Source organism: Bacillus swezeyi (genome assembly GCF_001969815.1).
GTDB classification, from domain to species: domain Bacteria; phylum Bacillota; class Bacilli; order Bacillales; family Bacillaceae; genus Bacillus; species Bacillus swezeyi.
The window spans coordinates 55931-113601 of sequence record NZ_MRBK01000005.1; the positions used below are offsets into that span (position 1 = coordinate 55931).

Annotated in this window: 47 protein-coding genes and 2 pseudogenes (2 of these 49 running past the window's edge); 25 read left to right on the top strand and 24 right to left on the bottom strand. The window is 46.7% G+C overall.

Annotated features, from left to right (window positions below; translation table 11 throughout):
• The 3 genes and pseudogenes from BTA30_RS05845 to BTA30_RS05855 form a co-directional block, all read left to right on the top strand.
• On the top strand, window positions 1-1319 hold the 3' portion of the coding sequence (locus tag BTA30_RS05845; RefSeq protein WP_076760329.1) for a bifunctional homocysteine S-methyltransferase/methylenetetrahydrofolate reductase. The gene continues 511 nt to the left of window position 1, outside the view; 1319 of the gene's 1830 nt are visible here — the last part of the coding sequence; the start codon falls outside the window, past its left edge; it ends in the stop codon at window positions 1317-1319.
• Window positions 1312-4731 (top strand): methionine synthase, encoded by a 3420-nt coding sequence (gene metH, locus BTA30_RS05850; RefSeq protein WP_076760330.1) that lies wholly within the window; start codon window positions 1312-1314, stop codon window positions 4729-4731. The genes BTA30_RS05845 and metH overlap by 8 nt, the downstream gene beginning before the upstream one ends.
• 53 nt (window positions 4732-4784) lie before the next feature.
• Window positions 4785-5224, top strand: a pseudogene (locus BTA30_RS05855) (GNAT family N-acetyltransferase).
• Between the two features lie 45 nt (window positions 5225-5269).
• On the opposite strand, the gene BTA30_RS05860 reads toward BTA30_RS05855, so the two are convergent.
• The 7 genes from BTA30_RS05860 to BTA30_RS05890 form a co-directional block, all read right to left on the bottom strand.
• Complete coding sequence (locus BTA30_RS05860) at window positions 5270-7084, bottom strand: IucA/IucC family protein (protein ID WP_076760331.1); 1815 nt, start codon at window positions 7082-7084, stop codon at window positions 5270-5272.
• Between the two features lie 16 nt (window positions 7085-7100).
• The gene (locus BTA30_RS05865; RefSeq protein WP_076760332.1) at window positions 7101-8444 is read right to left on the bottom strand and encodes a lysine N(6)-hydroxylase/L-ornithine N(5)-oxygenase family protein; all 1344 of its coding nucleotides are present in this window, start codon (window positions 8442-8444) and stop codon (window positions 7101-7103) included.
• Complete coding sequence (locus tag BTA30_RS05870; RefSeq protein ID WP_076760333.1) at window positions 8419-8973, bottom strand: GNAT family N-acetyltransferase; 555 nt, start codon at window positions 8971-8973, stop codon at window positions 8419-8421. Before BTA30_RS05870 ends, BTA30_RS05865 begins: the two co-directional genes overlap by 26 nt.
• A complete protein-coding gene (locus tag BTA30_RS05875; protein WP_076760334.1) occupies window positions 8966-10735 on the bottom strand; it encodes an IucA/IucC family protein in 1770 nt (589 codons plus the stop codon). The genes BTA30_RS05870 and BTA30_RS05875 overlap by 8 nt, the downstream gene beginning before the upstream one ends.
• A complete protein-coding gene (locus BTA30_RS05880) occupies window positions 10732-12243 on the bottom strand; it encodes a pyridoxal phosphate-dependent decarboxylase family protein (protein ID WP_076760335.1) in 1512 nt (503 codons plus the stop codon). Before BTA30_RS05880 ends, BTA30_RS05875 begins: the two co-directional genes overlap by 4 nt.
• On the bottom strand, window positions 12227-13573 hold the full coding sequence (locus BTA30_RS05885) for an aspartate aminotransferase family protein (RefSeq protein ID WP_076760336.1): 1347 nt from the start codon (window positions 13571-13573) through the stop codon (window positions 12227-12229). Before BTA30_RS05885 ends, BTA30_RS05880 begins: the two co-directional genes overlap by 17 nt.
• Window positions 13574-13869: 296 nt before the next feature.
• On the bottom strand, window positions 13870-15309 hold the full coding sequence (locus BTA30_RS05890; protein ID WP_076760375.1) for an aminotransferase-like domain-containing protein: 1440 nt from the start codon (window positions 15307-15309) through the stop codon (window positions 13870-13872).
• 133 nt (window positions 15310-15442) lie between these two features.
• On the opposite strand from BTA30_RS05890, the gene BTA30_RS05895 reads away from it, so the two are divergent.
• From BTA30_RS05895 to BTA30_RS05910, 4 genes are all read left to right on the top strand, one after another.
• Window positions 15443-16048, top strand: coding sequence for a LysE/ArgO family amino acid transporter (locus tag BTA30_RS05895; protein WP_076760337.1), 606 nt, complete (start codon window positions 15443-15445; stop codon window positions 16046-16048).
• A 126-nt stretch (window positions 16049-16174) separates the two neighbouring features.
• Complete coding sequence (locus BTA30_RS05900) at window positions 16175-17641, top strand: spore germination protein (protein WP_076760338.1); 1467 nt, start codon at window positions 16175-16177, stop codon at window positions 17639-17641.
• A gap of 4 nt (window positions 17642-17645) precedes the next feature.
• Window positions 17646-18764, top strand: a complete 1119-nt coding sequence (locus BTA30_RS05905) for a GerAB/ArcD/ProY family transporter (RefSeq protein ID WP_083696944.1) — start codon at window positions 17646-17648, stop codon at window positions 18762-18764.
• A complete protein-coding gene (locus tag BTA30_RS05910) occupies window positions 18761-19843 on the top strand; it encodes a Ger(x)C family spore germination protein (RefSeq protein ID WP_076760339.1) in 1083 nt (360 codons plus the stop codon). Before BTA30_RS05905 ends, BTA30_RS05910 begins: the two co-directional genes overlap by 4 nt.
• A 555-nt stretch (window positions 19844-20398) precedes the next feature.
• On the opposite strand, the gene BTA30_RS22990 is transcribed toward BTA30_RS05910, so the two are convergent.
• From BTA30_RS22990 to BTA30_RS05920, 4 genes and pseudogenes are all read right to left on the bottom strand, one after another.
• Window positions 20399-20641 carry a hypothetical protein gene (locus BTA30_RS22990; protein ID WP_076797467.1) on the bottom strand — a complete coding sequence of 81 codons (243 nt, stop codon included), beginning with the start codon at window positions 20639-20641 and terminating at the stop codon, window positions 20399-20401.
• A gap of 56 nt (window positions 20642-20697) precedes the next feature.
• Window positions 20698-20785, bottom strand: a pseudogene (locus tag BTA30_RS24375) (LacI family DNA-binding transcriptional regulator); the annotation flags it as partial.
• 57 nt (window positions 20786-20842) lie between these two features.
• On the bottom strand, window positions 20843-21400 hold the full coding sequence (locus tag BTA30_RS05915) for a GNAT family N-acetyltransferase (protein ID WP_076760340.1): 558 nt from the start codon (window positions 21398-21400) through the stop codon (window positions 20843-20845).
• A 48-nt stretch (window positions 21401-21448) separates the two neighbouring features.
• Window positions 21449-22312 carry a helix-turn-helix transcriptional regulator gene (locus tag BTA30_RS05920; protein ID WP_076760341.1) on the bottom strand — a complete coding sequence of 288 codons (864 nt, stop codon included), beginning with the start codon at window positions 22310-22312 and terminating at the stop codon, window positions 21449-21451.
• A 123-nt stretch (window positions 22313-22435) separates the two neighbouring features.
• On the opposite strand from BTA30_RS05920, the gene BTA30_RS05925 reads away from it, so the two are divergent.
• The 3 genes from BTA30_RS05925 to BTA30_RS05935 all read left to right on the top strand — a co-directional run bounded on the left by BTA30_RS05925 (window position 22436) and on the right by BTA30_RS05935 (window position 25773).
• On the top strand, window positions 22436-23776 hold the full coding sequence (locus BTA30_RS05925) for an MATE family efflux transporter (protein WP_076760342.1): 1341 nt from the start codon (window positions 22436-22438) through the stop codon (window positions 23774-23776).
• A gap of 203 nt (window positions 23777-23979) precedes the next feature.
• Window positions 23980-24321 carry a P-II family nitrogen regulator gene (locus BTA30_RS05930; RefSeq protein ID WP_076760343.1) on the top strand — a complete coding sequence of 114 codons (342 nt, stop codon included), beginning with the start codon at window positions 23980-23982 and terminating at the stop codon, window positions 24319-24321.
• Between the two features lie 72 nt (window positions 24322-24393).
• Window positions 24394-25773 (top strand): ammonium transporter, encoded by a 1380-nt coding sequence (locus BTA30_RS05935; RefSeq protein WP_076760344.1) that lies wholly within the window; start codon window positions 24394-24396, stop codon window positions 25771-25773.
• 29 nt (window positions 25774-25802) lie between these two features.
• Here the strand turns inward: BTA30_RS05935 and asnB are convergent, their stop codons facing one another.
• Window positions 25803-27644 (bottom strand): asparagine synthase (glutamine-hydrolyzing), encoded by a 1842-nt coding sequence (asnB, locus tag BTA30_RS05940; RefSeq protein ID WP_076760345.1) that lies wholly within the window; start codon window positions 27642-27644, stop codon window positions 25803-25805.
• A gap of 163 nt (window positions 27645-27807) precedes the next feature.
• On the opposite strand from asnB, the gene BTA30_RS05945 reads away from it, so the two are divergent.
• Window positions 27808-28374: a DUF2777 domain-containing protein gene (locus BTA30_RS05945; protein ID WP_076760346.1), complete on the top strand. Its 567-nt coding sequence runs from the start codon at window positions 27808-27810 to the stop codon at window positions 28372-28374.
• A gap of 40 nt (window positions 28375-28414) precedes the next feature.
• On the opposite strand, the gene BTA30_RS05950 is transcribed toward BTA30_RS05945, so the two are convergent.
• The 4 genes from BTA30_RS05950 to BTA30_RS05965 form a co-directional block, all read right to left on the bottom strand.
• The gene (locus BTA30_RS05950; RefSeq protein WP_076760347.1) at window positions 28415-28771 is read right to left on the bottom strand and encodes a YisL family protein; all 357 of its coding nucleotides are present in this window, start codon (window positions 28769-28771) and stop codon (window positions 28415-28417) included.
• 134 nt (window positions 28772-28905) lie between these two features.
• Window positions 28906-29964 carry a ribosome small subunit-dependent GTPase A gene (gene rsgA / locus BTA30_RS05955; RefSeq protein ID WP_076760348.1) on the bottom strand — a complete coding sequence of 353 codons (1059 nt, stop codon included), beginning with the start codon at window positions 29962-29964 and terminating at the stop codon, window positions 28906-28908.
• Window positions 29965-30250: 286 nt separating this feature from the next.
• Window positions 30251-31156, bottom strand: coding sequence for a fumarylacetoacetate hydrolase family protein (locus BTA30_RS05960; RefSeq protein WP_076760349.1), 906 nt, complete (start codon window positions 31154-31156; stop codon window positions 30251-30253).
• 156 nt (window positions 31157-31312) lie between these two features.
• Window positions 31313-31822 carry a CotG/ExsB N-terminal domain-containing protein gene (locus tag BTA30_RS05965; protein ID WP_076760350.1) on the bottom strand — a complete coding sequence of 170 codons (510 nt, stop codon included), beginning with the start codon at window positions 31820-31822 and terminating at the stop codon, window positions 31313-31315.
• A 165-nt stretch (window positions 31823-31987) separates the two neighbouring features.
• Between BTA30_RS05965 and BTA30_RS05970 the strand changes: the two genes are divergently transcribed.
• Window positions 31988-33073 carry a CotH kinase family protein gene (locus BTA30_RS05970; RefSeq protein ID WP_076760351.1) on the top strand — a complete coding sequence of 362 codons (1086 nt, stop codon included), beginning with the start codon at window positions 31988-31990 and terminating at the stop codon, window positions 33071-33073.
• A 159-nt stretch (window positions 33074-33232) separates the two neighbouring features.
• A complete protein-coding gene (locus BTA30_RS05975) occupies window positions 33233-33421 on the top strand; it encodes an aspartyl-phosphate phosphatase Spo0E family protein (protein ID WP_076760352.1) in 189 nt (62 codons plus the stop codon).
• A gap of 82 nt (window positions 33422-33503) precedes the next feature.
• On the opposite strand, the gene BTA30_RS05980 is transcribed toward BTA30_RS05975, so the two are convergent.
• Window positions 33504-33797, bottom strand: coding sequence for a DUF3784 domain-containing protein (locus BTA30_RS05980; protein ID WP_076760353.1), 294 nt, complete (start codon window positions 33795-33797; stop codon window positions 33504-33506).
• A gap of 182 nt (window positions 33798-33979) precedes the next feature.
• On the opposite strand from BTA30_RS05980, the gene BTA30_RS05985 reads away from it, so the two are divergent.
• Genes BTA30_RS05985 through BTA30_RS06010 form a run of 6 tightly spaced genes read left to right on the top strand, consistent with a single transcriptional unit; the run spans window position 33980 to window position 35909 of the window.
• Window positions 33980-34201, top strand: coding sequence for a spore germination protein (locus tag BTA30_RS05985; protein ID WP_076760354.1), 222 nt, complete (start codon window positions 33980-33982; stop codon window positions 34199-34201).
• 11 nt (window positions 34202-34212) lie between these two features.
• Window positions 34213-34455 carry a spore germination protein GerPB gene (locus BTA30_RS05990; protein WP_076760355.1) on the top strand — a complete coding sequence of 81 codons (243 nt, stop codon included), beginning with the start codon at window positions 34213-34215 and terminating at the stop codon, window positions 34453-34455.
• An 18-nt stretch (window positions 34456-34473) separates the two neighbouring features.
• A complete protein-coding gene (locus BTA30_RS05995) occupies window positions 34474-35079 on the top strand; it encodes a spore germination protein GerPC (protein ID WP_076760356.1) in 606 nt (201 codons plus the stop codon).
• Window positions 35076-35258 carry a spore gernimation protein GerPD gene (locus BTA30_RS06000; RefSeq protein WP_076760357.1) on the top strand — a complete coding sequence of 61 codons (183 nt, stop codon included), beginning with the start codon at window positions 35076-35078 and terminating at the stop codon, window positions 35256-35258. Before BTA30_RS05995 ends, BTA30_RS06000 begins: the two co-directional genes overlap by 4 nt.
• A complete protein-coding gene (locus BTA30_RS06005) occupies window positions 35255-35635 on the top strand; it encodes a spore germination protein GerPE (RefSeq protein ID WP_076760358.1) in 381 nt (126 codons plus the stop codon). Before BTA30_RS06000 ends, BTA30_RS06005 begins: the two co-directional genes overlap by 4 nt.
• Before the next feature lie 55 nt (window positions 35636-35690).
• Entirely contained in the window at window positions 35691-35909 is a 219-nt protein-coding gene (locus BTA30_RS06010; protein ID WP_026586331.1) for a spore germination protein, read from the top strand.
• A gap of 114 nt (window positions 35910-36023) precedes the next feature.
• On the opposite strand, the gene sbcC is transcribed toward BTA30_RS06010, so the two are convergent.
• The 6 genes from sbcC to modA all read right to left on the bottom strand — a co-directional run bounded on the left by sbcC (window position 36024) and on the right by modA (window position 49399).
• Window positions 36024-39416: an exonuclease subunit SbcC gene (gene sbcC / locus BTA30_RS06015; RefSeq protein WP_076760359.1), complete on the bottom strand. Its 3393-nt coding sequence runs from the start codon at window positions 39414-39416 to the stop codon at window positions 36024-36026.
• Window positions 39413-40594, bottom strand: a complete 1182-nt coding sequence (gene sbcD / locus BTA30_RS06020) for an exonuclease subunit SbcD (RefSeq protein WP_076760360.1) — start codon at window positions 40592-40594, stop codon at window positions 39413-39415. The genes sbcC and sbcD overlap by 4 nt, the downstream gene beginning before the upstream one ends.
• Window positions 40595-40663: 69 nt before the next feature.
• Window positions 40664-44356 (bottom strand): helicase-exonuclease AddAB subunit AddA, encoded by a 3693-nt coding sequence (gene addA, locus BTA30_RS06025; RefSeq protein ID WP_076760361.1) that lies wholly within the window; start codon window positions 44354-44356, stop codon window positions 40664-40666.
• The gene (addB, locus tag BTA30_RS06030) at window positions 44343-47843 is read right to left on the bottom strand and encodes a helicase-exonuclease AddAB subunit AddB (RefSeq protein WP_076760362.1); all 3501 of its coding nucleotides are present in this window, start codon (window positions 47841-47843) and stop codon (window positions 44343-44345) included. Before addB ends, addA begins: the two co-directional genes overlap by 14 nt.
• Window positions 47844-47942: 99 nt before the next feature.
• A complete protein-coding gene (gene modB / locus BTA30_RS06035; protein ID WP_076760377.1) occupies window positions 47943-48599 on the bottom strand; it encodes a molybdate ABC transporter permease subunit in 657 nt (218 codons plus the stop codon).
• Window positions 48600-48607: 8 nt separating this feature from the next.
• Window positions 48608-49399, bottom strand: a complete 792-nt coding sequence (gene modA, locus BTA30_RS06040; protein WP_076760363.1) for a molybdate ABC transporter substrate-binding protein — start codon at window positions 49397-49399, stop codon at window positions 48608-48610.
• A gap of 190 nt (window positions 49400-49589) precedes the next feature.
• On the opposite strand from modA, the gene BTA30_RS06045 reads away from it, so the two are divergent.
• The 4 genes from BTA30_RS06045 to BTA30_RS06060 all read left to right on the top strand — a co-directional run bounded on the left by BTA30_RS06045 (window position 49590) and on the right by BTA30_RS06060 (window position 53510).
• A complete protein-coding gene (locus BTA30_RS06045) occupies window positions 49590-50030 on the top strand; it encodes a ferritin-like domain-containing protein (protein ID WP_076760364.1) in 441 nt (146 codons plus the stop codon).
• Between the two features lie 112 nt (window positions 50031-50142).
• The gene (locus tag BTA30_RS06050; RefSeq protein ID WP_076760378.1) at window positions 50143-50823 is read left to right on the top strand and encodes a response regulator transcription factor; all 681 of its coding nucleotides are present in this window, start codon (window positions 50143-50145) and stop codon (window positions 50821-50823) included.
• The gene (locus tag BTA30_RS06055; protein ID WP_076760365.1) at window positions 50820-52181 is read left to right on the top strand and encodes a sensor histidine kinase; all 1362 of its coding nucleotides are present in this window, start codon (window positions 50820-50822) and stop codon (window positions 52179-52181) included. The genes BTA30_RS06050 and BTA30_RS06055 overlap by 4 nt, the downstream gene beginning before the upstream one ends.
• 87 nt (window positions 52182-52268) lie before the next feature.
• Entirely contained in the window at window positions 52269-53510 is a 1242-nt protein-coding gene (locus BTA30_RS06060; RefSeq protein WP_076760366.1) for a cell wall-binding repeat-containing protein, read from the top strand.
• Between the two features lie 152 nt (window positions 53511-53662).
• Here the strand turns inward: BTA30_RS06060 and BTA30_RS06065 are convergent, their stop codons facing one another.
• Window positions 53663-55456, bottom strand: a complete 1794-nt coding sequence (locus BTA30_RS06065) for an SgrR family transcriptional regulator (RefSeq protein ID WP_076760367.1) — start codon at window positions 55454-55456, stop codon at window positions 53663-53665.
• A 114-nt stretch (window positions 55457-55570) separates the two neighbouring features.
• Between BTA30_RS06065 and BTA30_RS06070 the strand changes: the two genes are divergently transcribed.
• Window positions 55571-56788: an MDR family MFS transporter gene (locus BTA30_RS06070; protein WP_076760368.1), complete on the top strand. Its 1218-nt coding sequence runs from the start codon at window positions 55571-55573 to the stop codon at window positions 56786-56788.
• A gap of 64 nt (window positions 56789-56852) precedes the next feature.
• Window positions 56853-57671: the 5' portion of an AMP-binding protein gene (locus tag BTA30_RS06075; protein WP_076760369.1), read on the top strand. The gene runs 804 nt beyond the window's last position; only the first 819 of its 1623 coding nucleotides appear in the window; its start codon is at window positions 56853-56855; the stop codon falls past the right edge of the window.

Here is a 57671-nt window from a genome sequence, read left to right on the forward strand (position 1 = left end):
AGGAGGGCGTTCTTCAAGACGGAACCCCGCTCAGCGAGGGCCTGAAGCTTTTGGCAGACCTCGGAGCAGATGTGGTCGGCATCAACTGCCGCCTCGGCCCATATCACATGATCAATGCGCTTGAGGAAGTGCCGCTTTTAGAAGACGCCTACCTTTCCGTCTATCCAAACAGCAGCCTCCCATCCCTAGTCGAAGGGCGCCTCGTCTATGAAACAGATGATCAATATTTCAGAGACAGTGCGATGGAATTTCGCAATCAAGGCGCGCGCATCATCGGGGGCTGCTGCGGAACGACGCCGAACCACATCAGAGCGATGGCTGAAGCGGTCAAAGGACTTCCGCCGGTCACCGAAAAACATGTGAAAACGAGAAAGAAAGCAGCGGCCGCCGTCCGACATGAAAGAACAGAGCCTGCTTTAGACGAGCTGGCAAAAGAAAAACGGTCCATCATCGTCGAATTGGACCCTCCTAAACAATTAAACTTTGAAAAGTTTTTACGCGCCGCCCAAGAATTGAAGTCAGCCGGCATCGATGCCCTGACTTTGGCGGACAATTCTCTCGCCACCCCGAGAATCAGCAATGTTGCCTGTGGCGCGCTTTTAAAACAGCAGCTTGATATGAGATCGCTCGTGCATATTACATGCAGGGACCGCAACCTGATCGGCCTGCAGTCTCATTTAATGGGTCTTGATACGCTCGGACTGTCAGATGTACTGGCGATTACCGGAGATCCGTCGAAGATCGGCGATTTCCCGGGAGCCACCTCCGTCTATGACTTGACATCATTCGATTTGATCAGCCTGATTAAACAGTTTAATGAAGGATTGTCCTATTCGGGAAAACCGCTCGGCAAGAAAACGAACTTTTCTGTGGCGGCCGCCTTCAATCCGAACGTCAGACATATTGACAAAGCGGTCAAACGGATCGAGAAGAAAATCGACTGCGGGGCTGACTATTTTATTTCCCAGCCTGTCTACTCAGAGGAGCAGCTCATCAAGATTCATGAAGAAACAAAGCATCTCAAAACCCCGATCTATATCGGCGTTATGCCTTTGACAAGCAGCCGAAATGCGGAGTTTATCCACAATGAAATTCCCGGCATCAAGCTGTCAGACGCGATCCGCGAAAAAATGGCGCTTGCGGGAAATGATAAGCAAAAACAGACTGAGGAAGGGCTTACGATCGCGCGCTCCCTGCTTGATACAGCATGCGATTTGTTTAACGGCATTTATTTGATCACACCGTTTTTACGATCTGATTTAACCGCAGAACTGACGGCTTATATTCACAAGAAAGAAAAGGAGACGACAAATGCCTAACATCAATGACCAGCTGAAGAAAAAAATCCTCGTCCTTGACGGGGCGATGGGAACGATGATTCAAAACGCCAATCTGTCCGCCGCAGATTTCGGAGGCGAGGCCTATGAAGGATGTAATGAACACTTGAGCATAACGGCGCCCCACATCATCCAGGGAATCCATGAAGCGTATCTCGCCGCTAAAGCCGATATCATTGAGACCAATACATTCGGAGCGACCCGGCTTGTTTTGGATGAGTATGATCTCGGACATCTCGCCTATGAGGTAAACCTCGCCTCTGTCAGGCTCGCCAAAGCCGCCGCTGAAAAATATTCGACACCTGAATGGCCAAGGTTCGTCGCAGGCGCAATGGGTCCGACGACGAAAACCCTGTCCGTCACAGGCGGTACGACATTTGACGAGCTGATCGCCAATTACGAGGAACAGGCGAGAGCGCTGATCACGGGCGGAGCTGACCTTTTGCTGCTTGAAACGAGCCAGGATATGCTGAATGTAAAAGCCGGTTTTATCGGCATCCGGCAAGCCTTTGAAAAGACCGGCAAGCCCCTTCCTCTTATGGTGTCGGGAACGATAGAACCTATGGGCACGACGCTAGCCGGTCAGGATATCGAATCCTTTTACATCTCCCTTGAACATATGAAGCCGGTCAGCGTCGGCTTAAATTGCGCGACAGGCCCTGAATTTATGACGGATCACATCAGGACTCTTTCTTCCCTTTCCCAGACGGCCGTCAGCTGTTATCCAAATGCCGGACTTCCTGATGAAGAAGGACAATATCACGAATCTCCACAGTCATTGGCGAAAAAAATCAAGGCTTTTGCTGAAGAAGGCTGGCTGAACATTGTCGGGGGCTGCTGCGGAACGACTCCCGCCCATATTGAAGCATTAGCCGATGAAGTGGCTTCACTGCAGCCGCGGCCTGTCCCTTCGGGAGCAAGACCGCACACCGTCTCAGGGATTGACGGATTGATTTATGAAGAAACGATGCGTCCTCTTTTTGTCGGCGAACGGACAAATGTGATCGGATCGCGAAAATTCAAGCGGCTGATTGCCGAGAAGAAATTTGAAGAAGCCGCCGAAATCGCGAGAGCTCAAGTGAAAAACGGCGCCCATGTCATCGATATCTGCCTCGCCGATCCTGACCGAGATGAAGCGGAAGATATGGAAGGCTTCTTGAAGGAAGCGATGAAAAAAGTAAAAGCCCCTTTTGTTATCGATTCGACGGACAAAACGGTGATCGAAAAGGCGCTTCAATATTCGCAGGGAAAAGCGATCATCAACTCGATCAACTTGGAAGACGGCGAAGAGCGGTTTGCGGACATTCTCCCTCTCGTCAAACGATTCGGCGGCGCACTCGTCGTCGGAACGATCGATGAAGAAGGAATGGCCGTCACCGCTGAAAAGAAGCTTGACATAGCAGTCCGTTCGCACCAACTGCTCACCGAAAAATACGGGATTCCGGCATGCGACATCATCTTTGACCCGCTTGTCTTCCCCGTCGGAACGGGTGATGAACAGTATATCGGCTCTGCAAAGGAAACGATTGAAGGCATACGCCTCATTAAAGAGAGACTCCCGGAATGTTTGACGATTCTCGGCGTCAGCAACGTTTCCTTCGGCCTCCCTCCCGTCGGCAGGGAAATTTTGAACGCCGTCTTTTTATACCATGCAACACAGGCCGGACTTGATTATGCCATCGTGAATACGGAAAAGCTTGAACGGTTCGCTTCCATTCCAAAAGAAGAAATCGAGATGGCTGAAAAGCTGCTGTTTCATACAGATGACAAAACGCTTGCGGTATTTACCGACTTTTACCGCGGAAAGAAAAAAACGGACAAACAGCCGAAGACATCGCTTCCGCTTGATGAACGCCTTGCCGAGTATGTCATAGAAGGCACGAAAGAAGGACTGATCCCTGATCTGGAAGAAGCCTTGAAAAAATATGCCACACCGCTTGACGTGATCAACGGTCCGCTGATGGACGGCATGGCAGAGGTCGGACGGCTTTTCAACAATAATGAGCTGATCGTCGCCGAAGTGCTCCAGTCTGCTGAAGTCATGAAAGCTGCTGTTTCCTTCCTCGAAAATTATATGGAGAAAAAAGACGACAGCGGCAAAGGCAAAATCATTTTGGCGACCGTTAAAGGCGATGTGCATGATATCGGAAAAAACCTGGTCGATATCATTTTAAGCAACAACGGCTACAAAGTCGTCGATCTCGGGATTAAAGTGACACCTCAGGAATTGATTGAAGCGATCCGCAAAGAAAATCCAGACATTATCGGTTTATCCGGACTGCTCGTCAAATCGGCGCAGCAAATGGTCGTCACAGCGCAGGACCTGGATAAAGCCGATATTTCTGTACCGATTATGGTCGGCGGTGCGGCGCTTTCGAGAAAATTCACGAACATGAAAATTTCGCCTGAATATAAAGGAGCCGTACTATACGCCAAAGACGCGATGGATGGCTTAGCGCTCGCGAATCAGCTGAGGACGGACCCCGGACAGTTTCTTGTCCAAAAAGAACAGGACGCACCCGCACTCGCAGCCGCCGCTGCAAAAAAACCAGCCGCGGTTGTTGAAATGCTTGAAAAACGGGTGCACATCCCGAAAGCTCCCGTCTTCCGTCCGGAAGATTTAAAACGGCATTACTTAAAAAACATTGACCTTGCCTATATTGTGCCATATGTAAATCAGCAAATGCTGCTCGGCCATCACCTCGGCTTAAAAGGAAAAGTTAAAAAGCTTTTGGCCGAAAAAAACGCGAAAGCGCTTGAACTGAAAGGCTTAGTCGACGAATTACTAAGAGACGGTAAAAAACACGGCTGGTTCGACCCTGCTGTCGTCTATCAATTTTTCCCGGCCTATAGCGACGGAGATTCGCTCCATATTCTAGACCCGCAAAACAGGGACAGCATTCTTGAAACGTTTGTTTTTCCAAGACAAGAAAAACTTCCGTTCCGCTGCATCTCTGACTACATTCAGCCGAAGGGAGAACTCGATTATGTATCATTCTTCGCCGTCACAGCGGGCAGACATGTGAGGGAAGTGGCAAACCGCTTTAAAGCCGAAGGCGACTATTTAAAAAGCCACGCGGTACAAGCACTTGCCCTTGAACTTGCGGAAGGGCTCGCCGAACGGACGCACCAAATCATCCGCGACCGCTGGGGCTTTCCGGATGCACCTGACTTTACGATGGAGCAGCGTTTTCAAGCAAAATACCAGGGGCAGCGCTATTCTTTTGGATATCCGGCTTGTCCGAACCTCGAAGACCAGGAAAAGCTTTTCAGACTCATTCAGCCCGAGGGGATCGGCATCCATTTGACAGACGGCTTTATGATGGAGCCTGAAGCATCCGTATCCGCGATTGTCGTCTCACATCCTGAAGCAAGGTATTTCAACGTCCATTAAGGAACTCTTGGTGATTTACAAAATCATTGACAGCAGCAAAAGGAGGCGGGCATATGATCGAAGTGAAACAGATCAAGGCAGAAGATACACACGAGATCAGACATCGCATTCTGAGGCCGAATCAGCCGATCGAAGCTTGCCGTTATGAAACAGATTTGCTGGAAGGAACGTTTCACCTCGGCGTTTTTTTCAAGACGCCTTAACCAGCATCGCTTCTTTTCACAAAGCGGCACATCCCGATCTTGAGGGTGAGCTTCAGTATCAATTAAGAGGAATGGCGACACTTGAAAGCTGCCGAGGGCAAAATGCGGGAAGCACGCTAATCCGTCACGCCGAAGAGATGCTCCGGAAAAAAGGCGCAGATCTTTTATGGTGCAATGCACGGACATCAGTACACGGCTATTATCAAAAACTCGGCTTCCAAGAAAAAGGCAGTGTATATGAGATTCCGCCGATCGGACCACATCTCTTGATGTTTAAAAAATTAACATAAAAAAACACCCCCGCAAAAAAGCGGGAGCTTGAGGCCGCATTAGCTTTACAGCTTTGCGGCCTCTGTTTTAAATTGGGTGAGCGCATTTGCCACCTTTCCGAATTCAGATGCATGCGGACGGTCATCGCCGTCCTTGTATCCATAGTCAACCATACGGTTCCTGTTCAGGCACAGCTTTGTCAATTCTGGTTTAAATAAATCAAACAGCTCGAAACGCTCCCGCAGCTCAGGAAATGACTGCTGATAATCCAAAATGGCGCCGGCTAGAGCTTTCCAAAAGCGCTTTTCAGAAAGGAGATCATCGTTTTCCAAAATGTTTGCCAAATATCGCAAATGACAGATGAACAGCCCTGTAAAAATGAACTGCACAAGTCCTTCCGGCGGCTCGCTTCTTAAAACGGCTTTTAAATCCTCCGTTAAACCGCTCAACTCAGGGAGCGGCTGGTCGCTGATATTGACGTCATCAACGAAATCTTTGATCGCCAGCCTGTGCGGCTGATGATTCTTTAATACGAGAATCGTATTTTGCCCGTGCGGCGAGAAGACGGTGCCGTACTGGTACATGAAGTGAAGCAGAGGCGGCATCACCGTTTTAAACAGCTGCCCGATCCATTCCTCCGCCGTCAGTCCCGACTTTTCAATAAGGCGTCTAATCAACGGTACACCGTTTTGATCAATATAAGTTAACGATGCAAGTGTTACAGGATGCTCCCCGTCCTCAAGGTACGTGTAAATGCTTTCTCTGAAAATGACGCCGAGCATTTCAAGATATTGATATGGCGCTTTTTCAAGAGAGTGATAGTATGGATGATTGACGTTTAGACTGGCATTTTCACCAGGCAGAATCACGCGGCATTTGTCCTTTAAAAATGCGTCCCCGCGGGCAATTCCTTTTATATGCTCGGTGATTTCCGGCGCGATCACCGTCCGTTCGGAAGGCAATCCTCTGTATACAAGCGTATTTAAAATGCTCATCGGCAGTTTAATATGATGCTTTTGTTTATTTGTGATATTTGTAAAGGTTCTGATGGATTGCTGCGGCAAATACTGATCGCTTCCTTCTCCCAAAGGAATGATCGCCTTTGCGGCAAGTTCTTCAGGAAATTGCTGAATGATCGTATTTGTCCACTGCCATTCATGAACAGGCAAGTAGTAATAATCCTCCTGTGTGCCGCCATGTTTTTCTATCATTCTGGCAAAATGCCTTAACGTCAGCTCATCAAGCTCTTGATTGATCAGGGCTTCATATTCAAGACCTTCAACCGAGTGGAATGTCGCGTTTTCCTTGTGAACGGCAATCCACAGCAGCCGTACAGTTTTCTGGTGTTCAGGCGCAAAGCGGAGATAGTCATCATAGCTGAAGCCGATTCTCCCTTTATTGTATACAATCCACGGATGGCCGGTCATCTCGCCTTCAATTACCGCATAATCCGCCTCTGTCAGTTCATCCGCTGTGAGCGCATCCTTTGCTAAAAGGTGAGCGTCTGCAAGCATGGTATGATTGAATTCTTTAATCAAATGCCCCGCTGTTTCAGGGCTCATCGGAATGTGCGGCTGAATATCGAGAAGAAATTCAATCGCACTTGCATTTTTCGTCCACTGTCCGTCTTTTAACACTTCGATGGTCTCCGGCACCGTGTCAAAGCTGTCAAACATGCGGGGCTTTGCTGCAAACCGATATCCCTTATGCTCTGACGTAAAAAGCTCATATCGCATAATCCCATCTGCTTTCTCAACAAGTTCAGGCTGGATGATATCCTCATACATATATTCAGACAGCATCTTCGCCAGCAGCCGCTGATTGACTTTTCTCCATCTGTCATGGGTGAGCACCCGCTTCAATTCGTCTTTAAACAACATGAAAATGCCTCCTCTATCAGCCGTTTGGCACGGCCGTTTTTTCCTTGATCCCTGAACCGAACGTCTGGAAGACCGTTTGATGGCTGACACGATATACGTCCCTTGCCGCAAGCTGATTGATGATCATAGAATTGCGGTAAGCGCCGAGTCCTAAGTCGGGTGCTCCCACACCGTGTGTATGCAGTTCTCCGTTTTGAACAAAAATGTGGTTCTCTTTGTTTGCTGCCGTCATCAAACGGTAATCGCGCGTGATGAAGAAGCGCCCGCTGTCATCTTTTTCAATCAGGCTGTTTAGAGGAGCGAGGCATTCAGGCAGTCTTGCTTTATAGCCCGTCGCCAGAACGACCACATCAGCCTGCCGTTCGAACCGTTCTTCATTCACACGTTGCGCGCAATGAAGAATCAATTTTCCGGCATTTTGTTCGATCTGCTCTACTTCTGTCATGGACTGCAGGTCGAATGCCGCTTCTTGTCCTCCTGCTGTCCGTTCATACAGCAAATGATAAATATCGCTGATCGTCTTCGCGCTTATCCCTTTATACAGCAAATCCTGCTGTGCGAGCAGTTCATCCTTTCTCCATTGCGGAAGCTGATAAAAAAAGTCGATATAATCAGGTGAGAAATACTCGAGCCCGAGATTGGAATATTCCATCGGGAAGAAGCCTTTCGAGCGGGTCAGCCAGCTGACATGCTCCGCTTCCTTCCCGCCGACTAAATCATAAAACACTTCAGCGGCGCTTTGTCCCGAGCCGATCACAGCAACCGTTTTTCCTTTAAAGCCGCAGGGCTTTTTCATGACATACTCGGCTGAATGGAAAACCGTGTCACCGAGCGCATCGCGCAACGGCTCGGGAACATAAGGGCCGGTGCCGATGCCGAGAACGATGTGCCTGCTGAAATAGACCGATTCTGTGCCGTCTTCTTGATCGGCAACCCGTACTTCATATAGAGCGCCTTCTGCCGTTTCAAGGAGTGAAATGCTTTCAACATTCATTCCGAAGCGGCAGGAGTCAAGGCTTTCGGCGACCCATTGGCAATAATGGTTATATTCTTTTCTCGGAATATGAAAATCTTCCAAAAAGTAAAACGAATACAAACGGTTATGCTGCTGAAGGTAGTTTAGAAAACTGTATTTGCTTGTCACATCCGTCATACTGACCAAATCGGCCAAAAACGGCACCTGCAGTGTGGTTCCTTCAATCAGCATCCCGGGGTGCCAATTAAAGCTTCGGTTTCGTTCAAAAAACAGCGCATTGATCTCAGGCACCGCATCAGACAAAGCAGCCAGACCGAGATTGAAAGGACCGATACCGATGCCGATGACATCATATACTTCAGTTTGTTTGCTCTGTGAGTTCATCTTTTTTCTCCTTTTTAAAAAAACGTTCTCTTTCGCAAAACATCAATAAGCCGGTTTTATCAGGAAGCGCCACCGGTTTGATGGGGCGGAATCCGGATTTTTCAAAGATGTGAATCATTTTTTTATTGCGGATATCCGGCTCAGCAATGACTTTTTTCGTTTCTGGCGTCTCAAATTGCATCCTGACCATCGCTTTTAAAAGCGGAAGGGCCAGACCTTTCCCCAAAAAAGTTTTCTCACCGATCAACAGATGAATGCCCTGGTCATACGGCACATTGCCATAATGGTGTTCGATAATGTCCCCCTTGACCCAGTACGATTCCCAGTAGCTCATCGGCACATCATTGATAAAACCGATGTACAGCGTCTGATGAGGGTCTGTGATCGCCTTCTGAAAATGGGCTTCAAATTTTGCGAACGGCATATTCAAATGCCAGAACGGGATGACATGCTCTTCCTGCATCCAGCGGTATACGAGAGACACATCTCTTTCATAATCAGCCTTTTGAAATGTGATCCGATCATTCATGGACGACGGCCGCCTCCTTCAGCAAAGGGTTTTCCACGGATGTGTAGCGCGATTGGGTTTCAAGCGAGCCTGTCAGTTCATCCATGTCATAAAACCGCGTCAAGAGATTGGCTTTGCACGGAAGCGCCGGAAAACGAAGCAGGCTGTCCGTCAGTTCGGTAATGCCATACTTTTTCTCCGCCTTCTCAAGTCTGTCCCTGATCATCCCGAGCAGCGCCTCTTCTTTGATCAGCTCTTCACACCCGAAGGCGCCCACAAGTCCAAACAAGTGATTGAAGAAGAAATAATAGCGCAGCCTTTCGACAGCCACCCCGTCGGAGCAGATCGTTTCGCTTTTTTCGCTTAAGCCTTCGATCAGATTGGACAGGACATCCGCTTTTGATTCACAGTAATAATAGCCTTGGTTATCCCTGTAATAAAAAGTGGCGGGATAGCCGTTTTTCAGCTGAATAACGGCGTTTTGCTGGTGCGCTTCGATCGCCAGCCCGTATGTTTCAAACAGCCACAATACAGGCTCAAGCGATAGTGACAAATACTTGTCAAACCAATCAGCGCTCACTTCCTCTGTTGAGCGTCCCTCTTTTAATGCCAATGATTTGATGATGACCGACAGTCTTGATTCTTTTCCATAGGCGTGATCCTGGCACAAACCGGCGATCAGGCTTGCCGAACGGTCATCGTCATAAAACGGATTCTCCCTGATGACGACTTCAAATCCCGATTCTCCGTTTTCTCCTTTAAGCGAAATGTAAGCCGGGTCTTTGATCACACGAAAGCCCGGGAATGCGGCTTTTAAGTTTTCGCCAAGCTCTGTTTCAAGAAGCCGCGCCATTTCAACTCCTCGGTCAAGCTCTTTTTGTTTGTTCACGCGGAGGGAATTCGTGATTTTGATCGGCACCGAGAATTTGTACATATACCGCGACCGTTTGCTGTAGACCGTACGGACCGAGGAAGTCGCCGTAAACTTCTGACCTTTTGCGCCTAGATATGTAAGCAAACCTTCTTCGATCAGCTTTTTGACATACGGCTCCTCAAGCAGCGCCTTCGCTTGAAGGGGGTGTGAAGGAAGCAGAACAAATGCCGAATCGGCCGTTTCTTTGGCAAGCCATTCTTTGTCAATCATCGGGTCGTTTTTCAGCTCTTCTTCAATCAAAAAAGGCGCTTTTGTCCCTGTGCACGAGTCATGAAGCACGAGTGACGCATGGGCTTTAAAATAGTGAAGCTGAAACTCTCCCTTTAATTCAGGAGAGAAGATTTTCTCCTCTTCCTCCTGCATTCCCTGCCTGCTTTTTGGCGTCGGATGCATCAGGTGGCCCAAAAGCAGCGACTGCTCCGCTTCGATAAACGTAAAGTCGGCCGTATTCAGCTCTGTCTGATCACCCGCCCTTTCTTCGACATATCGGCGGATATTGCGGCAGCTTAAAATGACCCTGAGCATAAATTCATCTTCTGCACCCCGGTTGTTCTGCTGAAGCAGCAGTTCTTTTGAAGCGAGGGAGACGAGTGTGACATAGTCGAGCGGAAGCTGTTTTCCATCTTGTTTTGTTTTGTAGTAAAGCGGAAATGAAAAGAGATGCCTCCCCGTTTTCGACCAATATTTGACCGGAATGATCAGCTCGATTTGCTGGCGGTCGAGCGGTGCAACCAGCGTTTTCTCTGAACCGGCCGTAAGCTCATATGTTTTCATGCCGGTTTCCCGCAAATAGCAATTTAAAAAGCTTTGAATCGTAGCATTTTCTGCTATCTCTTTAAATGAAGTCATCGTGTTACCCTCCTGCTATTCAAATAAAGGCTTGCCAGCTTTTGAATCTCGCTGAGAACTCCTTCAAGATCTGAAAGAGTCGTTCTCGGATTGAGCAGCGTGAATTTTAAATATGTTTTTCCATCGGCTGCGGTCTTTGCGATGACAGCCCGGCCTGTTCGAAACAGTTCTCTGTGAATGTATTTATTCAAGCCGTCATTTTCCGCATCATCTTTCCCGCCGAGACAGCGGAAGACGACAGCATTCAGCTCCGGGTGCGGGTTCAGCAGCTCGAACCGTCCGCTTTCAGAAATGGTTTGCGCCGCTGCTTCAGCCAAGGAAAATGTCCAGTCAATCATCTCGGCGAATATATCTTCACCGATCACACGCAGTGAAACAAACAGCTTTAAAGCGTCAAAACGCCTCGTCGTCTGAATCGATTTATTGACGAGATGGACGATGCCGTCCGCTTCATCTTCTTCGGGATTTAAATAATCGGCATGATAATCAATGAAGCGGAAATTCCGCCCGTCTTTCACAAGAAAAGCGCCGCAGCTGATCGGCTGATAAAACTGCTTGTGAAAATCAACGCTGATCGAGTCCGCCCTGTGGATGCCGGCTAGTTTATAGCGCCGGGTTTTGCTCAAAATCAATGCCCCGCCATAAGCGGCATCCACGTGGAGCCACAGTCCCTCGGCTTGCGCGACATCTGCAAGTTCGGAAAGCGGGTCAATGCTTCCAAAATCCGTCGTGCCGCACGTTGCGACAATCGCAAACGGATAAACCCCCGACTCTTTCAGCATGGCAGTTTTTTTCTTTAAGTCGTACAGGCACATCCGCTTATGCTCATCCGTGTCGACGAGGACGACAGAACGCTCGCCCAATCCAAGCTGGGAAGCCGATTTTTTCACGGTAAAATGAGCATCCTTCGAACAAAGAATCCGCAAACGGCGCGCTTCAGATGGAAGGCCGTCTTTTTGCACATTGCAATTCCACTGTTTTTCGCAAAATGCATCGCGCGCCAACAGAAGACCCATATAATTTGATTGTGTACCGCCGCTCGTAAAAGTGCCGTCCGCTTTTTCGCCGTAATCAAATTTCCGGCAGAGCCATTCGACCATTTCTTCCTCGAATAAAGATGCGGCCCCGCTTTGATCAAAGGAATCCATCGACTGATTCAGCACGCTGATCAGCATGTCTGCCGCAAGCGCGGGGATCAGCGGCGGGCAATGCAGATGAGCGGCGCATGTTGGATCTTCGACATGAATGCGGTGCGGCAAATATGTGTCTTTCAGCTCTTCAAGAACATCTTCAAGCGGCTCACCTGTTTCCTGAAATGAAAACAAGTTTTTGATGTGTTTGTCTAATTCATGCGGCATCTTCCCGCTGTAGGGCTTTGTTTTTTCCTTCCATTCAGCCCACAATGTTTCAACAACGGTATGCACCGCTTCCCGGTAGGCTTCAATCCCCTGTTCACCATTGTGCATGAACAGAGAATCAACGTTTTTCTGTTTACTTGACAGCTTCATAGACAGCCTCTTTGAAAATGGTGATGATATCGTCGATTTGCGCTTCTGTTACGATAAGCGGCGGCAAGAAACGAATAACACTTCCATGGCGGCCGCCCGTTTCGACAATCAGCCCTTTTTCAAAGCATTTTCTTTGAATCAGACTTGCAAGTTCGGGATTGGCCGGAAAACTGCCGCTTCCGCTTTGTTTTTGGTGCGGCGCGACAATCTCAACACCGACCATCAGCCCGCGCCCTCTGACATCGCCGATTTCGGGAACATGCTGCTGAATGTCTTTTAATTCCCGCATAAGCTTCGCACCGACTACTTCCACGTGTGAAAGAACATCATGGTCTTTTATATATTTTAATGTCGCGGTTCCGGCCGCCATCGCCATCTGGTTTCCCCTGAATGTGCCGATATGCGCGCCAGGCCCCCATTTATCAAGATCTTGATCATAGATGACGACAGACAATGGCAGGCTTCCGCCAATCGCTTTTGAGAGCACAATGACATCCGGTAGAATGCCGGCGTGTTCAAACGCAAACATTTTTCCGGTTCTTCCGATTCCAGTCTGCACCTCATCAATAATCAAAGGAATTCCGCGTTCTTTTGTGATTCTTCTCATTTCCCTGATCCAGTCTGCCCGCGCCGGGACCGATCCTCCTTCACCTTGAACAGCTTCAAAGATCATTCCTGCCGGCTGCAAAATTCCGCTTTCCGGATCATCCAGCATATGTTCAATATATGCACTTGACAGTCGGTGGCTGTCTTCTCCACCGATGCCGAACGGACAGCGGTATTCATATGGGTACGGCAGGAAGTGGACGTCAGGCATTAGCCCTTGGACATTTTCTTTCGGAGACAAATTGCCGCTTAGAGACATCGTTCCGTGCGTAGCTCCGTGATATGCACCGTGGAAAGAAAGGATGCTTCTCTTGCCGGTGGCCGTTTTCACAAGTTTGAGCGCGGCTTCGATCGCATCACCGCCGGTAGGGCCGCAAAACTGAATTTTCGCCCGTTTGGCAAATGCTTCAGGAAGACTTGCAAACACTTCGCTGATAAACTCTTCTTTTATTTCTGATGTGATATCAAGCGTATGCAGCGGGCGTTTTTCATCGATCATTTTTTGAATGGCTTCAATCACAACTGGATGATTATGACCAAGCGCCAGCGTACCTGCTCCGGCCAGACAGTCATAATATTGCTTTCCATCCGCATCCTTTACCAAGATGCCTTCCGCCGTTTGCATGGCGAGCGGAAACCTCCGCGGATAAGAACGCGCATTTGATTCTCTTCTATTTTGCTGCTCCAAAAACGTTTGATTTTTAGAACGGGTTTGTACAGACATAGAAAGCATTCCTCCAATTGATAAAGATTATCATTTTCAATGACAAAAAAAGTGTATATTTTGTGACGCGTATATGTCAATAAGATTCGGAAAAATGAGACGTTTCTCACAATCGGTAAAATACCGCCCTTTTACGCGGTCTATAAAGTTCTTAATATGAATCAATAGTTTGTTGAAGTGTGCATTGTTGGAATTTAATGGTTTGTTTTTAAGTGTCCTGAGGCATGAGTCACGCAAAAATAAGGCTGAAACCGAGGTGAGGTTTCAGCCGGCGGACAAACACTTATAGCGGTTATTCACATGAGTTCCCGGGCAAGTTGAGCGACGATTCGAATCCCGTTTTCGAGGTCTGATCGAGAAGCGTAAGAATAAGACAGCCTGATGCTTTGCTTTGCCTCTTTATCGTAAAGGGTTCCGGGATTGATGAGGATGTTCTTTTTTAGTGCTTTTTCAAACAAGGCGCTGATCGCTAGAGGCTTTAGAAAAGTCACCCATATGTAAAACCCGCCGCGCGGTTTTTCCCAGCGGGCGAGCCCGCCAAAATAGGCTTCTAGACAGCGAAGCGCTGTGTCGCGCCTTTTTTTCAGTTCATTTCTGATCAGCTTGAGGTTTTCTGCATAAAGCCCGCTCGAAATCCATTTCGCGGCAGCCCATTGAGAAAGGGAGCTTGAGCCATAGTCCGTCTGCATTTTGATATCTGCCAGCCTGTCGATCACGGGTTCCGGACCGGCCACCCAGCCGATGCGAAGTCCTGGACTGACCGTTTTTGACAATGTACCGACATAAAGCACGTTTCCGTCTTGGTCCAAGGCTTTTAGCGGAGACGGCGGCGGCATATCAAGCCATAAGTCGCCATATGCATCATCTTCAATAATCGGGAGAGATAAGCGTTTACTGACTTGAATCAGCTCTTTTCTTCTATCTTCCGCCATCTGAAAGCCCGTCGGATTGTGAAAGGACGGAATCGTATACAAAAGATCGGCGCCATGCTGTTTTTTGCAGGCGGAAATGACAGCCGGGTCTAATCCCCTTTCATCAAGCGGAAGCCCATAAAGCCTCATCTCCATCGATTGAAAAATGTGCAGCGAGTATAAATATGACGGCTTTTCCGTAAGAACGGCGGCTTTCCGTTTTAAAAGGCCGATCGAGATGAGCTGCAATGCTTGAAGAGCGCCGGAGACGATCAGAATGGAATCAGGCGAAACATGTATGCCTTTTTCCTTCAAATGTGCTGCCAGCACTTCTCTTGTATATCGATTTCCTTTCGGCTCTTCATATCCGAGCATCAGCTTTCCGGCTTCAGCATCTTGAAGAATCTTTTTCATCTGCTGATATGGCAAAAGCTCTGGCGCAAGTTCACCTGTCCCGAGCCTGATGATGTCCTTCTTAAATTCCTGCCGGTTGATCTCCTGAATCGTCAACGAATTCGGGCGGTGGATTCCTGAGCGTACATAGCCTGTCCAGTCGAGGACAGGCCATTCAGTCAGCCCGCTCCATGTACGATTTGTCACGATTGTCCCGCCGCCCCGTTTCCCTTCGAGAAGTCCTTGGGCTGTCAATTCGTCAAGTGCAGCGGTCACCGTACTTCTGTTCACTTCAAAAATGTCTGCCAGTTTCCGCTGGGACGGAATTTTGGTTCCGGGCGGCCATTCGCCCTGTGAGATTTTCTCTTTAATGATTTGTTCGATTTGCTGATATAGCGGTACCCCTGAGCTTCGTTCCAGCCGTATCTTCAACTTTTGTTTCAGCTCCTTTTTTAAAAGGATAGCATTTGGCTGGTTTCTTAAGCCAGCCAAATGGCCGGAGACATCGGCCGCCTCTTGCCCTACAATAAAACAGATGTTTTTGATGAAAGGGGTTTTAATAGCAATGAACGCAGCAATACACGGGGTGATGCTTGCTTTTGGACTGATTCTGCCGCTGGGTGCGCAAAACGTCTTGATCTTTCAGCAAGGAGCCGCACTGCCCAGCTTTTGGCGGGTTCTGCCGCTTGTGATTTCCGCAGCGATATGTGATTCGCTTCTCATCATATTGGCTGTTACAGGTGTTTCTGCAGCCGTCGCCGGCCTCCCTGCGGTGAAAATCATATTACTGATCGGCGGCTTTTGTTTTTTGATTTATATGGGATGGATCACATGGCACAGCAAGCCCGAAGAAGGAGAAAAACAGGATGCGATGACGGTCAAAAAACAAATCGTTTTTGCTGCCGCTGTATCATTATTGAACCCGCATGCCATACTCGATATTGTCGGAGTGATCGGCACCAACTCGTTAGCATATGACGGGCCGGAAAAATGGCTGTTTACCGGATCATGCATCTTTGTCTCATGGGTATGGTTCACAGGACTGGCAGCGGCGGGACGGGCCGTGAAACGGGTCGATTCTGGAGGGGTCACGCTTGTCTTGTTCAACAAAGGATCTGCAGCCGTGATGTGGTGCCTTGCCATCTATCTCGGCGCCTCATTTTTCACCTAAAAAAACGTCCGCCTCACTTTTTGGGCGTTTTTGTCATTCTGCATATATTAAGCGCGGGCGCGCACAATAAACTCATCTGTAAATCGCCGGAAAACCGGTTTGATTACTTGTTGATGAGGGATGTCCATGTTTCGAAAGAAAGATCAATCACCAACCACTACCGCAATAGCGGATATCAATCCTGAAGCCATTAAAGAAACGATTGCCGGGATGAGTGATGCCAAAGCCGAAGAATATGAAACGAAGAACGGACAAAAGGCTGTGTTTTATTACATCAATACAATTATTGATGAAGGAATCCTCCAAGATTTGATTATCAAGCCCATGGTCAGCTGTGCGGAAGATACGGTGTACGACTATTTAAAAAGTTTGATCTTAAACGTTTGGCATCTCACATCTTTAGATACAGCGAAAGACCTGTTAATGTCCGGGTCGGTTCTCATCCACGACCCGATTCGCCAGCACTGGTATGCGATCCCGCTCGAAAATCAATTGGGACGGCAGATTGAATCATCTGATACGGAAACGATTATGTACGGCCCAAAGGACAGCTTTACAGAACAGATCGGCATCAATATCTCTTTAATACGAAGACGGCTTCCTTTAACAAACTTGAAAACAGAAAGATTAGAGATCGGAGCATTAAGTAAGACATCGGTTGTCCTCGTCTATATTGACGGGCTGATCAACCCTGAATTTGTTGAGCAGGCGAAAAAAAGAATAGCTGAAATTAATTTTGATATGATGTTTGATTCTTCTCAGCTTGCAGAATTGATGGAAGATCATCAGCATACTATCTTCCCTCAGTTTCAACAGACAGAGCGCCCTGATATTTGCGTCTATAATTTGAGCATCGGCAAGCTCACCATCTTGGTCGATAATACGCCATTTGCACTGAATGCGCCCATTACATTTTTTCATCTGTTTCATTCATCTGAAGACTATACCATCCGCTGGCCGATATCGAGTTTTTTCAGATGCCTTCGCTACCTCAGTTTTTTTCTGTCAATCACTTTGATACCAATATATGTAGCGCTATCGACTCATCATTATCATATGATTCCTTTGCAGATACTCTTTGTTTTGATCCAGTCAAGGAGCCAAGTGCCGTTTAACCCGTTTTGGGAAGCTGCTCTCATGCTTATCATTATCGAATTTATAAAGGAAGCAAGCGTTCGAATGCCGACAAAATCAAGTTCAACCTTGGGGGTCATCTCCGGAATTGTCATCGGGGAAGCGGCGGTACAAGCAGGTTTTGTCAGCAAAGTTTTAATTGTCTTAGTCGGCATCTCAACAGTGACTTCATTTTTGGTTCCTAATTACATTGTGGCGAAAGGATATACGTTAATGCACTTTACGTTTCTTCTGTTTTCAGCTTGTCTAGGCTTTTTTGGTTTGATGCTCGGGTTCATTGGGTTATTCGTCCATTTAAATGGGCTTACTTCTTTAAAACAGCCTTATTTGGCCCCGTTAACCCCTTTTTATTTGCGGGATTGGCTCGATCTTGTCATTCGGAGCCCGTTAATATGGCTGAAAAAACGCCCGGAATTTTTACATCCTCTTCAAAAATGGCGGTACAGCAAAAGGAGATGATCAAGTGAGTCCTTTTACGTTATTTCAAAAAACAAGACCTCTTGACGGTTTATACATGATCATTATCCTTAATCGCACACAGGTTCTGTTTTTCATCCTGGTTCTGCCGATGTACTTGGTTCATCCGTATATGATTTTCGGAATTTTTGTCATCGGCATACTGTCGCAGCTGAACTTGTTGATATTATCCAAATGGCTTTCCTCTCCTTATGCCGCCAAAGGATATGAGGGCTTCAAAGAACTTATGGGTGAAGGTAAACTCCGTTTTTTCGTTTTGATCAGCTTGATACAGCTGTTTATAAAAACCGCTATTATGATCGTGAGTTATGCGGAAACGGTCCGCCATTTTATCTTTCCCGCCATCAATATAAACTGGCTTGTATTATTTGTCGTCTTGATCAGCGGCTATGCGGCTTCCCGCGGAATGGAAAATACGATGAGGTTTGCAATTATCGCGTTTTTATCCTCGTTTTGGATCGTTTTCCTATTTATCCGGTTTTACTTTCCCCCGATCGCTTCACTGAATGATTTATATCCGCTTATTCCTTTTGAGTGGACGAAACAATCATGGAAAACGCTGCTTGTCACTTGGTCTGCATTTTCCGGTCCCGAGTACCTGATTTGCCTGGCTCCCTGGTTCAAAAAACATGATCATGTTCTGAAATACTTATCAATCGGAAATTCGATTTCTCTTTTTGAATATCTGTTTCTGTTTGTGTCTTCGTTATTCTTTTACGGCTCCTCTTATTTGCGTGAAACCATTTTCCCGGTCTTGAATATGCTCCGCTATTTGCAATCACCGATACTTGAGCGGATCGACACCTTTTTGCTGTCTGCCCATATGTTTCATTTTATTTTTGTCATCGCCATCTTTCTATTATGTTTGTACGGCGGTGTCCGGATCCTTTTCAAAAAAGTCTCGAAACCGGTGACCCGGAAAGGATTTCTCATCAGTTTTCTCTTGCTTCTGGCATGCTCCCTCATATTAAGCACATGGTTTTGGGAATCCGGTGAACAGAAGGACATGTGGTTTTTGCTGGAAGTTTCGATAGGAGCCATTACTTATGCCCTTGTTCCTTCATTGCTTGCAGCAGCGGCTAAACGAAAGAGGCGTATATCATGACGAAAGGAAAACGATCTTTACTATGCTCTCTAATGATCAGCCTTTTTATAGCACAAGGCTGTTCTCCATTTGTTGAAAATCATGAGATTGAAGAGATTTCTCCTGTTACATTTTGGTATATACAGAAAGGAAAAAAAGAAAAACTGTCAATGAGCACATTAGTCCCGCCGGTGGGACTTGAGAAGAAACGAATATTCAATAAAGAGGTTAACATGATCAAACAAGCCGGCAAGCATTTTAATTTAGATTATTACAATGAGCTGGAAAACGGGCAGCTCCGGATGGTGATGATTGAAGAACAACTGGCCAGAAAAGGGGTCGTTTCGATCATTAACACACTGCTGAACGATCCAAAAACCCCTCAGCGCCTTTACCTGATGATCGTCAAGGGTGACTTTGAAAAATACATGCTCAGCGAACTGAAGCAAAGCGAAAAGTTCGATTTCTATCTATATCAGACATTAAGGCATTTCGAAAAAGCAAACCAAGGAGAAATGAGCATTGTCAACCTGCATCAATTCAAAAACCAGCTGTACACTCTTTTTTCCGATCCTTATGTTCCCGTTTTCCAAACGAATGAAAATCATTTCACATACGAAGGCACGGCCCTTTTTAAGGATGACAAACTGGTGAAAATTCTTGCCGGGATGAATGATCAAATATTTCAGCTGATCCACAATAACAAGTACCTTAAAATTCTGGAGCTTCCCCGGCTTTCTGTCGTTCTCGGTCAGGCTCGTTCAATGGTCTATATGGACTTGAACAAAAAAAATACGTCGCTATCCATGAAAGTGAAAGTGGATGCCGGAATTGAAGAGTACACCGGAGATAAAGATCTGCAAAATCAAAGGGAGTTTCGAACGCTCGTCAAAGATGTAGAAGCTGAATTGGAGAAACAGTCAACAGAGCTACTTAAAGAAATCCAGGAGATCAAAGCTGATCCTCTTGAAATCGGCGGTGAAGCCCTGTTCCCGTTTACAAAGCCGATGAGCAACAAAGACTGGCTGAAGCATTGGGAGAACATGGACGTTAATGTCGATTATCAAGTGAATCTCAGGCCTGTTGTCAATTCGCGGTAAGGATGGCTGAAGAACGATTCCATGGTACTCAAATTGCACTGAACTTGGATCATCGGTTGCGAAGAATGAGCAGGAAGCCGGCCTATCCCGGCTGAACCTTGCTGTTTCCTCCGGGGGTGCCTGACGTATATCAAAAAGAAGAAGCTCCCCTTAAGAACCTTGAGAGACGTTAGGGAAGCCGGCGTTTTTTGCAGCTTGGAACTTGCACATACTGAACAAATTCATACATGTCTCAAGACGATCTGTTCAAATGGACAGGTTTAAGAATATCATCGGCCAAGCGGACCGGCTCGATGCCAAGCTGGATGACTGGCAGTCCTTGCTATGTTTATCAGTTTGCTGCAAGCATTTTCTGGTCCAGTCTTTGAGCAGAAGGAAGGGCTTGATCACATCCAACGTTTTTCTATACAGCGATTTGCCAATGCCACTGCTTTCAATCTCGGCATCGCTTCTATGCTAAGCCGGGGCTAAAATCAATTTGGCAGATGATATTGTGAGCCCGCAGGAGGCGGCGGTTTCCTTTGGCTCGTGAAGAATGCGATGTTGGAAATTCGATCAAAACCTGTTTCGATGCTGCGCAGCTTTTTTCACCTTTATGTTTTGAAAGCCGACTTGAGCATGAAGAGAACCGAGCCTCCTAATCCATATTCCCCCATCGTTTTCTAAATCTGCCCTGTTTGATACTGAAGCTTTACAGGCTTGCCGGTTAAGGAAGATTCGATTGCCGCAATCGCGATCTTCAACGGCTACTTCAGTCACGATCGGCTTTTTTCCATGGTCTGCCGCTTTTTTGATCACTTCAGCATGCGTGGCTCGTCGGTGTCACGATCATGACGGCAAATACTTTTTGTCTTGCTGATTCTCCCAGTATTGTTGATCACCCGTGAGACAGTGGAATGGAAACCCCGCCGCTTCCGCCACATCATAAATGGTTTTTTTCATTTCGTCCCCTCATCTAATTCCACTAGGAAGATTTCTAATATCATATTATAGAGCGTCTCAGCTTGAGCAGCAAATCCGCTCCCACTCTTCCCTTAAAATGCCATATCTGATTGAATCATAATAGATTCCGTCATAATATCTGACTTTGCGGATGCGCCCTTCCATCGTAAACCCGGCTTTTTCGGCGCATTTCATCATCCGCTGATTTCCGGACCACGTCGTCATCCCAATTCTCGGCACATCGATGTTTTCAAATAAAAAGCCGACCCATAATGAAACGGCTTCAGTACCGTATCCTCCGTTCCAAAATCGCGGATCATAGATGACGATCCCGCATTCAAGCCAGCGTGTCGGCCGGCATTCCCAATAATAAGAAACCGTTCCTTTCAGTTCTCCCCCGATCTCGATCGCCGCATAGCGCGGCGGCTTGTCTTTTAAAGCCGGCAAAAATGAGTCGGCGAAATATTGATAAGGCTCAGGCTGAAGCGGAAAATAAGGCGCATCCCACTTTTTCCACTCAGGTTTTTTCACTCCGTAAATCATCTTCCATAATACAGGCAGGTCATCCATTGTTATCGGCCGCAGTGTTACTTTATCACCATAGATGGACGCCAAATTTTTCTCCTCCGATCCGCTTTTAGGCTATGGTCGATATGAAAGGCTTTATTCAATATTCCTCTTTATCATCTTTCGGTATTCAATCGGCGAAATTCCTTCTATTTGTTTAAAAAGCTTGGAAAAATAGGTTGGATCATCGATTCCGACTTGTTCTGCGATGGATGACAGCTTGTCGTTTGTCACAGAAAGAAGCCGTTTCGCTTCAAGAATCCGCGCTTTATTGGCGTATTGCCCCGGTGTGATACCAAACACTTTATGCATGCAGCGGGTGATATAGTCCTGGTGGTAATGAAGGGCCGCTGAAAGCTGATCCATGCTCAGCTTTTCTTTAAAATGCCGGTCAATATAGCGCTGGGCCTCTGATGCGACCCGTTCATTTGCGGAAGGAATATGAAACGCCTCCTTCTGCAAATGAATCAGCAGCTCTTCAAACAGCAGCTGCTTTCTGAGGGGCAGATCTGAATTTTCGGCGGTGTCATCAATTAAACTTCGAAACTGCTTTTCAATGAACGCCTTTTGATCGACCTTCCCCTTCCTCGGAAGCTTCAAATGATATAGAGGCGGCGTTTCAAACGTTCCCTGCTTAAGCTTGAGCTCTGTCCAGTTCTTTCCTCCGCTCTGCCCCAATTCATAGGATGTCTCTTGAAAGTGGAGCCAAAAATAATGGGTTTCCTCATCACAGCCCTGATGTCCGTAATGGTCGAGGCCGGGGACGAGGATGATATATTCCCCCTGCCGAACGCGGTGAGGCACGCCGTCCTCTGTCAAAAACAATTCCCCTTTGATCACATATAAGAGGTCAAAGACGGGGTATTCGCGCTTCACATGCTTTTCCCCTCTTTTGAACACCCCTTCGCCGCAGACGATCAAAACGGGGAGCGGCGGGATCGTGAAGATGATATGTTCCATGTTCTCTCCCCCTTTTGATTTGGTCGGATTTCTCCAAAAAGTATCGGTTTCGTCTCTTCTTATTATAGAAAAATGACGGTACACTATTAAACGGATTTTTGAAAAGAAAGGTGGTCAGGCGCCATGAAAAAAACAAATACTCAAAACCTCTCCTTATTCTCTTTAACTTGGCCTATTTTTATAGAGGTTTCATTATATATGCTGATGGGAAACGCTGATACCCTGATGCTCAGCCAATACTCCGATGACAGCGTGGCAGCCGTCGGCGTCAGCAACCAAATGCTGAACTTGGTCATTGTCATGTTCGGTTTCATTGCGACAGGCACAACGGTGATTATTTCACAATTTCTAGGGTCGCGGCAAAAAACAGAAGCGATGGAAGTCGGATATGTTTCCATCAGTACCAATTTTATGATCAGTCTGTTCATCAGTGCCGTGATGTATCTTTTTGCCAAACCGCTTTTATTGATGATGGGGCTGTCAGCTGAGCTGCTTGCCGAAGCTGGCATCTTTCTGCAGATCGTCGGCGGTCTTTCCTTTATCCAGGCGCTCATTATGACGTTCAGCGCCATTTTAAAAAGTTACGGCTATACAAAAGATACGATGGCCGTAACGATCGGGATGAATATTTTAAACATCGCCGGCAACTATCTTGTGATTTTCGGACCGTTCGGCTTTCCGGTCTTGGGTGTTGCAGGTGTTGCGCTGTCTACGTCGGCGGCGCGCATCATCGGGCTTTTAGCGATCGCTTTGCTCGTCAAAAAGCGAATCGGTATGCCGCTTTTATCAAAACGCCTGTTTTTCATGCAAAAAAGCCATTTAAAGAAGCTGCTGAAAATCGGCATCCCTTCCGCCGGTGAACAGCTTTCCTATAACGCGTCACAGATGATCGTTACCTATTTTATCACGCTGATGGGCGCTCAGGCGCTGACGACAAAAGTATATACGCAAAACTTGATGATGTTTATCATGCTTTTTGGAACTGCGATCAGCCAGGGAACGCAAATTTTGATCGGACGCCATATCGGGGCGAAGCAATTTGACGAAGCCTACAGCCGCTGCTTGAAAAGCCTGTGGTGGGCACTGGCGATCACGACCATCACTTCGGTTCTTTTCGCAGTTTTTTCAAAGCCGCTCATCGGCATCTTCAGCAGCAACCCTGATATCATCGCCACGGCCAGCGCACTTATTGTTTTGACAATCATTCTGGAACCAGGCCGCTCATTTAATGTCGTCATTATCAACTCATTAAGAGCAGCCGGCGACGCAAAGTATCCCGTCTATATGGCGATTGTCTCAATGTGGGGGATCGGGCTTCCCATCGCTTATATTTTCGGAATTCAGCTTGGCTTCGGCCTGGCGGGCATTTGGTTTTCATTTATTGCGGATGAATGGGTCAGAGGGATTTTCATGTACAGAAGATGGAGATCAAAGATATGGCTTCAAAAAGGGTTTGCAGCTTAACCGGCTTTCAATGAAAGCCGGTTTTCTTGTTATAAAAGTTAACACAAATATAAGTCTATGAGAACACCCCTGATGATGAATAGGTCTAATAGATTAATTTTTTTGAAAATTCATATTGATTTTCACTTTATTTTTACGTATGATAATAAACATAACAATACACGTGATAAAACCTCACATCAACAAAAAGGGGGATATACATTTTGAAAAAAATCGAAACGATTATACGTCCTGAACAGTTTCCTCGCCTCCGAAAAAAGCTTGAAGAGGTTGACATAAACGGATTAACGGTTTCAGAAGTCGCCGGCTGCGGCCAGCAGAGAGGAAAACAAGCGCTCTTCCGCGGCACCGCCTATGAAATCAAACTGCTGCCAAAAGTAAAAGTTGAAATGGTCATTGAATCTGAAAACGTCGATGAAATCATCCAAATTATTGAAAGCACATGTTCAACAAATACGGTCGGCGACGGAAAAATATTTGTGCTTCCTATAGAAAACGCGATTCGGATCCGCACAGGGGAATCCGGAAAAGAAGCGATCGTTTAAACACCGGTTCTAAAGCAAGAAACAGCTGCCTCGTCTGCTTCTCTGTCAATACTTTAAGAAAGGATGATTTTTTTGAAGAAAAAGATATCTTTCGTACTTTTTCTAAGCTTTTTTCTTACAGCATCGGCATTCGCCGCAGAGCCGACGGTACAGTCGGTCAACGACTCTGTTCATATGGCCTGGGTGGCGATCGGCACCCTGCTCGTCTTTTTCATGCACGCCGGCTTCGCGATGGTCGAGTCAGGTTTTACAAGAGCGAAAAACACCTTAAACATTTTAATGAAAAATTTCCTGACGATCTCGATCGGCTCGATCCTATATTTCCTTGCCGGCTATGCTTTTATGTTCGGAGACAGCGCCGGCGGGTTCATCGGCACAAACGGATTTGCTTTGGCGGGTGACCAAAATATCGGATTTTTCGTTTTCCAGGCCGTGTTTGCCGCTACGTGCGCGACGATTATTTCAGGAGCTGTCGCCGAAAGGATGAAACTTGGCAGCTACATGATTTTAACGCTGTTTATGACCGGCATCATCTATCCGGTCGTCGGCCATTGGACTTGGGGGGAAGGCTGGCTTTATGACCTTGGTTTCATCGATTTTGCAGGGTCTGCAATCGTTCATTTGACAGGTGCTGCCGGTGCGGTCGCCGCCGTCATCTTTCTCGGTCCTCGTATTGGCAAATATGCAAACGGAAAAGTGAACGCCATACCGGGCCACAGTATTCCGCTCGGCGCCCTCGGCGTCTTTATCCTTTGGTTCGGCTGGTTCGGCTTCAACGGCGGCAGCACGCTCGCGGCCGATCCCGCAGCAGTGCCGCACGTCATTACGACAACCCTTTTAGCCGCCTCAGGCGGAGTTGTCAGCTCAGCGCTGTTCACTTATTTCCGCTACGGCAGAATCGATCCTTCCTTGACTTTAAACGGGGCGCTCGGCGGACTTGTCGGCATCACGGCCGGGGCTGATGGTGTATCATTTACAGGTTCCATTTTGATCGGCCTAATCGCAGGTGTCATTTTAGTGGCAGGTGTCCAGTTCATCGACCAGATTCTGAAGCTTGATGATCCGGTCGGCGCCATTGCCGTCCACGGTGTATGCGGTATTTGGGGAACGCTTGCGGTCGGGCTCTTCAATACATCGAGCGGACTCTTTTACGGAGGCGGAATCTCCCAGCTCGGGATTCAAGCCGTCGGTGTATTGGCCATTGCCGGCTGGACCCTTGCAGCGACTTCGGTCGTCGCCGCGGTGATGAAAGCTGCTGCTCCAATCCGGGTTTCCAAAGAAGAAGAAATTTCCGGACTCGATTACGCTGAGCACGGCTCTTCTGCTTATGAGTATAAAGAAAGCTACCTCGACCAGGGCGACACGGAAATCAGCTCTGATTTCGGAACGGATCTCGTCTCACGGCTAAACAACTTAAAGCCTGGCCCATCATCCAAAACGGAACAGATCTAATCAAAAACACCCGGCAGCCGCCGGGTGTTCTATTCTTCAATATCAATCCTGTATGTTTCAAACCAAGTATGAATTTGGGCAAGATGTGCGATTAGCTGCGGTCCTTTCATCAATTGTCCGTACCAAGGAACTTGAAATGATGCACCTTCTGTCTCGATCAGCTGATCGAGTTTTTTCTTGTCTAAAAAGACGTGCAGCGCCGAGTCTTTTTGATTCAGCAAAGATTCCAGCCATTGTTTCACGGCTTTTGTATATCCAGGGTGATGCGTTTTCGGATATGGACTTTTTTTGCGGTATAAAACCTCATTCGGCAAAATCCCTTCCAACGCTTTGCGGAAGACGCCTTTTTCTCGGTTTTCGTGCATTTTGAAGTCCCACGGAATGTTCCATACATATTCAACCAGCCTGTGGTCGGCAAACGGAACCCGGACTTCGAGGCTTGCGCCCATGCTCATCCTGTCTTTCCGGTCTAAGAGCGTCGTCATAAACCAGAGCATATTTAAGTAAAACAGCTCTCTCCTTCTTTTTTCCTCGCCTGTTTCCCCGTCGAGAAGCGGTGTTTCATGAACCGTTTCCTCATACTTGGACATCACATATTCCTTGAGGTTCAGCTTTTCCTGCCAAGTATCCTGCAAAAGACCGATCCGTTCTTCCATCGACCTCATCCATGGGAAACCTTTCACATCCTCAGTCGAATGGAACCAAGGATATCCGCCAAAAATTTCGTCGGCACATTCCCCGGACAGACTGACGACAAAATCCTTTTTGATTTCCCTGCAAAACCAAAGCAGTGACGAATCAACATCAGCCATCCCGGGCAAATCCCTGACAATCACAGCTTCCGCTAAGTGGGCGGCCAGATCTTTTTGGGAAATGACACAATGATGATGGACGGTTCCGAATGCTTCGGACATTTTTTTGATCCACGGGCCGTCGGCGTTCGGCTGAAACGAGCTTGATGTAAAGTATTGCTCATTGTCTTCATAATCGATCGAAAACGTATGGAGCGGCGCTTTTCCTTCTTTTTCGAAATGTTTGGCGGCTGTCGCCGTAATCGCACTCGAATCGACCCCGCCAGACAGGAACGTACAGACGGGAACATCGGAAACTAGCTGCCTTGTGACAGCATCTTCAAAAAGGAACCGTACATTCTCTACCGTTTCGCCAAAGGTGTCCGTGTGCTCTTCACTTTTGACATTCCAATAGCGCCAAATCGTTAAGCCGTCTTTCGAGAACCGCATGGCGTGCCCTGGACGCACTTCCTTAATTCCTTTAAAGACTCCGTTCCCCGGCGTCCTTGACGGACCGAGTCCGAAAATCTCAGCCAAGCCTTGGCGGTCCACCCTCGCCTTTACTTCAGGGTGGGCAAGAATCGCTTTGATTTCCGATCCGAACAGAAATGACGTGCCCTGCTCAGAATAAAACAGCGGTTTGACTCCGAGCCGGTCGCGAGCGGCAAACAGAAGATCACGCTCTACATCCCACACTGCAAAAGCAAATATTCCGTTCAGCCTGTGGATGCACTCTTCCTTCCATTCCATGTATGAATGAAGCAAAACCTCTGTGTCGGAATGGCCCTTGAATTGATGGCCCCGCTTTTGAAGCTCTTTTCGCAAATCCTCCGTATTATAAAGCTCTCCGTTATAGCAAATCGTATAGCAGCTTCCTTGATGTGTGCGGGTCATCGGCTGTCTGCCGCCTTTTATATCCACAACGGCCAAACGCTTATGTCCGAATAAAACATGGTGCTTCCCCCAAATATTTGTATCATCAGGTCCTCTTTTTGACAGTGTTTCAGTCATTTTCTCCATGACAGACTGTTCTCGGACAAGCGGTTTTTTAAAATCCACCCACCCCGTAATTCCACACATTGTCGATCAGCTCCAATTCTAATAATCTGTCTCTTTTTAGGCTTCACTTCCTTTGTCACTTTACTTATTTTATGCACTTAAAAACAATAGTTGAATTGTCCATCAGATCCTTGTATGAGACAAGCCCGTTTTGGAAAAAACGAAGAAGGAAAGGAGACCCGCCATGGACATCGAACGCGAAAAACGAATCTACAGAGAGAAGCGCAAATGGATTTACGGCAACATTTTAATGGAGGACGGGATCTGCCTGATCGAAAATGAAGAAGGAGATTTATTTTTAGTTGAAAGTTTAAAAAGCCCGGGCGTCTTCATTAGCATAGACGGCGAATGGCTGAAAGCGGAACTGTTCGACCGGTTTGCCATCACAGAAAGATCAGAGACCGTTAAATTAAGCGGCGGTGAACCGATCCGCTACCTCAAAATCGTAAAACAGGCGTTCTTAGCGTTTTTAAATGATTTAGAAGACGGACAGTTTTACTCTTTTTTGGATCAGCTGAACGACCTTGGTTTTTCCGTGTTTGATTGCGTCTACGCCTATAACAGCTTATGCTTTTCAGCGGAGAAAAAGGATGCAGAAGGTGTTTCATTTTATCAGTTTTCAAACGATGTGAAGCATTGCGCCCTCCAGCACCATTATGAACGAAAGGATGAGAGAAAGGACAGATTTGAATGGACGACTTCCAACGGCGAGCGGATCGTAACGATTTCAGCGTCAAAACCGCCTTCATAAAAAACACCAGTCCTTTAAACGCGAGAACTGGTGTCCGTCATTAAAACACTTTAAAACCTAGCGGAAGACGGAGTCCGAGTGCGATCGTTAAGAGCAGGACGACAATGAAGCCGACCCAGATCCCGGTGATCGATTTTTCCTTTTTCCTGCGAATCAGCAGCATCTCCATCAATCCGACTGTAACAAGGCCAAGCACGGCTTTTGCTATGTATTCTCCATTCCATACCGTAAACCTGAACAAAAGCTCTGCTCCGGTTAAGATAATCAAAATGTAGAATAAGCGGAGAATCATATGTGCGATTTTTGCGCCTTTGCGATTTCCGGCAGAATAAAGCCCGTAAGAAACGATCACTAAAATGAGCGCGATGACCCAAGTTGTAATATGCATATGCGTCATATTCGTTTTTCCCCCTATCAGATCAGGTATCGTTTTTATATTATCATGAACCTGTCCATTAAACAAAGCATGTGAACGCTGTCATTTTCACGTCAAAAAGACGCTTAAATGAAACATCAGCGTCTTTTCCGATTTTATCTTTTTTTGTGTTTTTTCATGTTTTTCGAAATCTGTTTCCAGCGGTTTTTTTCCTGCTGCATCGCTCGTTTATCCGTTTTTCTGGCAAGGTATTCGAGCTCTTTTTTCAGCTTCAGGTAGCTTTGAAATCTGCCGGCATCCAGCTTTCCGGAAGAAAGTGCCGCCTGCACCGCACAGCCAGGCTCTTCATCATGGCGGCAGTCGGAAAATTTACAGGTTTGCGCCAGCTGTTCAATGTCGCTAAACCCCTGCCGGAAACCTTCTTCTGATTCCCACAGTTCCAGGGCCCTCATTCCTGGCGTATCGATTAAAAGGCCCCCTCCTGGCAGCAGAAACATCTCCCTGTGGGTCGTCGTATGCCGCCCTTTATCATCATCTTCGCGGACTTCCTGGACGGCTTGCCTGTCTTCCTCCAGAAAGAAGTTGATCATTGTTGACTTCCCAACGCCTGATGAGCCTAAAAGCGCAACGGTTTCTCCCTCTTTGACATACGCTTTTAGCTCATCCATCCCTTTTCCTTCATGGGCGCTGATGACATGGATCGGCACACCGAATGCAGCTGATTCGGCCTGCCTTATTTTTTCTTCTATCTGACTGCCGATGTCCGCTTTGCTCAGAATGATGACAGGATTTGCTCCGCTCTCCCAGGCGAGGAGCAAATAGCGTTCAATTCTTCTAATGTTAAAATCCTGGTTGAGGGCATTCACGAGAAAGATCGTGTTGATGTTAGCGGCCGTGATCTGCTCCTCTGCCGGATCACCCGCCGCCTTTCGCGAAAATTTGCTGAAACGGGGGGCAATCTCAACGATCAGTCCTTTCTTTTCATCCTCCCGCGGGCGCATATACACCCAATCGCCGACAGCGGGATAATCTTCACGGCTTTCCGCTTCAAACCTCAGTTTACCGGAAATTTCAGCAAGCCATTCTCCTTCTTCCGTCCATATCCGATAAAGCCTCTTATGCTCAAGAGCCACTCTTCCTAAAACTAGTCCCGAACCTTTTACATCCTTTACATCTCCGCTTATATATTTTATGCCTAATGCTGATAAATTCAATGCGATTTCCTCCTTATGATCTGTTGATGCTTTAAAATAAAAAAGAGCCTGAAAACAAGGCTCTTTTTTTGCGCTTCATGTGCAAGCAAAAAAATTCCATGAGCCGTGCATACAGCCCATGGAACATCACCAGATCAATCTGAAGATAACCGTTTAATATGCTACATGGGCTGTGCAATGATCAATTGTCCGACAAACATTACAATATCCTTTCTCATCACACATCCCTCATTTCTTCAAAATTTATAGCTTGATTATATAAGATTAACCATTTTTTCACAAGGTTTTATTTTACTTTATTCGAAAGCGTCCCGACCGGTTCTATTGTGATATCAACTTGATCCCCTTCATGAAGAAACTTCGGCGGATGAAATCCCTTTCCCACTCCCGACGGCGTTCCTGTGGCAATGATGTCACCCGCTTCCAGCGTCATTCCTTTGGACAGTGTTTCAATCATTTCCGCTACCGAAAATATCATGTCTTTCGTATGGCCGGACTGGCGGAGCTCGCCATTTACCCGGGTCTCCACTTTTAGATTTTGAGGATCTTCGATCATTGATTTATGTACAAGATAAGGCCCCATCGGACAGGTTGCGTCCAAGCTTTTGCCGATGAAAAATTGTTTATGCCGCTTCTGCAGATCGCGCGCCGTCACATCATTGATGATCGTGTAGCCGAACACATAGTCAAGCGCTTCAGCTTCCGGAATGTTTTTCCCGGTTTTTCCGATCACGACCGCAAGCTCTCCTTCATAATCAAGCGCCTCTGTCACGCCTTTGTGGGCGTCCACTTCTTCCAAATGCCCGATCACCGAAGTCGGCGCTTTGGTAAAAACCATGATATGTTCGGGAATATCCGCTTCACTTCCCATTTCAATCGCATGATCCCGATAATTTTTTCCGATGCAAATCACGTTTTTCCGCGGCGCGGGAATAGGCGCAAGCAATTTGACGTCTGAGAGCGGATAAATGAATGAACCGCTTTCCTCATTGTTTTTCTTCTCTGACCACTCAACAAGCTGTCTGACATGACGGACAAACCGCTCCCCCTCGCTGACGCATTCGATGAGTGTTTCAGGTATCGTCTCAAGCTCAAACAGCTTTTTTTCCGCCTTCTGCAAATCCATTATTCTATCATCCATGACAAGTCCAATAAATATACGGCTGTGCAGCTCGGCTGTCGCAAACTTCATAAAAATTCCCCCGCAGTTATGATTTCAGCTTCTTTCCCCTTTTCACATATTCTCTAAAAATTTTAAAATTCCTTTCTGATTTCTGCAAACCGCTTCTAAAGTCCCGGTTATGTCCGCCCGAAAAAAAACGGCTCACCATGCAGCAAGCCGCTCTTATTATCGCTTTCTGTGTCTGATTTCTTCTAAATTTCCATCAGACCATTTTGTAATGGTTTCATAGCCGCTTTTGCTTCTTCTGTGGTGGTGAGTTTTCTTGCCATGACGATGCTCGTGCCGTTTGCGGCAGCATTTATCAGATTTTTTGCATCTGTCCGGTTTTTTGCAGTCGTCCGGCTTCTTGCTTTTATCCGGCTTTTCACAGTCGTCCGGCTTCTTGCTTTTATCCGGCTTTTCACAGTCATCCGGCTTCTTGCTTCTATCCGGCTTTCCACAGTCATCCGGCTTCTTGCTTCTATCCGGCTTTTCACAGTCATCCGACTTCTCGCTTTTATCATGTTTCTTGCTTCTGTCTGGTTTTATTCCCCACCACATATCCCAAATATTATGTGAACGCCTGCTATTGCTGGAGCCGGCGGATTCAGGTTCACGGTCTAAATAATGGTCTCTACCTTCGCTCCTAAGCTGGTCTACAGCTTTTTTAATATCATGATCATGGACATCGCTCATCAGTTTACCTCCTGTTCTTACATTTTTATGTCCTGATTTATCATACGCAAGCTAAAGACAGGGGTACTGAGGCAAATGACTGTTTTTGTTCAAAACTAGGCAGGCCGCTTCCGGGACAGGCTTTTTTCACATATGATAAGTCAGCTGAAAAAGGAGGAAATGATGATGAGTGCCACTGCCTTGCCGGCCTTCGGGCTGCACATTCATCCGAAGAATCTGCTCGGTTTAAACAGGGACGTCTGGAATGATGAAGCGGTTCCGGGGATGCTTCAAACCGGTTCAGGAAAAGCACCGGTCTCCATTTCATACAGAGGTGCGCACACCCGCAAGCTGCCAAAGAAATCTTACTTTATTCAATATCGAAATCAGGCAGAAAAAAAATCGGAGACAGAATTTCATTTAAACGCCGAATTCTACGATCCTTCTTTCATCCGCAACAGACTTTCCTTTTATTTTTTTGAAAAAATCGGCGTTCTTTCACCATCAGCTTCTCATGTTTTTCTCTATTTAAATGAAAAAAAAGAAGGCGTCTATTTAAAAATCGAATCTGTTGACGATCTTTTCTTAAAGAGGAGACATTTAGAAGGAGGGGCTATTTATTATGCCGTTGATGACGATGCTAATTTTTCCCTTCTGAGTTCTTTTGACAAACAGCCGAAGCAAAACCTTCAGCAAGGCTATGAAAGAAAATTGGGTTCGAACCGTCATGACAGCTACTTGCAAGAGTTTATCTACTTTATCAATACTGCAAAAGATGACATGTTTGAAAAAGAAATCAAGCGCTACTTGGATGTCAAACAATATTTGCTGTGGCTCATCGGAGCCGTCTGCACCCAGAACTTCGACGGATTCGTCCATAATTATGCTCTTTATTTAAATGAGCGGACAAAGACATTTCAAATCATTCCTTGGGATTATGATGCGACATGGGGGCGGAATATTCACGGAGAGGAAATGGAACATGACCGCATTCCGGCGACAGGCTTTAATACATTATCTGCCAGAATCCTTGACATTCCAGCCTTTAAATCTCAATACTTTATGTTAATGAAAAACATATTGCAGCATGAATTCACCATCAGCAGGCTTTCACCCCCGCTTACAACATGGCATGCCGACATTGCTCCATTTCTTGAACAAGATCCATATACAAATACTGCTTTTCATCAGCTGGAAGAAGAGCAGAAACAGATTTTTCAATATATTGAAAAGAGAAAACGCTTTTTGCTTTTAGAGCTTTCCAGGTTTTAACCTTCTCGGCAAACACCAAAAAAAATGTCACATTTTTTGTCATATTGACGAAAAAAATCCTTTTAACACAAAATAGGGTATACTATCAATATCAAGAAACATAAAAATCCAAAGCTGAATCCCGGCTCAAAATATAATTGAAAGTTGGAGACTGCCATGATGAACAATAAAATTGAAGCAAAAAGACTAGCCTTAATTGAAACCGCCCAAAAATTCGGAATCAATTCCAAAGAGGCCATTCAATGCAGTCAGGAATTGGACAACTTGCTGAATCAAAGAATGCAGACACATGAAAACAGCCTGCATAGAGAAAAAGCTTTCGAAAGCGGCAACCGCCATACTTCATGACAGCCCGTTCCACATCCTGATCAACGGCGCCTCCCGTTTTTTTCGGGGCTGGCATCAGTCTGCATCAGTGGACTATTGCGATCTAATCAACCAATGTTTTTTGAACATAAATGATCGTACAAACGCCGTAAGCCAGGATGGCGGAAGGGGTAAATGATTCTTGATACGGGATATGAACAAAGCCGTTCAGCAGCAATAAAAATCCGCTGTTCCAAAAGAAATATCCAGCGATTTTAGCCAGCTTATCTTTATCCCTGATTCTTTCCTGGCGAAAGCCTCTTAAAATCCAAGTCTGTTTTTTGATTCCCACTGCATAAGCTGCGAAAAAAAACAGCAGAGCCGCAGCTATTGATTGAATATGACCTTCAAAATACATATGACTTCCCCCATTGCCGAACTTCTTTTACTTCGTACGTTTCTCTCCCTGAAAACGTTTCATTTGTTGATTCAATAGAAGACAAAAGGATTTCTTTTTTAATCACAAATGCGCCTATTCCACATAGGATATGGTGTATAGCCCATTAAAAAATGTTTTATCACTGTAAAGGGTGTGCCTTAATGCCAGCCATTGTCGGAGCTTTTAAAGTAAATGCCGTCGGTACGAGCGGAGTTGTTCATGTCGGGGATTGCATCACGATTTCTCCTTATGCTGAGGTTAAAACATTTGCGGGCGCCGGAAGCTTTAATACCGGTGACGGAGTCAGCGTATACAACCAAAACAGCATCACCAACACATACGACAATGATATGATCGATCAGCCGGTCGCAGGTAATCTGTAAGGGGTGAAGGCATGAACTTTTATATCAATCAAACGATACAAATCAACTATTTAAGAGTGGAAGGAATCAGCAACTCTTCCGTCTTGCAGATAGGGAGCGCCGGTTCAATCAAAACGCTTGCCAACCTGTACAATACCGGAAGCTACACAGAAGCCGCCCCGCCAGTGACCGGAGAGGTTTTTGATGGTGCTTTTGAAGATGGGGATTCACCGATCTTCGTTCCACTTCAGGCTCCTTCTGTTACAACAGGATAAACGGGGGTGTATAATCTTATGAAGCAAAGCAATCCACAGAACTGGTATGGGTATTTGCAGCAGCAGGCTACACAGATTCAGCGGCTCGAAAGGCAGATTGCCATATTGCAGTCGGAATTGAACCAATTGAAAGAAAATCCCGGCACCCGGATCGACCGGATCGAATACAAATTTGATCAATTAAAGATCGAACGGCTGGACGGAACGCTCAATATCGGTCTCAATCCGGCAGACCCGGATAATGTGGAAAACTTTGAAATCGCACAGCAACAGCCGGATATCGGGACCCTTCAGCAGGAGCTTGGCAGCCAGCTGATGCAGCAAACGAGACAAATCGTTGACGCTTACTTAAATGAAGAAACCCCTCTTCTGCTGGAACAGCTGGAAGATCGGTACGACAGCAAAATTGATGATACAAACCGACAGCATATCATCGAAGACATACGAAAGCAGATCGACAGCCGCATCCGCTATTATGTCAAACATGTAAAGCCGGATGATTCTATTTCTCCGAGGGAGCATGCTGAACGGTTGGCTGACTATGTGAAGCAGGATATCGCCCGGGCAATCGAACATTTTCTACAATCGATACCTGATGAAATGAAAGGGGATGAGAACGAATGAATTTTACCGTTGTGAACCGCTGTTTTGATGTTGGCAGCATTAACATCACAGGGGTTTCGAGCTCCTCTGTGTTTCTAATCGGAGATACAGAGTGCATCTCCCTGTCATCGATTTTTGATACGCCGCCTGAATCTCTTATTATCGGTCCTTTTGTGCCGCTGGCCCCTGAATCACCATGATCAGAACGTCAAAAGTTAAATTTTTAAAAGTGCATTCAATCGGGATTACCAGCACACTGCAAATCGGGGATGCCGAAGAGCTTGTTCTCAAGGGAAAAATTCTCGCTGTCCAACGATACCTTTCACTTTTTTTCGGGAATGAAGGCTCATTGAATCAGGAAGACTTTCAGCTTTATCGGCAGCCTATTCCCCAATTGCTTCCCGAAACCGGCGTCTCTTCAGCTTTTTTCAATGAAATCCCGGCTATTCGCGTCAGGGCGGTTAAGGTTACAGGTATCTCCACTTCTTCAGTTGTCCAGGTAGGCTCGACGCGCCGCATCATTTCCGACTCGAGAGTCAAGCATATCAGAAAGCTTCCGCCAAGGAACTCACAATAGCCGAACGGCCGACATATACTGTTTCCGAGACTTCTAAAAAGGATGTCGATCAATCATGCCAGCCATTGTCGGACCTATTAAGATCAACGAGATCTCAGGAGGAGTAGTGAATTTCGGCGATTCCTTTTACCTTTCTCCAAAAAGCACTTCAAAATCTGCACTCGGTTCTGGTGCTGGTAATACAGGAGATTTCCTTATCGTCAACAGCGGTATAAATGCAACAAATTATATAGACCCGGATGTAAGCGACCAGAATGTTGTCGGAAATGCATAAAGCAGCCTCTTCGGTTAAGAAGGAGGCTGCTTTCCTGAGCTTGCTTGGAAACGCATCAGCTCCATACAAAGGAACGGCTGCCTGTGGACCGCCGGCATCACATCCTTGTGAAAATCAAATCATCTCAAGCGATACGGATGTTCCTTTTCCGCTCGGCTCTGCCGGGTGTACAATCAGCTTTTTCGGCAGTCTTGCACGAAGCTCCTGAACATGGCTGATGACGCCGACCGACAGATTGTCCGACTGGAGTTTTTCCAAAGCCGTGACGACCGTATCCAGCAAATCCTGATCAAGCGTACCGAAGCCTTCATCCAAAAAGAAGAATTGAAGCGGGTATTCCCCCCGAAGCTGGATCTGTGCTGAAAGGGCAAGCGCGAGCGCCAGGGATGTCAGGAAAGTCTCTCCCCCTGACAAGCTTGTCACAGGACGTTTGACTCCGCCATTGGCATCATCCCTCATCACGAATCCGCCTTCTGAATCGACTTCAATCGCATATCTCTGTCTTGTCAGCCCTCCGAGTCTTGCTGACGCGTCTCTCGTCACGCTCTCAAGCTGTTCTTCCGCCAAATATTCAACAAAACTGTTCCCTTTAAATACGGCTTGAAGTTTATCGAGACGATCGATGTAAGTCTGCCATTCTTTCAAGGATGCTTCAAGCTCTTTAAATCGTTTATGATTTTCACGGATGACAGCCAGCGCTTTTCCTGCTGCCCCCCTTTCCTCTAAGGCACTACTGAACGCTTCTTCCGCCTGTTCTTTTAACACGGCTGCTTTTTCCCATTCTTCCGCAGAAATCGATCTGCCGCCAAGCTTTTCCGCAATCCGTTTTAGATTTGATTCAAACTGTTTTGTTTGATCCCAATATGATTGAATGTCATGTTTCAGCCGGGCGAGCTCTTCGGCGTCTAGCAGAAGTTTTTTGACTTCAGCGGCCTGCTCAAACATTGTATCTCCGGCTTTTTCCCTCCAGACGTCTGCCGCTTTTTCCAGCCTTGCCGATGCTTCCCGCAAAGCAAGCTCACAGCCTTTTGTCTGGGCTCTTAATTGGCTGATGCGCGACTCCGTTTCCTTCAGCTGTTCATACAGCGCCTTCTCCTCATCATTCAGCTTTGCCAATTGTGATTTCACATCTTGCAGCCGTTCTTCTATGGCAGCTGTATCAGGATAATCCTTAAGCTCTTTTTGATAATCGCTTATTTCTTTTTTCAGGCTTTCAATCATATAATGGAGATCCAGTTTTTCTTTATCGAGCGTAAACAGACGCTCAGTCAGCTTATCTTTCTGCTGTTCATGCTCCTCTAGAAAATGGATGCTTGTTTCAATCCTTTTTTCATATTCTTCTGCGGCAAGATCCTTTTCTTCAATTGATTTCTGCCATTTTTCAGCCTGTTCGTGAGACAGGCCCTCAAATTGTTCGGCAAAGCTCTTTTGCTGCTCGTTTAGCGAATCGTTCAGCCCGCGGACACGCTGTTCCAGCCGTTCTTGCTCTTTTCGTTCATAGCTGATCCGTTCGCGAATCTGTTCGCGTTTTTTGGATGCTTCTTTGTAGGCGTGAAGCAGCTTGGACATACGGCTTTTTATTTCATTGAGGTCCTGCCTGACCCCCTTCCATTCGAAGCCGATTTGCCTGAATCGTTCCGGAATCGATTCTTGTTCTAATGATGCAGCGGTTTCTGCCATTTCTGGTTCGCTTTTGCTTAAAAACGGACACTCGCTGATGAAATGATCTGACTGCTGTTCAAGAGTCACTTTGGCAGAAAGTAATTCCTGAGCTAACGCGGATGCTTCTGCTATGACAGTTTCAGCGTCCTTTAAATCAGCCTCCGTTTCTTCGAATAAGATGCTTTGCACATTGCTGTGAGCGGGTTTTTCATGATGTGTAGAACCGCAAACCGGGCAAGGCTCTCCTTTTTTAAGCTTTTTTGAAAGCTCTCTCGTCAGCTGATCCATTTTTGCCTGTTCACGATTTGCCAGAATGCCATCCCTCTTTTGGACTGCTTGATGAACAGTCTCAGCGAGGGATCTATCCGTTTCACAAACCATCGCATAAGCGCGTTCGACTGCGGAAAACGCAGATTGAATATTCTCTTCCTCGCTTTTCATCATACGGTCCAGCTTTTGCTGTTCTTGCTGAAGCTCTCTGATCACGGCTTGGTGTTTGTCCAATCGTTCCTGTTCCGCCGCAGCCTCGCTTTGAAGCTGCTGAATCTGAAAGGCAAGCTGGCCGGCATGCCGGCAGTTTTTTCGTTCTTCACTCGACACCTGAACGGATTTCAGTTCTGCCTTCAGCTGATTCTGTCTGCTTGCGCCCCTCTCCAGCAGATTTTTCACCTTAGCCAATTCATCAGTCGCATGTTTGATCTCTTCTTCTTTTACTCTTTTTTCTTCCTGTTTTGCATCGGCTTCTTTTTGAACGGCAGCCCGCTGTTTCTCAATCTCTTTCAAAGCGGTGAGCTGTTCCTCCTGCTTCAGAAGCTCAGGTTCTTTTTCGTTCTTCAGTTTTCTGAAGTTCTCATAACCTTGCTGCGCTTTTTCATGCAGAACTTCATATTTTTCCAATTCCCCTCGGGCCTGTTTTTCTTCATGCTCTGCCCGTGCGGCATCTTGCTGAGCTTCAAGAAAACCATCAGCATACGGCTTCAGCATGCCTGCTGTTTCGGCAAGGTGCAGACGAGTCTCTTTTTCTGCAATCATATCCTTTTTCTTGAAAAGCTCTGCCTCATCTTTTGAATAGCTCTCTTTTTCCTTTTGCAGATTCCAGATTTCCTGGCATTCTTCAAAGTGGTGGATTTGCATATCACGTTCACGCTGTTTCATTTGCAATGACTGTTCGGCTTCTTCAAGATGCTTTTCCGCGCGTTTTAGCGCTTCTGCTCCGGCCTCGCCCAGCCCCGCCTGTTCGGCGAGCATTTCGTTTTTTTTCGCATATGCTTTTTGAGCCTGTTTTTTGAGCTTTTTCACCAGCCGATCGCCGTATTGCTCAAGGTTGAAAAGGCGCTGAAGCATCTGTCTGCGGTCTGCCCCTTTTAAGGAAAGAAACTCGGCGAATTTTCCTTGCGGCAAAACGACAGCTCTTGTGAAATCATCGATCGTCAAGCCGAGCAGTTCCTCGACTTTTCGGTTCACATCATTGGCTTTATCAGCTAAAACCGTTTGTTGTTCTTTCATTTCTATAAAGCGGCAGATGGAGGTTTTGACTTTTGTCTCATCTGTCCGCTTAAACACCCGCTCCACTTTATAAGCTGTTTCATGGCCGGTTTGAAGCTTAAATGTGAAGGAGACGGAAAGCTCGGCTTCAGCATGGTTCAAAATGCCGTGCGTATTGTTGGAGGCCCTCTCCACTTTTCCGTATAAAGCCAGGGTCATGGCGTCCAGTATCGATGATTTTCCGCTTCCGGTCGGTCCGAAGATGCCGAATACCCCGGCACCACACAGGCGCTCAAAATCAATCACCTGTTCTTCCCTGAAACTGTGCAGACCTTTGATGGACAGGGAAATCGGCTTCATGTGTCGTCCCCCTCTTCAAGTTCCATTCCGGAGGCAAGCTCCATAAACAATTTTACGGTTTCATCATCAGGAATCGCTCCGCCGGTCTGTCTTTCATAGAACTTTTTAAATCGTTCTTCGATCGGGACGCTTTGCGACTGAGCCGTTCTTTTAACAGACGGAATGTCTTGAAATACCGGACGAATGTGGATGATTCCTTGATGCGCTTTTCTCAAACGATGAATCTCTTCAATCGAAAGCTGATCCGTCAGATGGATTTCAAGATCAACCCACGCATTCTTGTCCCTGCCTTCTTCAAGCCAGCTATACACTTGAGAAATCCCTTCTTCCGCCTTCCACTTCACAAGCGGCTTTCCGCTCGATAGGAAGACTTCTTCCCATGATGCCGCTTCACCCGGTGCAGCTTCAACAACGGTAACCGACTTCGCATATCCGGCTTCTGAAAAGCTGTAGGCTAGAGGGGAGCCGGAATATCTTGCAAGTGTGCGGGCCCGTTTGATCGTCTGCGGACGATGAAGATGCCCAAGCGCTACATAAGCGGCGTTTTCAGGAAGGCTTTCCGCTGCCACCGTATACGCGCCCCCGACTTCGATGGGCCGCTCTGAATCAGTTTGGCTGCCTCCCGCCACATAAATATGGCTAGCCGCAATCTGAACGGCATCCTTTCTGAACTTCCGGCTCATATGCTGAAAGGTCTGTTTGATTTTCTCGTCATACTGGTCGCGCAGCAGTTTTTCATCAAACGCCTCGGACAGCACTTCATTCAACCTCGATTCAGACGGGTAGGCAAGCGCCGCGACAGAGAGGATTTCTCCCGCTGAAGCGACTTCTATATCAACGGGCTCTGCCTTCGGATATCCAATCAGATGGATGCCATGGTCTGTCGTCAGCGGAGAGGCGGCGGAAAGGCGGTCCGGATTATCATGGTTTCCTGCGATGACGACGACGGGACGCCTTCCTTTATCAGACAAGGCCGAAAGACTTTCATAAAATAACTGTTCGGCAAGGGCAGGCGGATTGACCGTATCAAAAGCGTCTCCAGCCATGACGACGGCATCGATTTTCTCGTCTTTAACAATCCTTGCGAGTTCATCAAGAAAATCCTCCTGTTCTTTCAGGCGGCTTCTCCCTTCAAGGGTCTTTCCCAAATGCCAGTCCGCTGTATGTAAAATTCTCAAAATCTAACCACCTCTCTTTTTGCCAAAACTTCCCCCAATGTATGTCTTAGGGGGAAGCAGGCGTTTTTGCTAAAACTTAAGCACATGTCCGCCGTCAAAAAAGTACAGGGCACGCCCTTTCAGCGGCATCTTGAGCATCGTTTCGACGGCGCGCGCATAAAGATGAATCTGTGTTTCATAGCGTTTTCTCAAAACCGGCTCGGCGCCCTCAAAGCCGTTCCGGTATTTTCCTTGGATTCGGTCTGTTTTGTAATCAAGCAGATAAAAGCCGTCCTCTGTCTCAAATAAACAGTCGATAATCCCCTGAATCAATACAGGTTCATCCGCCGTCTGCAGGTTGGGATAAACCTCTGCCGCCGGCAGTGTCATATTAAAGGGGACTTCGCGCTCTACCCGGTGAGCGCCGAGAAGTTTTTCACCTATATCTGTTTCGAAAAATGCGAGAATATCATCTTCTTCAATTGCTGCCCGCTGTTCTTCCGTTAAAAGCTCTTTGTCGACAAGCCTGTCAAGAAGGCGGCTGAGCTCGTCTTTTTCCGGAGCCCGGGTGAGCGGGATGTGCTGCATAACGGTATGCATCGCCGTTCCCCGTTCGGCGGCTGTCAGTCCCTTCGTCATCATAAAGGACGGCCGTCTGAACAGCAGTGCCTCATTTGCCGGACGAATCAATGAACGGTCGCCGTATTCATCCTCATATTCCTTTTGTCTCTTGATTTCGGAGACGGACTGTTTCGTCCGGACTTTCGCCGCATCCTGATAAGGATATGACCAGCTCAGCCGCTCCTCGACCTCCTCCTGGTAGTCGAACGCGGCATCGATCGGCAGCCCCTTTTTAATCTGAGTCAGCCGTTCGTGTTTTTCTTCTCCCGCTTGTTTGGCGTCTTCAGCTTGGAGCTCTCCGCCCGAGAGCCAGCTGATGAGAAAACGTGATGGATGCTGCCGGATTTCGTCATCCGGAGAATCCACACCTGCATCAGCCATATCCCTGTGCCGCATCAATGCAGGTCCGATAAAACCCAAATACGATTTGGCCTGAAAGCGATCAAAGTCCGGCAGCAGCCACTCAGGCTGGGCTGCGGTTGTCCGCCATTTCGACAAGAGCTTTTCCTTATCCTTTGCCGAGCCGATCAAATAAAGCTTTTCCTTCGCCCGCGTAAGAGCGACATATAAGACGCGCAGCTCCTCTGACAAAAGCTCGCGGCGCATTTTTTTCTTCATTGCGACGAGCGGCAGCATCGGATAGCTGATGCGCCATTTCGGATGGATGAATTTTGTTCCGAAGCCGAGTTCTTTATCAAGCAGATATGACTTGTTCAAATCCATCATATTAAAATTCCGGCCGAGGCCTGCTGTGAAAACGACGGGAAATTCAAGGCCCTTGCTTGAGTGGATCGTCATCAGCCGCACGACATCTTCCTGTTCGCTCAGAGCTCTGGCCGTTCCGAGATCATCGCCGCGTTCCTGCATCCGCTCAATAAATCTTAAAAAGCGGAACAGGCCGCGAAAAGAAGTCGCTTCATAGGATCGGGCCCGGTCGTAAAGCGCACGCAAATTAGCCTGGCGCTGTTTTCCGCCCGGCATTCCGCCGACGTAATCCAAGTATTTCGTATCACGGTAAATTTCCCAGATCAGCTCTGCCACAGAATGGTTTTTGGCATACGCTCTCCACTTTCTGAGAAGCCCTTCAAAGCGGCGGAGCTTTTCATAAAGGCTGCCATCGCGGTCACCTGAAGCAAGATATGCTTTCATCGCTTCATAGAACGGCGCTTTCTTGTCCTGAATCCTGATCATGGAAAGCTCATTTTCATCAAGGCCGACCACAGGCGACCTGAGAACAGATGCAAGCGGAATATCCTGGTATGCATTGTCAATGACTTTTAACACCGACAGTGTGACGGACACTTCTGTCGCTTCAAAATAGCCTGTAGACAGATTCGCATAGACGGGAATCCCCTGCTGTTTGAACTCATCCATAATCTGGGGCGCCCATGGCATCGAACGCAGCAGAATCACGATGTCGCGGTACTGGATATTGCGGGTCGTCTTCGTTTTGCCGTCATATACTTGAAACTTTTCGGATATCAGCTTGCGGATCTGCATCGCCATGGCTCTCGCTTCAAGCTGGACCGTTTCAAGCTCTTCGGCCTCTTCATCGGCTGCGTCTCCTTGATTTTCAATGATCAAAAGCTCCGTTTTCGTCGTTTCATTCGGAGGATATGATGCGCCGAGCTTTAATTCGGCTTGTTCATCATAGTCAACTTCTCCGACCTTTTCCCCCATCAGCTGCTTAAACAAGAAATTCGTGCTGTCTAATATATCTGAACGGCTTCTGAAATTTTTATTTAAATCGATTTTCTGGCCGGCGCCTGAGCCATCCTCTGTAAATCGTTTGTATTTTGAGAGAAACAAAAGCGGTTCAGCCAGCCGAAACCGATAAATCGATTGTTTGACATCGCCCACCATAAACAGGTTCCCCTCGGGCTCATCTTTGGCGACAAGCTTTAAAATCGCTTCTTGCACAAGGTTCGTATCCTGATACTCATCGACAAGCACTTCATGGAACTGGTGCCGGTAATATTTTGCCGCTTCACTCGGCCCGGTTTCACCGGCATCGTTTTTCTTCGTCAAAATGGCCAGGCAATCATGTTCAAGATCAGAAAAATCAACGATGGCCTTTTCCTTTTTGGCCGCTGTGAAACGCTTTCCATACTCCAATACAAGCTGAACAAGGGTATGGATAACAGGCTTCATTTCCTTCAGGCTCGCCAAATGCTGATCTGGGGTCCGGGTAAAATAATCGCTTTTCAGCTTTTCCAATTGCTTTTTCGCACTGTTGCGAAGCTCTGTCGCCTCTTCGATTAAGGCAGGTTCAAACTCGTCTCCCTTGCAGGTCTTTGCCCTTTGAAATGAAACAGCGGGAACAAGCTCATAAAGTGCCGAAAAATCATCCTGATGCTGAATCAGCCTGTCAATCTGTTTTAAATCATCAACGAAATTTTCGGCGCGCGGTGCAGGTCCTCCAGGCTGTTTTGCCAGCTCAAGCGCACGCGCAAGTTTTTCCCGCACCCCTTCGAGGGTGAGGGCAATATCTTCCTTGATATAAGAATAAAACGGCAGCGACTCCACTTTCTCATCTTGAGCGGCGTCATACAGGTCAACAAATTTTTCAAGCCAGCCTTCCGGATCAGGATGCGATCTTGAAAACTCGTAGACACGCTTCACAAGATATTGCAGATCAAGATCATGGCGGTCTGTCGTATATCTGTCCACAAGTTCGAAAAAGGCCGGATCTTGCTTTTTATATTCTTCTTCAAACAGGTCATCAAGCACCTCATCGCCAAGCAGTTCGCCTTCTGTCTGATCGGCGATCCGAAAAGCCGGATCAATGTCGATCAGATAATAGTATTTGCGAACGACCTGGAGACAGAATGAGTGCAGAGTCGATATGCTGGCTCTGTTTAGTAAGGCGAGCTGTCTGCGCAAATGAAGGGAGCCGGGATTTTCGGCAAGCTCTTTTTCAAGCGCTTCGCCGATCCGGTGCTTCATTTCAGCCGCGGATGCATTCGTAAAGGTGACGACAAGAAGCCTGTCAACATCAATCGGGTTTTCCTTTTCGGTAATTTTCCGGATGATCCGTTCAACTAGAACGGCCGTTTTTCCGGAACCGGCCGCTGCGGCAACTAATATATCCCGGCCGGATGAGACAATCGCCTTCCATTGATCATCAGTCCATGTGCTGCCCTTCGGCTTAGACATTTCCATTTGTCCCATCCTCCTTTTTCAGCCGCTCCAATATCACATTGTCTTTTTCAGGTTTCAATTTACGGTATTCATTCTCTTCGAGCGATTCGTCAAACTGGCAGAATGATTGAAAAGAGCAATATGTGCACGGTGTTTTGTCTTTTAGCTTATACGGCTCGATCGAGACCTTTCCGTCTGTAATCTCTTCGCCGGCTTCTTGAAACGTTCGGCGGATGTGGCGCCTCAAGAAATGAAAATCCTCCTCTGAGACGACTGCAGAATCTGAACGAAGCGAGCCGTCTTTTTTCAAGCCGGCGCTGATGATGTCTGACCTGCCCTGTTCAAGCGTCGTATCCATAAGCCGGATCGCTTCTTGATCACCTAAAAGAAGACCCTTCATCTTAAATTTCTTGAAAATTTCTTTTTCAATTTCATCAAGTCCAAGCGGAACAGGTACCTGAATCATCGGATCATGCACATGAAAATAGAGAACTCCTGCAGGCGAGGCCTTCATGCCGAGCCAATCTGCTGAATGAGTGATAGATAAATCAAGATATGTCAGCATTTGCAGGGCGAGGCCGTAATACACCTCGGCTAAATCGAGACCTTTATCACTTGATTTATAATCGACGATCCGCAGCAGCAGACCTTTTGAGCTTTCCGCTTTGTCCACTCTGTCAATCCGGCCGACAAGCTCCATCGTGCATCCGTTTTTAAGGGTAAACCGCATCGGAGGAAGCGGACCATTGCCGCCGAATCCTAGCTCTAGGCCCACGGGAGCGAAACCGCTCGCTTTTGCGTGCTCGCTTAAAATACCGGAAACCCTAGCAATGATTTTTTGCAGCTTCTGCTTCACATAGTGGTGCCGGTTTGAACTGAGCAAAATCTCTTTTTGCAGTTTTGGCGCAAGCCGTTCCACGGCATCGCTGGACAATGTATCACATTGTTCCTTCGTCAGATCCCGCCAATCCAGTTTCAGCTCGTGGAGCCGGTCTGAGATCAGCTTGAGCGCAGAGTGAAACAGCTGGCCGATATCAGGCGCTTCAAGCTTGAAAAACTGGCGTTCCTTCAGCCTTAAACCGTGCGAAGCAAAGTGTGAAAACGGACAGGCTTTGTACGTTTCCATCCTTGAGACGCTCCCCTGAATGTTCTCTCCATACAGCTCGCGGCTCACATGCGGGCTGAGCTTGTGAACTTTATTTCGAAAAAACAAGCTCGACAGGATATTCTGAGAGAAGAAGCGATCGGGCTCATCCATCAAAAAGTTGTAAGTACTCCACCATACATCACTGATCGGATACTGTCTCGTCCATATTCCCAGCTGTCCTGCCAAATAGCTTAAAGCAGCGCTTTTATTGATGAGAAATTCAAGCTGTTCTTCATCGCTCAGCTGTTCCGGTTCATTGATCAGCACCTTTTCGGCATGATTTGGAAACAGCTCGCTCAGCCGCTTCACAACAGTTGATGGAAGCAGTGTTTTCCCTTCGGCATCTGCGATGGGATATGAGACGTAAAGCTTCTCAGATGGACTTGAGAGCGTCATATAGATCAGAAAATTTTCATCCAGCAGCTGCTCTCTTCCCGTAGCCGCAAGCTCCGCTCCATTTCTTTTGAGCCACTCTCTGTCATCATCTGACAGAACCCCGTCATCAGCAGGTCTTGCCGGCAGTATGCCGTCGTTTGCCCCGATAAGAAAGGTGCATCTCGTTCCATACATTCTTGAAAGATCCATATTGCCGATCAATACCTGATCAAGTGCAGGGGGAATCAAGGCGAACTTCAAGGACTCCAAACCGGTTTCGATCATTTGCTGGAACAGGGAAAAGGAGATGTGTTCGTCTCCCATCATTTCCACGAACTCGTCCAATAACTGTATCACGGCGTCCCACACCTGGTTATGCTGCCGCGATTCTGCGATCCTGCCGTCTTCTTCTGCGATCCGTCTCTCCTGCTCAAGCTTCATCGGAACATCGGCTTCTTCAAGATAAAGATAAACGGCTTCAGCCATCTCCCTGACCGATTCTGCTTTTTTTATGCGCTTTTGCAGCCTGTGGATGGGAGGTACAATCCAGCCCTTTAATTCATTGAGCATATGCTCTGTCTCAATTTCCCGGTCTGTCTTGGCAAAGTCCTCGTCCAATGAAGCATACCTTCTATAAGCAAACGGATCTTTGCTCGTCCACCTCTCCCCTTTAATACCATAGGCAATACAGTAATTTTCGAGCTGGTCAACCTGCTCCCGCAGCCGTTCCCTCGGCTCATCCTGCGGGAATAAAAGCTCTGTTTTGACACAGCGGAACACCGCTTCATATCTCCAATTGCCCTTGATGATGTCAAGCGTTGAACGGATCAATTCGATGAGCGGATGATTCTGCATTGATTCCTTGCCGTCTATGAAAAAAGGAATCTCATAATCTTTAAATACTTCTTTTATCGTATCCTTATAATCTTCGACATTGCGGGCGATCACGGCGATATCTCTCAGTCTGAAGCCGTCTTTGCGTATAAGGGAATGAATTTCGCGCGCGATTCCTTCAATCTCGGTTCTTCTGCCCGCCGCCTGCATGATGCAAAGCGCCTCCATTTTTCCGCTATACGCCTTCGCCGGCCTTTCATCAAAATACCGTTCCAAGTGCTGAAGCTCAGGAGCATGGCTGTGCCGCTTCCCCTCTTCAAGACGCACCTCTGACAGGTCAAGACCGAGCTCTTGTGCTTTTTGGTACAGGTCATAATAAGCCTTCCCCGTCATCCTGAAAAGATGAAGTTCATGCGGGGTGTTTACTGTAAACGGCTTGTCCGCCGTTAAAGAAAAGGTCATCTCCCGGGCATGTTTCATCAGCTGTTCGAGCACATTCATCTCCTGCGGTGTAAATTGATGAAAGCCGTCCACATAAACAGAAGCGTTCCTGATCTCTTCCGCATCCGGAATCTGCTCAGCCAAGAGCGTCAAGTAATCTTCCGACTGAACATATTGGCGCTCGAGATTTTCTTCCATTTTGCTGTACAACATATATAAATCATGAAGCTTATCAGCCAGAATCCGTTCACCCTCATATTCTGAAGATCCGCTTCCCTCCATGATGCCGCGGATGCTTTCGGGTGTCAGGCAATGCCGTTTGAATTCGGTCAGCATTCGCTCCACCTGCTCCGTAAATCCGCTTTTATCGCTTGCATTTTGATAGACCCTAAACTCACCCTTATGCTCTTCGATCAGTTTGCGAAGCAGCATTTGTATGCCCGTGCCCGTCAAAAACGGCCGGTTCATGCCCCCGGTGTGCTGAAGGATTCGCCAGGCAAGCCTTGAAAAACTGTAAACCTGTGCGCGGATCGTGCCGCCCAAATCAGGTGTTTTGCTAAGCTCGTATTCCATTAAAAACGTCATTTGATCCGGGACTAGAAAAATGATCGGTTTCCCGAGCGGTTCACGGCGAAGCTTTTCTCTGATTTCATTTAAAATAAAGGTCGTTTTTCCACTCCCGGACCTGCCTGTTAAAAATACTGCTCCCACTAAGCCCGTCTCCTTTCTGTTTACTTATCTTTATTCTATCGAAACATTCGTCAAATAACCATTCTCCAAAACTGGGAAATAGCCGTACTTTTCATACGGCTATTTTTGTTTAAACTGTACAAAAAACAACATAAAAAACGAGATCAACGCAATTGAGGCGACCCAAAGCCATGCCAGCGTCATGTCGCCCGAGTCAATCGCCAAATAGATTGCCGTAGGGACCGTTTGCGTCACACCGGGTATAATGCCGGCGAACATAAGCGTTGCCCCGAATTCCCCCAGCGCCCTGGCAAAACTGAGGACACTGCCGGTAATTATCGCATTTGACGCGAGGGGGATGGTGACAAATAAGAATACCTGCCATTCATTTGCTCCGTCAACCCGAGCGGCATCTTCTATTTCCCGGTCAACTCCCAGAAAACCGGATTTCGCAGACTGATACATTAACGGAAACGCAACAACCGCCGCCGCAACAACCGCTGCCCACCAAGTAAAAATAATTGGGGCTTGAAATATATTTTCTATCAATTCGCCGATAATGCTCTGTTTTCCGAAGATCACAATTAAAAAGAAGCCGACAACAGTCGGCGGAAGGACGAGCGGAAGCATCATCACCGTCTCGATGACAGATTTTCCTTTAAAGGTTTTGTTCCTCAGCAATCTCGCCGCAGCCGTTCCGGCTAAAACGGCAATGATGCCCGCCGCGAGTGAAACTTGGACGGAAATTTTGATAGGAGAAAGAAATTCCTCAAGCATAAGCATGATCAGCCTTTCTTAAACCCGTACTTTTCCATCGCTTTTATGGCCCGGTCGCTCTGCAGGAATTGATAAAATTCCTCAGACTGCTCTCTATGCTTTGTATTTTTTACAATGCCGAGAGGATAGATGATCGGTGTGTGCAGATCGTTTTCGGCAGTTTCCCCGATCTCAACCTGATCTGAAGAAAGGGCATCCGTACGATAAACGATCCCTGCATCAACATTGCCCGTTTCCACATAGGAAAGCACCTGCCTTACATCCTTTCCGTAAACGAGTTTAGATTGAACCTTAGACCATAAATGAAGGCTCGTCAATGTTTCTTTTGCATATTTTCCGGCTGGAACAGATTCAGGTTTGCCGACCGCAAGTTTTTCAATATCTTTCGTCAAATCTTGAAAGCTGTCAATCTGTTGATTTTTACCTTTTGGAACGATCAGCACCAGACTGTTTTCCAACAGCTTAACGGAGTCGCTTTTTTCGATTAATCCTTTATCTACCACTTTATTAAACTTGTCCTCGGCAGCGGAAAAAAATAAATCTGCCGGAGCTCCTTTTTCAATCTGCTGCTGCAAGGCGCCTGATGATCCAAAGTTAAACTTAACCGTCACATTCGGGTGATCTTTCTCATATTCAGACGCAAGCTCTGTCAAAACGTCTTTGAGGCTGGCAGCCGCGGAAACCGTAAGCTGAACATTTTCCGGTTTTCCTTCGCCTGATGCGCCTTTTTCAGCCTGGCAGCCGAAAAGCAAAACCGCCGCCATTAATAATGCCATTCCCGTTACCATCATCTTTTTCATCTGACTCACTCCAGTTTGATAGATATGACACTTTTCAGCACTAAAAACCATTTTACGTCAAACTTCATTTTTTTAAAATAGATTCAGTACGACTCACATAATTGACACATTCTCAGCTAGGCACGCACGAACACTCCCTTACATATAATGACAGGGCGATCAATATATGAAAATACCGAGGTGAAAAAAGATGTGGTATGTCCAGCCATATAATCCCGCCTTCCCCGTCAGGCAAAACAACAAACTGATCAAGGATATCGAAAGAGCGGTAAACGGCGAACACAGTGCAGTCGTTTGCTATCAAAAACTGGCGCAAATGGCGCAAGATTCGGCCGTTAAAAAACAAATACTTGAGATCAGACAAGATGAAATCCGTCACTTTAATACCTTCTTAAGATTTTATATGTCCCTTTCCGGCAAAAAGCCAGATATCAAAATAACGGAGCCATGTCCTGACCAATATAGGGCAGGTTTGGAGTTCGCCCTTAAAGACGAGCAGGAAACGGTCGACTTCTATTTGGACATCGCTGACGATGCCAAAAACCAATCGATCAAAAAGGCTTTCAAAAGAGCGGCCGCTGATGAGCAAAATCATGCAGTCTGGTTTTTATACTTTTTAACAAAACGGTAGAATGCTGCCTCTTCATTCCGGCCGCAAGCAAACTTGATCCATATACCCTTATAGGGTATATTTTTAAAATAACAATCTTTTATTTTCACTACTGGTATTAAAGAGGTGCTTGATATTGAACGTGCTGCTTGTCGATGACGAAATCCGGATGCTGGATCTGCTTGAACTTTATTTAGAAAAATATTCGTGCACGAAAGCCGTTTCCGGGAAAGAAGCGCTCGAGCTGATTGAAAAACAGATCTTTGATTTGGTGATTCTCGATATTATGATGCCTGAAATGGACGGCTGGACGATTTGCGAAGAAATCCGGAAGCTCACAAACGTTCCGATTATGATGCTCACGGCAAAAAACGGGCAGGAAGACATTGTGCGCGGACTGACGCAGGGAGCAGACGATTATTTAACAAAACCGTTCAGCGAAAAAGTGCTGCTTGCTAGAATAGAAGCTGTCTTGCGGAGGGCCAGCAGACAGTCCGAAATCCGCTTCAAGGGTTTAGTCTGGAATAAGCAAAACCATACCCTTCATGTCAACAACCGGGAAGCCGACATCACACCGTGCGAGTTTCAACTGCTCGGCATTCTCTTAAACCATCAGGACCAGGTGCTGGCGAGAGATCAATTGATCGAGAGCGTTTGGGGATTCAACTCCGATATTGAGCCCCGCACTGTTGATTCACATATGAGAAATTTGCGGAACCGTTTGAAAAAAGCGGGATTCCCAGTCCAAGAATATCTTCATACCGTCTACAGCATCGGCTATAAATGGACGAGCAAAGGAACCAAGACACAATGAAAAACATTTCATTTAAGCTTGCTGGCTCATTTTTCATTTTAACCTTCATCATCGAAGCCATCCTTTTTGCTGCGCTCTATACATCAATTGTCAACACAAGAATCACTGAGGAGATCCATGCGCTTCAAGGAAGAGGCAACAGCCATAGAGCCGTCTTGGAAAAACATTTTGACAAAAAAACGATTGAACACGTGGCTCTGATGGAAACCGAAGCCGATACAAACGTGATCATCACCGATGATAAAAGAAATGTGCTGGCGCAGTCTGCCGCCGGGGATATGACGGAGCACCTGCATTTTGAAGAACGAAGCATTCCTAGGTCAGGCACTGCTTTACAGTCCCATTGGAAGACTTCAAAGTACATCTGTACGATCAGCCCGATCATGAAAGGCCGTGATACAGTCGGCTATGTTTTTATGTATTTGGAGACGTCTTCTATAAAAGGTTTGGTGCAGAACATCACCAATCGCTTTTTCGCAAGCTTCGGTTTAACCGCCTTTTTAACGGTTGCCGCCATCTACTTATTGAGCCGCTTTTTGGCGAGGCCGATTATCATGATAAAAGAATCAGCCGAGAAAATGACAAACGGACAAGACAATATTTCACTGAATATAAAAAGGAATGACGAACTCGGAGAGCTTGCCGCGTCGATCGAAAACCTTTCTTCAAACCTGAACCGGCTGCAAAAAGAACGAAATGACTTTCTCTCGAGCGTGGCGCATGAACTGCGGACACCGATCACATATATTAAAGGCTATTCTGACATTGCGATGAGAGATCAGTTTGATGTAAATGCCAGGCATCAATATTTGTCCATTATCAAAGAAGAAACGGACAACCTCACCCTCCTTGTCGATGACTTATTTTTGCTGACTAAATTGAAACAGCCCGGCTTTCACATCGAAAAGAAACCGGTGCACCTTCATACTTTGGTGGAAAAGGAAATCCGAAAATCACAAATCGCCTTTTTGGAAAAGCGAATCGGCCTTTCCTATCACATCCCATTGAACCTGACTGTCTCAATCGATGAAAAACGTTTTTCCCAAGTGATCACAAATCTGCTGAATAATGCCCGCCACTATTCTGAATCTGATACAGAAGTGACGATCACGGCTTCCGCCTCTAAAGACCGAATCATAATCACGGTTGCCGACGAAGGCTGCGGGATTCCGGAAGATGAGCAGGACTATATTTTTGAGCGTTTTTACCGGATTGATAAATCAAGGTCGAGACAAACCGGCGGCACGGGAATGGGGCTTGCCATCGTAAAAGAAATTGTCGAACATCACGGCGGAGAGATCATGGTGAAAAACAGGCACCCGAAAGGAAGCAAATTTATCATTACCCTGCCGGCTTAAGAATTTATATTTCTGATGTCTGCATCGGTTTTGCACATTTCCCGGGTATACTATGCAATAAAGTTAACCAAGAAGGGGGAAAACACGATGAAAAAGACATCCGGCTTTCTTTTTGTCATGCTTATTTTTGCTAGCGTATTGGCAGCATGTCAAACTTCAGGCTCTGGACAAGGGGCTGAACATGATGACCATCAAATGAAAGATCATTCCGGAACAGAAAAGAAAGAATCCGCATCTCTTCCGACTGATTTGAACAACCGGGCAGCAGAAGGATTAGTTGTCCAAAATACGAAAAACACAACAAGGCTGGATGCCGATACACTTGAAGAGATGAGCATCAAAACTTCACAAACGATATGGCCCGCCACCCATAAACAAAACAGACCCGGGGCTGTCATCTTGGTCTCAGGCCAATCATGGCAAACAGCCCTTGCCGCGGCAGATCTGATTCACCATCCGAATAACGGACCGGTTTTATTCACAGATTCAGAGAATATTTCTGAAGAGACGCAGAAAGAGATCAAGCGGTTAAGTCCATTGGGCACGTCTGACGGTACGCAAATTCTGGCCATCGGAAATATCAATGAAAAAGCCCTTCAGGCTCTGGAATCCTATAAAGTAAAACAGCTGAAGGGAAAAAATCCGGCTGATCTGGCAAAGGAAATCGACAAGGAATACGCAAGCGCGGCAGATGAGTATCCGAAAAGCGTCATTATCGGCTCCTCTGAAGATGATGCAGAGCTTTACACTCTGCCCGCCGTCAATTGGATCGCCCATATGCCTGAGCCGGTACTATATGTCAATAAAGACGGCATTCCTGAAGAAACGGCTGAAGCATTGAAAAAAAGAGACGGCAAAGCGAACATTTATATTCTCGGCCCTGAAGCAGCGGTTTCAGAAAAAACGGAAAAAGCTTTGAAAGAATACGGAACCGTTAAAAGAATTTCCGGAAACAACCCTGTGACAAACTCGATTGCATTTGCAAAATTCAAAGATGAAAGCACCGATTTTGGCTGGGGAATCACAGATCCCGGACACGGCTTGTCCTTTGCATCAACGGCAGCGCCTGAGCTGGCTCTTGCCGGAGCGCCTTTTTCCCATTTAGGAAAGCATGCTCCGCTGCTTTTGCTGAAAAATGGACAGGCAGACCAAAACATGTACTCCTTTTTAGCAGGTATTGAACCATCCTTTAAGAATCACCCGCAAGACGGACCTTACAATCATGGCTTTATTCTCGGAACAGAAGACGATATTTCATTTCAGACGCAAGGCATTCTTGATGACATTCTGGAGATTAAATCTTCTGAAGGAGGACATACCGGACATTAGCATCTCTAGTGAAGGCTCGCTGAAAAAGAGCCTTCATTTTATTGTCATCACATTCCTCTGGCTGCGCATCGGCGGCACACTAATGAAGAGACATGCGGTTAAGGAATCGGATAATTCGCAGCCTCAACTTTTTGCCGTGCGTCCTTCCGGTTTCACGCGTCCTCATACGTTTCCGGCAGCCTCTCCCTTTCGCCTTTCTTGAACCAGATGCCGTAAAAATTGATCCATCCTTCATCATTCAGGGCAATGCCTTGAATGGCTTCCCCCGCTTTGACACGCATTTTATTTTGATAAAGAGGCAGTGCACAAACCTCTTCGACCAGTTCGGCATCCACCCTGCTGAGAAGGCTGATTCTTTTTTCATGGTCATCGATATAACGAATGTCTTCCCTCACTTGCTTGGCCTTTTGTTTCCATTCGGAAGACAGCTGAGCATGCAGAAAACTGTTTTCCGTCAAAAGGAGGTGAAGCCAGCTCACTTCTTCGGAATAGCTGAAAGTCGCGCTGTCATGAATCAGATCGGCTTTCAAAATGATGTCTTTCCTCATCAGCTCATCAGCCTCCAAATGGTGCACTTCTACTACAATGCCAAATGGCCTGCATCTCTCCTTAATCCATGACACATCTTCCCTATGATCGCACTCGCTAAATGTATAAAGCTTGAGCGGTTCCCCCCCGTAATCACATTCTTTCAACAGCTCATGAATATTGTTCTTGATTTCAGCCGGCTGACTTACATTCATAAAGGCTGCTGCAGGTGCCGTCCGCTGACCTGCCAATTCATTGACCATATCAGCCGGAGATATGATTTGCTTTAATGCTTTTCTGAACGCTCTATGCTGCAATGGCCCCGGCCGCTCCAAATTGACCGAAATGTACTGGACATTTCTTTCCTCATACCATTCGTCAAATAACCGGCCTTGGTCTTCACTCTCTATATAAAAACCGTAGTCCAATACATGTGAGCGGCTTTCCGTCTCCATATGCCATAATTCAATCCGGTCTAAAAAAGCTCGCCCTTTAAAATAATGCTCATGCACTTCAAGAGCAAGAACCCTATCGTCGCGGCGGACAAGCCTGAAAGGACCGGTGCCGGTCAACTGTCCGCTCTCATGCTGCACACATAAAACAGACAGCCTTTCATCACACAGATGATGCAAAAACAGCGCGTTTTTCTCCTTTAGACAAATATCGAAGCAATAGTCATCCTTGATCTTGATTGTTTCAATATCTTCGGCCAGCCATTTGCATTTGTTTTGCGGATCCAGCAAAAACCTTTCAAACGTGTAGCGGACATCTTCTGCGCTCAATGTTTTGCCGTGATGAAAATAAACGCCTTTTCTCAAATAAAATGTCCATGTTTTATGATCGGCCGAACACTCCCAATGATGCGCAAGATGCGGCTGAATTCCGCCTCTTTTTTCATCAAAACGAAGCAGTGTATCGAAAACCTGTTTCACGATATGGCTTTCAGACCGCAGATAGATGCGGCTTGGATCCAATCGTTCAAAATGCTCCGGCTTTAGGGAAGTAATCAGCCGCAGCACGTCCTTCTTCTGTTGGTTCTGCGTCTCCATTTGAAAACCAAACACGTGATTCAGCCATTTTTTATAAAAGAATAATGCGCGCGGACAAACGTTTTCATACGTTTGCAAAAGGTGTCTCGCCTGTCCGATCTTCCCGTCTTTTGTGTAGTTCTTTGCCGTTTCGAACAGCAGTGCGCAGGGTTCCTTCAAAAATTGAACTTCAGATTTAATGCCTCTGCCCAGACCCCTTTTCCAATTGATCCACTGCAAATCTTCAAGCTTGTTTAAAATCAGCTTTGCGTTTCTTGCTGTGCAAAATAAGATGCCTGCCGCTTCCTTCATCGACATCTCCGCTGTTTGTCCGGCTTGATCACATTTTAATGTTGCGGTCAGCGCCATGTAATGCTCGATTGGTTTCATCCATTCTTCCCCCGCTTTAGAAAAGGTGAAATGATCTCCTTACCTTTCTGTCCTTTTTACGGATATTTTTTCATTCTACACTAATTACACCACATAACGGTAAGGAGGCAAGATATGAAATACATCAAACGATTGAAACAAAGATACAGCCCCCCGGTGTGGATTTGTTTCTTCGGAGAGTTTCTGACCGGGACAACAGGTGGCATGCTTGCACCTTTCCTCCTTCTTTATCTCTATGACACGCTTGGAACAGGCGTATTGCCCGTGATGATGGTCATCGGGATCAGGCCGCTGACAGAGGTTGTTGTCACTTTGGCTGCCGGAGGAATGACAGATCGGTTCGGGAGGCGGAAAATCATCTTAACAGCGCTCGGCTTTCAGACCATTTCTGCTGCCGGATTTATGACCGCTGATCACGTATGGCTCTTTGCCCTTTTTTATATGCTGAACGGCATCGGAGGGGCTTTGTACATTCCCGCACAGCGCGCCCAAATAACGGACAGCACCCGAAGCGGGATGCGGCCGGAAGTGTTTGCCGTTATTCATGCCATTGAAGGCTTTGGCGCAGCGATCGGCCCCGTCATCGGACTTGCCGTTTATTCCTATCAGCCCGTTTGGATCTTCGGTTTTCAAGCGTGTGCTTTTGCTCTTTATTGGCTTGCTGTTTATTTTAGAATGCCTGAGACATATCGGTCAAAAAGCAAAAAAGAAAGTTTGCAAAAAGAAAATCCCGTTTCTGTCAAGCAGATGTTTCTTCATCACCGGCCAGTCCTGCTCTTAATGCTGTTTTCGGTTCCTGTCAGCATGTTATACGCACAGCTTGAAACAAATTACCGCCTTTACCTTGAAGTTCTTTTCGACGATTTTTTAATGATCTTGACTGCTTTTACCGTCTGTCATGCATTGCTTGGGATCACAATTCAGGTTCCTCTTGTTAAATGGACGGAAAAGCTGAAAATGAAAACAATTGTTATGATTTCATACGGATGCTACTCAATTGCGGCATTAGGTTTTGCATTTTCTTCCTCTCTCCCAGCAGTACTAGTGACAGCTGTCTTATTGACAGCGGGAGAAAGCATGCTGCTTAATCACATGCAAACCTTTGTCTCAAAGATTGCTCCTGTTCATATGCGCGGTCGGTATTTTGCATTTTACGGCCTGCATTGGGATATTTCCCGGACAATAGGACCTTTTTTAGGAGGGCTGATCTTCATCCGCTTTGGCGGAACCGCGCTTTTCCTGTCGGTATTTATACTGGTCATTGCCGGAGCAGCCGCTCAATATGCCGCAGTTTTGAATCTGTCTAACGGGAAAAAACGAACCATTTTATAGTACCTGGTACTAGCACAAAGTGCTATAATTAAATCAACATAGATCTTGAAGATAAGGAGGCATTATGGATACGTTAAAACAACAAACAATCGGCGCCTTGTTAGCATCAGCTGCCGGCCGGTTTCCGCATCATGAAGCGGTCGTGTATTCTGAGCTGGATTTGAGATATTCATATCAGGAGCTTTATGAAGAAACCGCCAAAATAGCAAAGGGCTTAATGGCTCTCGGCATTGAAAAAGGAGAGCATGTCGCCATCTGGGCATCGAATATTCCCGAATGGATTCTGCTTCAGTTTGCGACTGCAAGAATCGGTGCCGTGCTTGTGACCGTCAACACGAGCTATCAAGCGAGAGAACTGGAATACTTATTGGAACATTCGGATTCAACCACCCTTTTTCTGATGGACGGCTACAAAGGCACATCATACATCGAGATGATTCATTCGATAATGGAAAAGCCAGAAAAACTGACAAAGCTGAAAAGGCTCGTCTATCTTGGAAAAGGCGAAACACCGGAGAACATGATGTCATTTGCCGAGACTGCCAAAAAAGGCGAAATCATTTCTGATGACGCCCTTTTGAAAAGGGAGCGGTCGCTGGCGCATGATGATGTGATCAACATGCAATATACGTCGGGAACGACCGGTTTTCCAAAAGGTGTCATGCTGACTCACTATAACATTGTCAACAATGCGGCGATCGTCGCTGACAGAATGGGGCTTAAGAGCGAAGACAGATTGTGCATCCCGGTTCCCCTCTTTCATTGTTTCGGCTGTGTATTAAGCACGCTCGCCTGCGTGTCGGCGGGGGCAGCCATGCTGCCGATTATCGAATTCAAGCCTGAAACGGTTTTAAAAACGGTTGAAAAGGAAAGATGCACAGGG

Bases quoted from the DNA above. Each gene is read 5' to 3' on its own strand.
- metH (WP_076760330.1), top strand. From the start codon at position 1,312: ATGCCTAACATCAATGACCAGCTGAAGAAAAAAATCCTCGTCCTTGAC.
- BTA30_RS05860 (WP_076760331.1), bottom strand. From the start codon at position 7,084: ATGTTGTTTAAAGACGAATTGAAGCGGGTGCTCACCCATGACAGATGG.
- BTA30_RS05865 (WP_076760332.1), bottom strand. From the start codon at position 8,444: ATGAACTCACAGAGCAAACAAACTGAAGTATATGATGTCATCGGCATC.
- BTA30_RS05870 (WP_076760333.1), bottom strand. From the start codon at position 8,973: ATGAATGATCGGATCACATTTCAAAAGGCTGATTATGAAAGAGATGTG.
- BTA30_RS05875 (WP_076760334.1), bottom strand. From the start codon at position 10,735: ATGACTTCATTTAAAGAGATAGCAGAAAATGCTACGATTCAAAGCTTT.
- BTA30_RS05880 (WP_076760335.1), bottom strand. From the start codon at position 12,243: ATGAAGCTGTCAAGTAAACAGAAAAACGTTGATTCTCTGTTCATGCAC.
- BTA30_RS05885 (WP_076760336.1), bottom strand. From the start codon at position 13,573: ATGTCTGTACAAACCCGTTCTAAAAATCAAACGTTTTTGGAGCAGCAA.
- BTA30_RS05895 (WP_076760337.1), top strand. From the start codon at position 15,443: ATGAACGCAGCAATACACGGGGTGATGCTTGCTTTTGGACTGATTCTG.
- BTA30_RS05900 (WP_076760338.1), top strand. From the start codon at position 16,175: ATGTTTCGAAAGAAAGATCAATCACCAACCACTACCGCAATAGCGGAT.
- BTA30_RS05910 (WP_076760339.1), top strand. From the start codon at position 18,761: ATGACGAAAGGAAAACGATCTTTACTATGCTCTCTAATGATCAGCCTT.
- BTA30_RS05920 (WP_076760341.1), bottom strand. From the start codon at position 22,312: ATGGAACATATCATCTTCACGATCCCGCCGCTCCCCGTTTTGATCGTC.
- BTA30_RS05925 (WP_076760342.1), top strand. From the start codon at position 22,436: ATGAAAAAAACAAATACTCAAAACCTCTCCTTATTCTCTTTAACTTGG.
- asnB (WP_076760345.1), bottom strand. From the start codon at position 27,644: ATGTGTGGAATTACGGGGTGGGTGGATTTTAAAAAACCGCTTGTCCGA.
- BTA30_RS05945 (WP_076760346.1), top strand. From the start codon at position 27,808: ATGGACATCGAACGCGAAAAACGAATCTACAGAGAGAAGCGCAAATGG.
- BTA30_RS05950 (WP_076760347.1), bottom strand. From the start codon at position 28,771: ATGACGCATATGCATATTACAACTTGGGTCATCGCGCTCATTTTAGTG.
- BTA30_RS05960 (WP_076760349.1), bottom strand. From the start codon at position 31,156: ATGAAGTTTGCGACAGCCGAGCTGCACAGCCGTATATTTATTGGACTT.
- BTA30_RS05965 (WP_076760350.1), bottom strand. From the start codon at position 31,822: ATGAGCGATGTCCATGATCATGATATTAAAAAAGCTGTAGACCAGCTT.
- BTA30_RS05970 (WP_076760351.1), top strand. From the start codon at position 31,988: ATGAGTGCCACTGCCTTGCCGGCCTTCGGGCTGCACATTCATCCGAAG.
- BTA30_RS05975 (WP_076760352.1), top strand. From the start codon at position 33,233: ATGAACAATAAAATTGAAGCAAAAAGACTAGCCTTAATTGAAACCGCC.
- BTA30_RS05980 (WP_076760353.1), bottom strand. From the start codon at position 33,797: ATGTATTTTGAAGGTCATATTCAATCAATAGCTGCGGCTCTGCTGTTT.
- BTA30_RS05985 (WP_076760354.1), top strand. From the start codon at position 33,980: ATGCCAGCCATTGTCGGAGCTTTTAAAGTAAATGCCGTCGGTACGAGC.
- BTA30_RS05990 (WP_076760355.1), top strand. From the start codon at position 34,213: ATGAACTTTTATATCAATCAAACGATACAAATCAACTATTTAAGAGTG.
- BTA30_RS05995 (WP_076760356.1), top strand. From the start codon at position 34,474: ATGAAGCAAAGCAATCCACAGAACTGGTATGGGTATTTGCAGCAGCAG.
- BTA30_RS06000 (WP_076760357.1), top strand. From the start codon at position 35,076: ATGAATTTTACCGTTGTGAACCGCTGTTTTGATGTTGGCAGCATTAAC.
- BTA30_RS06005 (WP_076760358.1), top strand. From the start codon at position 35,255: ATGATCAGAACGTCAAAAGTTAAATTTTTAAAAGTGCATTCAATCGGG.
- BTA30_RS06010 (WP_026586331.1), top strand. From the start codon at position 35,691: ATGCCAGCCATTGTCGGACCTATTAAGATCAACGAGATCTCAGGAGGA.
- sbcC (WP_076760359.1), bottom strand. From the start codon at position 39,416: ATGAAGCCGATTTCCCTGTCCATCAAAGGTCTGCACAGTTTCAGGGAA.
- addA (WP_076760361.1), bottom strand. From the start codon at position 44,356: ATGGAAATGTCTAAGCCGAAGGGCAGCACATGGACTGATGATCAATGG.
- modB (WP_076760377.1), bottom strand. From the start codon at position 48,599: ATGCTTGAGGAATTTCTTTCTCCTATCAAAATTTCCGTCCAAGTTTCA.
- modA (WP_076760363.1), bottom strand. From the start codon at position 49,399: ATGAAAAAGATGATGGTAACGGGAATGGCATTATTAATGGCGGCGGTT.
- BTA30_RS06045 (WP_076760364.1), top strand. From the start codon at position 49,590: ATGTGGTATGTCCAGCCATATAATCCCGCCTTCCCCGTCAGGCAAAAC.
- BTA30_RS06055 (WP_076760365.1), top strand. From the start codon at position 50,820: ATGAAAAACATTTCATTTAAGCTTGCTGGCTCATTTTTCATTTTAACC.
- BTA30_RS06060 (WP_076760366.1), top strand. From the start codon at position 52,269: ATGAAAAAGACATCCGGCTTTCTTTTTGTCATGCTTATTTTTGCTAGC.
- BTA30_RS06065 (WP_076760367.1), bottom strand. From the start codon at position 55,456: ATGAAACCAATCGAGCATTACATGGCGCTGACCGCAACATTAAAATGT.
- BTA30_RS06070 (WP_076760368.1), top strand. From the start codon at position 55,571: ATGAAATACATCAAACGATTGAAACAAAGATACAGCCCCCCGGTGTGG.